The following is a 57,671-nucleotide window of genomic DNA, read 5'->3' on the forward strand; positions in this document are numbered from 1 at the left end:
CGACCACGGTCAGCACCACGGGCACGCAGACCTACACCGGCGCGGTAACCCTGAAGAAGGACACCACGCTGTCGGGCACCGACATCACGTTCGGCAGCACAGTGCGGAGCGATGTTGACGGCGCGGCGGGTCTGGAAACGACCGCGAGCGGCAAGACCCGGTTCGCGGGCGCGGTTGGCGGCGGCGGCAAGGCGCTGAAGGCGCTGACCACCAATGGCCTGGCGGAGATCGCGGGCGGCTCGGTCATCACCAAGAACGCGCAGACCTATAACGGCGCTGTGGTGCTGGCGGCGGATACGGCGCTGACCAGCAACGGCGGCGGGGCCATCACGTTCGCCAGCACGGTCGACAGCGATGCGGGCCAGACCCGTTCGCTCACCGCCACCAGCACCGGCCTGACGACGTTCGGCGGCAAGGTCGGTTCGACCGACAAGCTGAGCACGCTGCTGGTCAATGGCCCCTCGGCCCTGAACGTAGCAGGGACGCTGCTGGCACCGTCGATCCAGACGACCGGCGCGCAGACCTATACCGGCGCGGTAACGCTGGGTGCGGATACGGTGCTGAGCGGAACCTCGGCGACGTTTGGCGGCACAGTGAACGGGGCGCAGAGCCTCGACGTACTCGGCAACGCGGTGTTCAAGGGCGTGGTTGGCGGATCGACCCCGCTCACCGCGCTGAGCGTCAGCGGGACGACCGAGCTCGACACGTCCGGCGTCACGACGACCGGCACGCAGACTTACACCGGGGCAGTGACGCTCAAGCAGGATAGCACGCTCAAGGGCTCGAAGGTGACGTTCGGGTCCACGGTCAAGGGCACCCATGCGCTTGGCATTGATGGCGACGCCCTGTTCAAGGGCGTGGTCGGCGGCAACGGCACGGTGGGTGAAGTGCTCAGCGCGCTGTCGGTTACCGGCAAGAGCGAATTCGACGTTGCCGGTGCCTCGATGGCGCCGGTCAGTGCCACGGTGACCACCACTGGCGAGCAGACCTATGGCGGCGCGGTAACCCTGGCGCAGGACACGGTGCTCAAGGGCAGCAAGGTGTCGTTCGCCGGGATTGTGGACGGGCTGAGTGCCGGTGCGCAGCGGCTTGGCGTGCTGGGTGATGCGGTGTTCGGCGGCAATGTCGGCGCCGCCACCCGGTTGAAGTCGGTTGAGGTCATCGCGCCAACCGCGATTACCGCCGTGGGCAGCATCAATGCGCTGGAAGCCATCACGCTGGACGCTGGCGGCGCAATCGCGCTGGTGGACCTGACGACGACCGACACGACCGCCGGTTCCGGGAACATCCGGATCAACCAGAGCGGCGGGTCGGGTCCGGTGACGGTGGCCGGCAACGTATCGGCTTCCGGCGATTACCTGCTGACCGGCACCAGCGTGGTGCTGGGCGACGCGGCGACGCGGACGCAGCAGGCCGGCCTCAGGATTGCGATTACGGCAACGGCTGGCAACATCACGCGCGGATCGGGTGCGCTGACGCTTCAGGCGGGCAGCGATGTGGTGGTTCGCGCCATGGCGGGCAGTGCTCTGCTTGAGCGGACCACGGCGATTGCCGGAACCGACGTCGATGTCGCGGCCCGCGACGATGCGGAGCTGGTGAACGCTTCGGCCACGACCGGGTTCGTCAAGGTGCAGGCTGGACAGCTGGCATCGGTGACCGGCGATGTCTCGGCGAAGACTGATTACACGGTCACCGGCGGGACGGGCGTGGTGCTGGGCGATGGCTCGGCGCGGACGCAGCAGGCTGGCGGCAAGGTGACGGTCACTGCCACCACTGGCAATGTGACGCAGGGCGCAGGGTTGCTGACCTTGCAGTCGGACAATGACGGCACCGGCACACGCGGCGCGAACGATGCGCTGCGGGTGACGGCGAGCAACGGCAGCGTTGCGCTGGGCAATACGGTGCTGAGCGGCGGGACGATGTCTGGCGGCGTGCATGGCAAGCAGTCGGACGTGTTCGTCGATGCGGGCCAGAACGTGACGGTCAAGGAAGCGCATGGCCGTTCGATCGGTCTGCGGGCGAGCGCTGGCGCGCTGGCGGCGGACAAGCTGGACGCGCTGGAGGACGTGTTCGGCAAGGCCGGGACGAGCCTGACGGTGACGACCAGCGCGATTGCGGGCGATGATCTCAGCCTTGCCGCAGGCACGAACCTGACGATCAATCAGGGCACGGCCAGCGGCACCGGGGCGGATGGCCATACGGTTGACCTGTCCGGCGCGGTGCTGGGCGTGATCGCGGATGCGGGCACGCCGAACCTGGCGAACATCACGCTGAGCTCGGCAACGGGTGATATCGCCGCGACGACGCTGACGGCGCAGCGCGATGTGCTGGTGACCGCGACGACGGGCAACGCGGCGGTGACTTCGGCGACGGCGAGCACGCGGGACGTGAAGGTCGTGGCGGGCGGTAACGCTGCGCTGGGCACCGGCGGGGCCGGACGTGACATCGTGGTCGATGCTGGCAACAATGCCTCGCTGGGAACGGGTACGGCGACGAACTCGATCCTGGTCAGGGGCGTCAACGACGCCGTGCTGGGCAATGCGACGACGACCAACGCGTTCGTGACCGTTCAGGCCGGGAAGCTGGCCTCGGTCACGGGCAATGTCTCGGCGAAGACCGATTACACGGTGACCGGCGGGACGGGCGTGGTGCTGGGTGATGGCTCGGCGCGGACGCAGAAAGCGGGCGGCAAGGTAACGATCACTGCGACCACCAACGACGTGACGCAGGGCGCAGGGTTGCTGACCTTGCAATCGGACAGCGACGGATCGGGCGGGGATGCCCTGTCCGTGGTGGCGACCGCGGGCAGCGTGCTGCTCGGCAATTCGGTGGTGCAGGGCGGCAGCGGCCGGCAGTCCGACGTTTCGATCGATGCAGCCAGGAATGCTGCGCTCGCGCAAGTCGATGGCCGCAACATCGCGGTGATCAGCAACCAGATCGCGCTGGGCGGGGCGATGACTGCCGCGACCGGCGTAACGCTGACCAACCGGACCAGCGAGACCAACGACACCGTAATCGGCGGGACGGCGGACAACGACGGGACAAAGTATGTCCTGTCTGCGACCGAAATCGGGCGGATCACGGCTCCGTCGATCCAGCTCGTCACCCAGCAGGCCAGCGGTGTGACGCAGAACGTGCAAGTCGGCACGTTCGCGCTGAAATCCGGGACCAACCTGTTCGGGATCATGACCAGCGGCACGCCGGATACCGCGAAGATCACCCTTGGCGGGGCGATCACCGGCAGCGGCTTTACCGGAACGTTGCAGATTGGCGGCAATTCGGCGGCCGGTTCCAGGAGCGGGGCGATCATCGGCCAGATCGACACGGCCACGATCGATCTGCCGGGCGGCGGGCTTGATCTGCGGGCAGGCCAGATCGTGTTCGGTCGTTCGTCATTGTTGACCGACGCGGCGCTGCTCTCGGGTGATGCGGCGCGGATCGCGCGGGATCTGGTCTCCAACGCCGCGTCCTCGCTTTACATCCAGGGCAGCGGCGGGGCGAAGATCGATACGGCGGGCAACTTCCTGCGCGCCAGGTCGATGCGCGTCGCTTATTCCGATTTTGCGCTGTTCCAGAATACCGGAACGCCGGGCAGCCCGGCGGGTGTGATCCTGGGGGATGCCGCACAGTCGGTCAGCCAGTCCGCCCCAACCTTGCTGCTCGATGCTTCGCTGCCAGCCGGACGCGAGGACGCGTTTGCGCTGTTCGGGACGATCAACGGGTTCATCGGGCGGTCGGCGGGGCTGCTGCCGGAATCGGTGGTTCAGTTCTCTACCGGTTCGGGCAGTGCCCGGACGGTGCTGATCACCCAGTCCAATTCGCGGATCAACGGCTGCGTGATCGGGTCTCCGGACAAGGGTTGCCTCGTGACCGACGTTCAGCCGCCCGCGCTGAAGCTGTTCGACGAACGGCAGGCGCAGATCTTCAGCACCGGGGACGATGACGGCCGGGTGCTGCTCGATCCGCTGATCGCGACGAACAACGAAGCACTGATCGGTGACCTTGCGGTGCCGACGCTCAACTATGAAGTTCCGGCGTGCGAACTGACTGACGCCGGTGAATGCGACAAGGGGAAAAAGTGATGATCGCGCCGCGTATTCGCAAGTTGGTCCTCACCGGGCTGCTCGCCTCGTCGGTGCTGCCGCTGGGCGCGCAGGCCCAGGCATCGACCTTGCCGGAAGTGATGCAGGCCGGGCGCGACCGGATCGGGCAGCCCTGCACGGCCACGCGTGACTGGACGCGCTCTGCGGGGTCGATCAAGTCGGCGGCGGATCAGCCGTTCGTGCTGACCTGCCGGGGCGCTTCGGCGGCTAAAATCCTGGGCGTGGTAACGCCGCAAGCGCTGGACAATGCCGCCAGCCGGACTTGCGGGGTCGCCAGCAACATCAACATCGCCGGTCTGGGTATGACCAGCGCCCGGCAGTGCCAGGACACCAATCTGGGAGTCCAGGTGGTCGAACTGCGGACCCGCGGCGCAGCGGGCGAGTTTGTCGGGGCGGCATCCAGCCAGGCGCTGCTGCCGATGATCCGGCTGCTGAAGGCCAATGCCGATGGCAAAGCCGCTGCGCTTGATCCGCTGTGGATGCCGGTGATCGATCTGTCCGGTCTGGCACCGGCGCCGGCGCGCGCGGGCGGGCTGGCCAACCTGTCCGACTTCAGTTCCGACGGCGCCCTGCAGCAAGGGATCCTGTTCATTCGGGGCGGTGAACATGTCTCGGCCTCGCGCCTGCTCAACGACGCGCTGAGCCGGATTGACGCCAGCACGCCGGCTGGCACCGTGATCGAGTTGCAGATGGCGGCCGCGCTGGCCGATTCCGGGCTGGGTCAGACTGGCCCGGCGCGAAACCACTTTGCCGCCGCCGAGGCGATGCTGAAGGCGAATCCGGGGCTGGACCGGGCGGCCTATCTGGAAAGTGCGCTGCGGACCTACCGCGCGCTCGATGCCCTCAACAACCGTGAATGGCAGCGCGTGCTGACCGAACTGGAAGCGAGCCGGGTGACCGCGTTCCCGCTGGCCGATCCGATCGCGCTGAGCGCGATCAACCGCGACAGCGAACAGTCGCGCGCCAGCGGCGTCTCGCTCAAGGACAAGACCCAGTACAACTGGCTGGTGCTGGATGTGCAGCGCAACTACGCCCGCAGCGTGGCGCTGCTGGGGCTGGGCCGGGTGGCTGACAGCCGTGCGGCACTGCTCGGCCCGCGCGGTGCGGTCGACAGTTTCCGCTTGCTGGATCAGGTGGCCCAGCCGGAAAGCGTGAACTGGCTGCGCGCGCGGGTGCAATTGCAGGAAGCCCGGATTGCGGCGCGTTCGGATCAACCGGCTGCGGCGCTGTCGGCGTATGACTGCGCGATCCAGACGATGCAGGGCATCAATGGCGTGGCCTCTGGCAACTGCACGCTGGCAATGCCGGCCCGGGCCGGGGCAACGCTGGGCGCAGTGGATGGGGCGGCGATCGCGTCGATCCAGCTGGAGCGCGCTTCGGTGGCCAACAAGTCCGGCAGTGGCACCGGGACGATGGTGGCCGGGCAGTACCGGGATGCGATCGATACGCTGCTGACATCGGGCCGGTCATCGGTGGTGCAACCGCCCGCGCTGATCGGCTATTTCGAACTGCTGCTGAAGCAGTCGCGGGAAACCCCGTCGCCCGTGATCGAGGATGAATACTTCCGCGTCATGCAGGCGGTCAGCGATCCCGCAATCGCAGCGGATATGGTCCGGCTGGAAAGTGTCATCGCGGCCGATGGCACGATTGCCGAAAACATGCGGGACCGGGTTGAACTGGAACGCCAGATCACTGGTTTGCGGTATCGCATCTCGGCTTTGCCCGATGGGAGCACGGCCGAACGGGCCGCGCTGGAACAGGAACGGGCCGAGGCTGAGGCGCGCAAGAACGCAATCGAATCCGCGTTGCAGGATGATCCGCGCTACCGCAGCCAGGATGACGCCCCGATCAGTCTGGCTGAATTGCGCCAGACCTTGCGTCCGGGCGAAGTCTATCTGAAGCTGGCCAAGATCCGCACCCGGATGTTCGGGATGGTCGTATCGCGCGAATCTGCCTGGATGTACGGGGTGGATGCGCCGGCTGAATCGATCGAAAATCTGGCGCGCCGGGTGATCGACACCTCGCGCAGCCAGGAACGCCCTGATGGGACGCGCCGGATCGATCCGTTTGATGTCGGCACCGCGCACGGGCTGTTCCGGGCGATTGCCGGACCGGCCGCCGACGTGGTGGCCAATGCGTCCGGTCTGGTGTTCGACCCCGCCGGGCAACTGCGCACCATGCCTGCGGGCGTGTTGGTGACCGATGCAGACAGCGTCCGGCGCTATCGGGCCAGCGGCCGGGCTGGCGCGCGCGATTTCAGCAAGGTCAACTTCCTGGCCGCCAAGGCCGAGATTTCGACCGCGATCTCGCCGCGTTCGTTCGTCGTCGTGCGGTCCAAGGTTGCACCGTCGACCGCGCCGCGGCCCTTGCTCAGCTTCGGGGAAAATGCCCCCACACCCATTCCCGCGGCGGATATCGCCAGCCGGATGGTGCTGCGCGGCAATGGCTGCACGGTCAATTTCGGGACGTGGGCGGCAGTCAAGAACGGCAACAAGCCGATCAGCGCAACCCAGTTGCGGGTCATCTCCGATGCGTTTGGCGTGCCCTCTGCACCGATGATCACCGGCGCGGCGTTTTCGGATGTCGCGATCCAGCAGGCCAGCGAATCAGGGGAACTCAGCCAGTATCAGGTGCTCCACTTCGCCACCCATGGTCTGCCGCAGACCTCGGTTGTGATGGACGGATGCCCGACCGATCTGCCGCCAGCACTGATCACGACGATGAACACCCCGGATGCAACCGGGCCGATCCTGTCGAACGGGCTGCTGAGCTATGACAAGGTGGCAATGCTGAAGCTGAACGCCAATCTGGTGGTGCTGGCCGCGTGCGAAACCAGTTCCGGGACAGAGGCGAGCGCAGGGCGTCTGGCTGGTCAGGAAGACAGTTCGCAAGCGACGATGGACGGACTGGTGCGGGCGTTCATCTCGGCCAATGCGCGTGCGGTCATGGCAACCTATTGGCGGGTTCCGGCGACCACGCAAAGCGACGAGCTGATGGCCGAATTCTACAGCACCGGGCGGTCCAGCACGATTGGCGAGGCGTTGCGTGCGGCCCAGACCAAGATGATCCGCGACCCGAAGTATTCGCATCCCTATTACTGGGGCGCTTATTTCGTGGTGGGCGATTCGGCCAAGTCGATGCTAAGCGGAATCAGCGGCGGCGCAGGAGCTGCGACCGCCAGATAAGGACCGATCTTGCCGCCTGCAGCGCGCCTTTCCGATATGCATACCTGCCCGATGGTAACGGGTGTGGTGCCGCATGTCGGCGGGCCGATCCTGCCAGCGTGTGCAGTCACGGTGCTGACCTGTTCGCTGCCGCAGGCCCGCGTGGGGGACATGGCGACTTGTGTCGGACCGCCCGATGTCATCGTCAAGGGATCGGCGACGGTGATGGTCAACAACATGCCGGCGGCGCGGATGGGTGATATGACCGCGCACGGCGGGGTCATCGTGATCGGAGCCCCGACTGTGATCATCGGGGATGCCGGCGGCGGCGGGGGCGGCGGTGCGGCCCCCGGAATGACCTCGGCCGGATCGTATCAGGCCCCGGCGGCGCAGGCCAAGGCGCTGATCAATGCGGCCAAGGATGGCCTGCCATTCTGTGAACGGTGCAATGCCTGAACAGTGCGCCCGGTTGACTGGGTGGCCGGGGGAAACCGAATAATGGCTGAGGTGGACGGCGGTCGCTGGTATGCCGTGATCGACGGGGCGCAGGATCCGCGGTTGATGGCGCTGGTGCAATCATGCGCACAGCACGACTGCCTCATTTCCGGCAAACTGGACCCGGCGCTGGCCCCGGCCTTGCCATGGATCGCTGTACTTGATCCAGCAGAGCAACTGACTCAGGTCTGGCGCGATCATGGCCAGGGGCGGCATTGGGGCATCACGCTGCAATCGGCGATGGACCTGCTGCACGTGAAGCTTCAGCTTAAAAAGTTCCTCAACGCGCGGCTGCCGGACGGCCGCCTGGTGCTGTTCCGGTTTTACGATCCGCGCGTGCTGCGCACGTATCTGACTGCCGCAACACCGCCGGAGCGGGATCCCTGGTTTGGCGGGATCACGCGCTATTCGGTCGAGGCGGCCGAGCCGGGGGTGTATCACGATTTCACGGTGCAGCACGGGCAGCTGCTGGATCGCGGGCAGCCGGTGAACGGATTGGCAGCATGAACGAAGCGGATGCCCTTGCCAACCTGCTTGGCACGGGCCGGCGCGCTGCCGAGCCGCAGCCATCCGCAGCCGTACCGGCCCCGCCGCGCGCCCTGCACGCATCCGATCCGTCGGCACCGGCACCGGCACTGGCACCGGCCATACCGGGTGCGCGGGCTTTCTGGAGCTGGATTACACTGGGCTTGCTGGCCTGCGCCGGATGGATTCTGGGATCGGTGACGCTGCTGCAGGCGTGGCTGGCGCAGGGCAAGTTCGGTGCGGGCTGGAGCGCGGGCCGGGTTGACCTGACCGGCAGCATGATCGTGTTTGGCGGCTTGCTGGGCGTTTCGCTGCTACTGATGCGGATGATGCCGGTTGCATCAGACAGGCATCGCCGGATGGCGGTGCTGCCAGCCTGCGCGCTGGGGCTGGGGCTGGGCGCTGGCGGGATGATGTTCAGCCTGTTGCAGGCCTGGCTGGGCAATCATGTGATCGTGGCACCGGCAAATGCTGCAACCACGGCGCTGGCGAGCAGTTTGCTGGTGGGCGCGGCGCTGATTTTCTTCGAGGCGGCGGTTGAGGAGATCTGCTTTCGCGGCTGGCTGCAACGCCGCCTGGCGACCCGGATCAGCCCGGCTGCGGCGGTCGTGCTGGCAGCGATTGCGTTCTCCCTGCTGCATATCTTCGGCGGTGCGCGTTCGCCGCTGGCGCTGGTCAATATCTTTCTGGCGGGGGTTTTCTTTGGTGTTCTGGCCCAGCGCACGGGATCAATCTGGGCGGCGATCTGGGCGCATTTTGGCTGGAACTGGGCGGAAACCAGCCTGTTCGGGCTGTCCCCCAATCCCGGCGCACCGGGGTTTGGCGCAGTGTTCGACCTCGATCTGGTGGGCGCACCGATCTGGGGCGGATCGGCGGAGGGGCTGAATGCGTCGGTCGCGATCACGATCGTGCTGGTTGCGCTGCTCCTGCCGCTGCTGGCCCTGCGCACCCGACCGGAATAGCAGCCCGCCAGCCCGCCAGCCCGCCAGCCCGCTTGCCCGTCAGCCCGTCCGTCCGGCGCGCGCTCCGTCGATCCGGTCGCGCTCGGTGATGAATGCCTTCAGCACTTCGCCTTCCAAGGCTTCGCCTTCCTCGGTCGGAATCGATTCCGGATCGACCTTGTCCCCGTCGATGTGGACTTCATAGTGCAGGTGCGGACCGGTCGTGCAGGTGCCGGTATTGCCGACCCCGCCCAGTTGATGCCCCTGTGCCAACCGCATGCCGGGGGCGATGTCGGGTGCGAACTGGTGCAAATGGAAATAGCGGGTTTCCCAGCCATTGTCGTGTTTCAGAACCACCATGTTCCCGGCACAGCTTGATGGGCTGGCGCTGACGACCGTGCCCGCCGCCGAAGCGTAGATCGGCGTCCCGACCGGAGCGGCGAGATCGATCCCGCCATGCAGCCGGTTGTAGTGAAGCACCGGATGGAATCGCGGGCCGAATCGCGATGTGATCCGCGCGCCGTCAACCGGGGTGCGCATGAACGAACGCTTCACGCTGCGGCCATTGCCATCGAACCAGCCGGGCTCTCCGCCCGGCGGCTGGAACCGGTACAGTGCCTTGGATTTCGCGCTGGTGGTAAGCGCGGCATAGAGCAGGCGGGGCGCGCCGACGGGCTGTTTGGAGGCGTTGACCTGCTGTTCGAAGACCGCCTCGAACACGTCTCCGACCGTGATTTCGGTCTGGAAGTTGAAGTCATAGACAAACGCCTGCGCAAATGTCTGGATCAGGCTGTCGGTGACGCCTGCAGCAACGGCGGAGGAATAGAAATCGGCATCGTTCATTTCCCCGCGTCGCATGATGATTTCGGAACTGAGCGATGCAGCGACGGCCTGAGCGGCAAAGGTGTCATCCGGCTGGCGGGTCACCACTGCACCGCTGCTGTCGAGGAATGACGCTTCCAGCCGCATCAGGCGCGGCGCACTGGCGGCGGCGTCAAGGTAGATCACTGCCCGGATCTCTCCCGGGCGGGCGCCGATTGCGGCTTGTGCAGCAGCGCTTGCTGCGGCGGCTTCGGCCGGGGCAAGGCCGTTTGCCAGCAGCGCCGCTTCCAGTTCGGCAAGGCTGCCCAGATTGACGATTCGCTGGCTGAGTGCAGCGGCCGGGCTGACCGGTTCGGGCGCGGCGGCTGCCTCGGCCTGCGGCAGCGGTGCGCGCATCAACCACGCCGCGCCAAGACCGGACAGCAGCAAAAGACCAGCGCCACCACTGGCCAGCAAGACACGGCGCAGGTCATTCTGACCAATATTCAGCGGTGTAACGGAATCGCTTTGCGGAGTCGTTACAGGGGGTTCGTCTGACTGCGATACCCAGGCACGCGGATCAAACGAAGGATTGTCCTGCCCGTTCATCCTGTTGCGTCACCTTTTGTGCTGAAAATCGTGATCTTTTCTACTGTAGGACGTAAATTAATTCTCGACCAGACTTTCCGCCCAACACTGGCTATGCTCTAAGTGTTCAAGCGTGAAATGAATCCATCGGGGGCGTTGATGTCTGCTAGCGGACGAGTGGCTTGGCGGGAGGGGATGTTCCTCAGGCCGCAGCATTTTCAGCAGCAAGACCGCTTCCTTGACTGGAACGTGAACTTCCGGTTGGAAGCGACTGGCCCGTATCCTTGGGGGATTACTGAACTTCAGGTTGATGAGAACATGGCGGCGATGGGCAAGTTCGCCGTGCTGCGCTGCGCAGGGGTCATGCCGGACGGCACCGCGTTTTCGTTGCCGGACCAGCTGCCGCTGCCGCCGCCGATCGATATTCCGGCTGACAGCCGCGATGCGCTGATTTCGTTGACCCTGCCAGCCCAGCAACTCGGCGCGGTCGAGTTTCGCGAAAGCGAAGGCGCCAGCGCAGAAGTGCGCTTCATGGTCGACGAAGAAGACGTGGCCGACAGTTTTTCGGGCGAACGGGTCCGCGAACCGATCGAGATCGGACGCCCCAATCTGCGCTTTGGCGTGACCCGCGATCAGACTTATGGCCGGGTTTGTCTGGGCCTGGTGCGGGTGCGCGAAGTGCAGAACAAGCGCCTGATGTTCGATGATCGCTATATCCCGCCCGCGCAGGACATCCGTGCCTGCACGCGGCTGAAGGGCGGGCTGACCGATATTCTGGGCCGGGCCGACCAGCGCGCGAAGGAACTGGCGCTGCGCGCGGTTGAGGCGACAGACGGCGGCGCGGAAACCTTTGCCAGCTTCCTGCTGCTTCAGGCGCTGAACCGGTGGGGGCCGATGCTGCAGCATCTGGATTCATTGCCGGCAGTCCATCCGGAACGGCTTTACGAACAACTGGTCGGCATGGCCGGTGAACTGGCAACGCTCGCCCGGCCAGAGCGCAAGGCCCCGCCGTTCCCGCGCTATGACCATGAAAACCTGCAACTGACTTTCGATCCGGTGCTCGATCTGTTGCAGACCATGCTGTCGTACGACGCGCCGCGTTCGGCGATCCAGCTGCCGATCGAACTGGTCGAGCCGGGTTCATACGTGTCGGTGATCCGCGATCATACCCTGTATCAATATGGCTATTTCTACCTGGCGGTGAACACCGCCGGCAATCTGGACCAGGCGCGCACGATGTTCCCCAACCTGGCCAAGATCGGGCCGGGCCAGAACATGCACGCGATTGTTCATGCCTCGCTGCCGGGGATTCCGCTGCGCCATATCCCGACCCCGCCGTCGCAACTGCGCGTGCTGCCGGGTTACGTCTATTTCGAGCTGGATCGCGGCGTTGCCGAATGGCGCGAGTTCGCGCGGGCCAGCGCGCTGGGCCTGCATGTTGCCGATCCCAACAACATGCTGCCCGATCTCAAGCTTGAACTGTGGTGCGTCAAGAGGTCCGAGCGATGACTGGCGACGATGGCAACAATGGCAACCGGACGGTCTTCCGCCCATCTCCGCTCCAAGGGTTGAAGCCCGGGCAGACGGCCACCCCGCATGGCCAGTCGCCGCTGGGCGCGCCGCAGCAGCCGGGCGGCAACCCGTTCGGCCAGCCAGCACCGCAACCGCCGTTTGGCCAGCCGCCGATGGGTCAGCCGCCCTTCGGACAACCGGCTGAACCGCCACCGCCGCCGCCGGGTGGCGGCTGGGCTGCTCCGGGCAGTCCTGCGCCGGGCCTTGCCGCAGGTGCCGCACCGGGGCTGAATCCGTCCGCCGTGCTGGCGCAGGACGATGTGCCGCTGCCATCGCAGCCACAACTGGTCCGCAACCGGCTGATGCTGGAAGCCGGGCCGATCCTGGCGCTCGCCGCATCGATCCGCAGCGGGCGCGCACGCACCCCGCTGGCGCAGTTCCACCAGCAGGCGACTGCTGCGATCGCCACGTTCGACCGTGCAATTGCCGGGCTCTATCCGGACGAGGCGCGGCAGCGCGCCAAATATGCCGTCTGTTCGACGCTGGATGATATCGTCCAGAACCTGCCCGGTGCGCAGCAGGAAGTGGCCGAATGGGCCCGCCGCTCGATGGTGGTCCAAACGTTCCATGAAAACATCGGCGGTGACCGGTTCTGGCAACTGGTCGATGACATGCTGGCCCGGCCCGCGCAGCAGGGCGAACTGATCGAACTGTATCACGCCTGTCTGGCGGCCGGGTTCGAAGGGCGGTTCCGGGTGATGCCCGATGGCAAGCGCCGCCTGCATGAGATCATGCAGCAGCTGTACGGTGCGCTGGAACACGCGCGCAGCCTGTCGGGGCAGGTGCTGGTGCCCAACTGGCTGGGCGAACAGGCCCCGCCGCAGAAAGTCGGGTTCCTGAGCTATATCGGGCTGGCCGCTGCGGTGGCGGCCGGGGTGCTGCTGATGATCTACATCATTTTGCGGCTGGTGCTGATGGGCACGGGTGAAGCGTCTTGGGATGCGCTGTCCGCAATCAATCCGGCCGAACGCCTGACCCTGGCCCGCGAAGGCACCGCGCTGCCCGCCGGGCCGGACGGGCCGCAATCCATGCGGCTCAAGACGTTTCTGGACCCCGAAATCAAGCAGGGGCTGGTGGTGGTCGAGGAAGACGCTTCGACCGTGCGGGTGCGCACCACGGTCGGCCAGTTGTTCCGGTCCGCATCCGATCAGCTGGAGCCGGGGCGTGAGGCGCTGTTCGGTCGGATCGGCAAGGCGCTGGAAACCGAAAAGGGCGGCGTGACGGTCGAAGGGCATACCGATGCCGACAAGATCAATTCGCTGCAATTCCCGGACAACATCGCGCTTTCGGGCGCTCGGGCCAATTCGGTGGCGGTTCTGCTCGCCCGCGAAGTGAGCGATCCCGGCCGGATCGAAGTGCAGCCATTTGGCGATAGTCGCCCGATCGGATCGAACGACACGGCTGAGGGCAAGTCGCTCAACCGCCGGGTCGAAATCGTGATCCCGCGCCAAAATTGATCATCGTTACACCCTGATCGCCACAAGTTGAGGATGGCATGGCCAAGCTGAAGAACTTCCTGACCAACTGGTGGACAGTCAGCGTCCTGATCGTGGTCCTGCTGCTGTTGGTGTTCTGCATGGGGTTGCCGCTGGTGGCCAGCTGGTTCCACCCGTGGTGGGTGCGCACGCTGCTGGCCGTGCTGATTGTCGGTAGCTGGGGCGCGCTGGCGTTCCTGCGGGCGCGCAAGGCGCGGCGGGCGCAGCAGGAACTGGTCGAGGGGATCGGCGGCGGCGGCGGCGCGACCACCGGCGAGGAGCAGGTTCAGGCGCAGCGCATGGGCGAGGCATTGGCCAGCCTGAAGCAGGCGTCGGGCAAGCGGCGCGATTACCTCTATTCGCGGCCCTGGTATGTCATCATCGGCCCGCCCGGATCGGGCAAGACCACCGCGCTGCTTAATTCCGGGCTGCGCTTTCCGTTCAGTGACCAGTCGATGCAAGGGGTGGGCGGCACCCGCAATCTGGATTTCTGGTTCGCCGACGAAGCGGTGATGATCGACACGGCGGGCCGCTATACCAGCCAGGATTCCGATGCCGCCACCGACAGCAAGGCCTGGCACAGTTTTCTGGCGCTGCTCAAGCGCAACCGGCCGCTGCAACCGGTCAACGGGATCATCGTGGCGATCGGCGCGGATGAACTGCTGCGCGCTGACCGGCTGGCGATTGACGCCCATGCCGGGGCGATCCGTCGGCGCCTGTCCGAAATCCGGGCCGGGCTGGAAGTGGCCGCGCCGATCTATCTGATCGTGACCAAGGCCGACCTGCTGGCCGGGTTCGTCGAGTTTTTCGAAGATCTGGACGTTGAAGGACGGCGCGCGGTGCTGGGCCATACGTTCAGGTTCGGCGATGGTGCACCGACGCCTGATGGCATTGCGGCAGCATTTGATGAAATCGCGCAAGCCGTTGCCGACCGTCAGGCCAAGCGTCTGGCCGAAGAAGGCGATCCGCTGCGGCGGGGCCTGATCCTGGGCTTCCCGGCACAGCTGACCACCATGCGCTCGCGGCTGGTCCGGCTGCTCGACGGTGCGTTTGCCTCACGCGATCTGCCGGGCGGGATCCTGCGCGGGATTTATTTCACCAGCGGCGTGCAGCACGGCGCACCGCTTGACCGGCTGCTGGCCGGGATGGCCGATGTCTATGACCAGCCGCGCAGCGCGGCGCAGGGATCGGGCAAAGCCTATTTTCTCAACCGGCTGCTGGGCGAGGTCATGTTCCCCGAATCCGGGCTGGTGCAGATGGACCCCAAGGCGCGGCTGCGGCTGCGGTCACGGCTGGTCGGGGCAATTGGCGGGATCGCCGCGCTGGCGCTGCTGACCGTCGTGGCGTGGGGTGTCAGCACCTATCGCAACATGGCCCTGCAGGACGACCTGCTGAAACAGGCCCAGGCCGCCGCCGAGGGTGTGCGCCAGCGCGGCGTGGACTTGCGCCAGGTCAGCAGCAGCGATGCCGATCTGGAAGAAGCCCTGCCGGTGCTGGATGAACTGCGCGCACTGTCGCAAGGGTATGGCGATCAGCAGGCGGGCGGTCCGCCGTGGACGATGCGGTTCGGGCTGTTCCAGTCCGGCCACGCGGCCAAGGCGGATGAGGCCTATCGCGATGCACTGCGCCGCATCCTGCTGCCGCGCGTGGTGCTGCGGGCGGAAAACGTGATCAACCAGAACCTCGCCAGTCCGCTGGCGGTATACGAACCGCTCAAGGTCTACCTGATGCTGGGCGGGCAGCGGCCCGGCGGGATCGATACCGCCGCAGTGAAGTCCTGGGCGCAGGGTGATTGGGCCAGCGGGTCGTATCCGGGGGCGGACCGGGCGGACTTGCGCAAGCGGCTCGGCCTGCATCTGGATGCGCTGCTGACCGATCCGAACATGGCCAGCGTCTGGCCCGGCCGCAAGGCACCGCTGGACGGCAACGTGGTGATGACCGCGCGGATCGCGGTGCAATCGCTGACCGTGGCGGAGCGGGCCTATGCCATCCTGCGGCAAAAGGGGCTGGCCCAGTCCGGCGCGCCGTGGACGGCGGCCAACATCATCACCAGCGGCGATGCGGCGGCGTTCGCCAACGGGCCGGGCGTGCTGCAATTGCAGGTGCCGGCTTTCTTCACCCGCGAAGGGTTTGAAAAGACCTATCAGCCCGGCTTGCTGAGCGTGCAGAAGGATCTGGAAGCCGATCTGTGGGTGCTGGGCGGCGATGCCGATACAGCGTCTGTGCGCCAGCAGATTGCCTCGGTCCGGCCCGGCGTGGCCGGGGCTTATGCGCGCGAATATATCGCGCAGTGGGAAGCGGTGGTGAAGGCGATGACGCCGGGGGCCTACTTCTCGGATCTGGCGGCCTTCGGGGCGTTCACCAAGTCACCCTCACCGTGGAAGCTGCTGCTGGGCGAAGTGCGCAAGAACACGTCGTTCACGGGCGGGACCACGGCTGCCAAGAACATGGCGATGACGAAAGTCACGCAAAAGCTGGGCACGGCGGCGCAACTGGTGCCGACCGGCGGCGGCGGAATGGATGCCGGGTCTGAAATCAGCAATTACTTCCGTGAACTTGGCGCGTACGTCGGCGATGGCAAGGCCCCGGCTCCGGTCGATGAATTCATCACCGCGGTGCGCAGCGCCGGGCAGGCGGTGATCGCGGGGCGGTCTTCGACCATCGGCGGAGCGGGCGATGCGGTGCAGGCGCAGATGGCGCAGGCGACCGCAGCGGTCCAGGCCGCCGGGGCTACCGCGCCCGCGCTGCTCCAGCCGTTCGTCGGCGAAACGGCGAAGGGCGGCGCATCGGCGCAGACATCGGCCGTGCAGGGCGCGGTTTCGCAGGCTTACGCCGATACTGTCCTCCCGGCATGCAAAGGGGTGGTCCAAGACCGCTACCCTTTTTTTGCAGCATCCAGGGATGACGCCAGCGTTGCGGACGTGATCCGTTTTTTCGGCAATGGCGGGATGATGGATTCGTTCGTGCGTGACCGTCTGATGCCGATGATGGATTCCGCCGGGCCGGTGTGGCGGTGGCGCATGGATGATCCCGTCGGGGCCATGCTGGACCCTGCCAGTGCCGAACAGTTCGCCGAGGTTCCGGCCATTCGCGACCTCTTGCTGGGCGGGCTGCCCTATAAGGTGGGGCTCGACAACCTGGGGGGCGGGGTCGATGCGATCGAGTTTGGTGCAGGCGGCACCAGTTACCGGTTTGACCGCAGCACGCCCGGCGACAAGGCCATGCAATGGCTCCCGCAGGCCGGCGCGCCCGAAGCGCACATCACGTTCTTCAGCGGCGGCCAGCAGGTTGACGAAGTGGCCGAACAAGGGCCGTGGGCGCTGTTCCGGCTGATGGACAAGGCCCGCCGCAAGAACAACGGCGAAACGCAGTTCCTCGCCACGTTCGGCAGCGGCGATCGCAGCGCAACGCTGCGGATCAGCCTGGCGTCGAACCGGCATCCGTTCAATCGCGGCAGTATCTGGACGTTCCGTTGTCCGACGGCGCTGTGATGACGGCGCTGCTTTTCGGGAAACTCCCCGCGCACGGCGATTTCGTGGCGCGCGGGCTGACCGAGGCGCAGCAGCACTACTGGGATACGCGCCTGTCGTCGGCGATGCAGGTTGCACAAGGCGCCTATGGCGATGAATTTGCGGACCGTTTCTCGGCCGCTCCGCCGTGGCGCTGTGTGGTTGCCGATGGCGGTGACAACTGGCTGGCCGGGGCGCTGGCCCCGTCGATCGACCGGGCCGGACGGATCTTTCCGATCCTGCTGGCGCGGCGCACGGCAAACCGGGTTGAGGCCGCCGGATACGCTGCGGCGTGCGAGGAACTGCTGTTTGCGGCACTGCCCGGTCAGTGGAGCGCGGACGAGCTGTTGCGTCAGGCGAGCGCCGTAACCCCGGCTGGGGCCGATGAATGCGGACCGGATGGCTGGTGGCTGGACGGTGCAGAACTGCTGCCTGATCCGCCTGCGCCGCTCAGCGCGCCCTTTCCGCCAAACCTGATTTCCAGCATGATCGCCGTGACGGAGCAGCTTGCATGACTCGAAGCAATTTCCGGCTCGACTGGTCAGCCCGAACCGATCGCGGATCGGTGCGCGATCATAACGAGGATGCGTTTGCAGCCCTGCCTGATCAGGGTGTGTGGATCGTTGCCGATGGCATGGGCGGGCATGAAAGCGGCGACTGGGCATCGCAGGTCATCACCCGGGCGATTGGCGAATTGCCCCCGACCGCTGACTTTGACGCGCTGCTGGCGGCCTGTTCCGATGCAATCCATCGGGCGAATGCAGAAATCTATACCAAAGGGCAGGAACGCGGCGCGCAAATCGGATCGACCGTTGTCGGCCTGGTCGTGTCGGGCGGCGCGTTTGGCGTGTTGTGGGCGGGCGATTCGCGCGCCTATCTGCTGCGGGGCGGGGTGCTCCACCAGCTGACGACCGATCATACCCAGGTCCAGGCTCTGGTCGACCGGGGCATCCTGCCGCCAGAGGAGGCCCGGACGCATCCCATGGCTCACGTGCTGGCCAAGGCGGTCGGCGTCGAAGCGACGCTGGAACTGGAAGGATTTACCGACAGCGTGCAGGCCGGCGACTTGTTCCTGCTGTGCAGCGACGGGTTGCACGGCGTGTTGGAGGACGCGGAAATCCAGCACTTGCTGATGCAGGGCCGGTTCGACGAAAGCAGCGACAGCTTGATCGACCGCTGCCTGGTGGTGGGCGCGCGCGACAACGTGACAGTGGTAATCGTGCAGGCGCAGGAGCCAACCCAGTTGATCTTCGCTCCCGCCGAGGCCGCGCCTGCGGGAGTACAGCCATGAGCAATCCCGACGAGCCGCAGGACGGCGGCGCTGGCGACGATCCCAAGACGGTGTTCGCGCCTTTCAATCCCGGCGCCTCGGCCATTCCCGTGCCGCCTGCTCCGCTTCCCGGCCCGGCACCTGCACCTGCTCCTGCTCCTGCTCCTGCTCCCGCTCCCGCTCCCGCACCTCCCGCCGAACCGGCCGCCAGTGCGATGCCTGCGGCGGGCGATGGCCGCATCCGCACCGGAGACGTCCTCAACCACATCTACGAAGTGCGCCGGTTCATCGCGCGCGGCGGGATGGGGGAAGTCTATGAAGGGGTGAACGTCAACAACCCGGATGAACGGGTGGCGATCAAGGTAATTCTGCCGGCGCTGGCCGCCGATCCCAACGTGCAGGCCATGTTCCGCAAGGAAGCCACCACGCTGACCCGGCTGTCGCACCCGGCGCTGGTGACCTATCGCCTGCTGGCGCAGGAACCGCGGCTGGGCGTGCTGTATATCGTCACCGAATATATCGACGGCAAGAATCTGTCGGATGTGCTGGCCAGCGTGCCGCGCGATGCCGCCAGCCTGGCCGGGCTGATGCGGCGGCTGGCCGACGGGCTGCGCGTGGCGCACGAACTGGGCGCGGTTCACCGCGATATCTCACCTGACAACGTGATCCTGGAAGATGGCGAGCTGAACAAGGCGCGGATCATCGATTTCGGCATCGCGAAGGATCTTGATCCCGGCAAGGCGACGATCATCGGTGATGGCTTTGCCGGTAAGCTGGCTTATGTCGCGCCCGAACAGCTGGGCTATTTCGATCGCGAAATGGGACCGTGGAGCGATATCTACAGTCTGGCACTGGTGATCCTGGCGGTCGCTTCGGGCAAAAACGTGGACATGGGCGCAACCCTGTTCGACGCGGTGGAAAAGCGCCGCGCGGGTGTGGATGTGTCGATTGCGCCGGAACCGCTCCGCCCGATCCTGATGGCGATGCTTCAGCCCAACCCGAAGGACCGGCTGCGCTCGATGACCGAAGTGATCGCGGCGCTGGACAATCCGGCGCTGCTGGCGGCGGCCAAACCCGAGATCCCGGCCAAGCCTGCCGGACCGGGGCTGGCGGCGAAAGTGGTCGATTTCGTCAAGGCCAAGCCGGCGCTGGTCGGCGGCGGCGTGCTGGTCACGGCCGTGCTGGCTGCTGTTGCTGTGCTGCTGCCGGGCGATCAGACCGCCCCGGAGACAGCGCCGACCGAGGCCGCCGCAAGCGCCGATGCACCCGATGCAACCGCGCGCAAGGCTGTGCTTGGCGTGTTGCCCAGCCTGCCGTGTTCCTGGCTGGATATGGACAAGCTGGAAGTGGCACAAGGCGGCGTCACGGCCTCGTTCCGGGGCGTGGCAGGCTATACCGCGCGCACCCAGACCGCGATCACTAACGCATTGGTGGCGAGCGGGCTGACCGTTGCCAGCATCAATTTTGAGAACGTCTCGCCCGCTCCGACTGCCATTTGCGCGTTGCTCGATGCCTATCGCCCGATCAAATCGGCGCGCGGGGGCGATATCGTTTCGGACCAGACCAAGTATGAAAAGGCGCTCCAGTCTGAAGGGGCCAGTCAGGGCCAGATCGTCGCCGTGCCGCAGATCCATATCTCGGCCGATGCGATGCGCGGCCAGTTGGCGCTGGGCGGGATCGATCCGGATGGCACTGCGGCGGTGTTTGTGAACAGCACGGCGGACCTGCGGGCCTATCTCGAAAATCCGGCCAACGGGGGCATGAATCCGGATGGGTCGGCCACGCTGAAGGCCGCGCAGCCGGTGGATGGCCTGGTGGGCGTGCTGGTGGTCTATTCCGCCAATGCGATCGATCCGGCCCTGATCGCGCCGCCGCCCGGCGCGCGGGGTGAGGATTGGCATACCCGGTTCCTCGCCACCGCGCGGCAGAACGGCTGGCAGGTTGACATGACGTGGTTCAAGATCGTCGATGAAGTGCCCGAAACCGCCCCGCCGGGCTGAGCGGACGGATCATGCCCGCAGCAAGCGCTGGGCTGCGATCAGTGCCAGCGCATCGGCCAGTTGCAGGGCGGGGTCGTGCGGCAACGCGGCCCAGACTTGCGCTAGTTCAGCATGGTCGGCCTGACCATCCAGCCTGGCGAGCAGGCCGCGCGCGGCCGGATCGGGCAACTGCATCTGTTCGAAATGCAGCGTCGTCACCGCCGGGTGGCCCAGCGCGATTTGCGCGCGAACCAGCGGGCTGGCCAGCGGGTGCGCGGAACTGCCCAGCGTGAACGGGGGTGGGGCAGTGCTGAGGTGCAGCAGCCCCAGCTTGAACAGCTCGAACAGCCCGTCAAGCCGGTCCGCCGGATCGGCGATTTCCGCCACCGGGCGGTGCGCAGGCCAGCCGCTGCCCAGCTGTAGCAACCAGTCCTGCAAGCCATGGTCACGCAGCGCGAACGTGGTTTCGCCGCACTGGATTGCCCCGTTGTCACCCAGCTGGAATTGTCCGGCGGCATGGCAGCCGCGCAGCACGTCCAGCGCCGGGGTCCGGCCGGGGTTGCGCCCGGCGCGGGTGAACAGGCTTTGCCGGAAGAACCGCATCGCGGCGTAGTCATCGCGCTGCGCGGCCTGGACGATGGCCTCCGTCGGCACGGGGCCTTGCGCGGCGGCGCCATCGGGCAGGAACCCGTCGCCCAGCCGGTTGCGGCCCGAATCGTTCAGAAACTCCAGCCCCACGGCCGTCGCTGCAGCGGCCGTATCGGCCAGTGATTGGGGCGAAAAGACCTCGCCCAGCTCGTCATGGAACAGCACGGCATCGGGCCTGCTCAGCATTGCCACGGATTGCGCGCGCATCGCGGATACGACCGAATCGTCACCCTCCCGCGGGCGGGCGTGGTTTTCCAGAAAGGCGCGGGCCGCCGCGATCCGCGCTTCGATGCCGTGAACATCGGCCAGTGCATCCAGCAGCATTTCACGCATGACCCGGCGGATATGGCCGCCCGGCAGCGCGTTGTAGCTGACAAAGAACAAGCCGTCCGGGGCGAGCGCCTTGCCCGCCAGCGCCATCACCGCCTGTTGCACCGGGCCTGGCACCCAGGCGTAGACACCGTGCGCGATGATGTAATCGAAGCTGCCGGGCGCAGCGGCCGCGACGTAATCCATGATGTCGGCCTGTTCGATACAGATGTTGGCCATGCCCGATGCCGCGGCCAGCGCCTGCCCGCGCGCGACTGCGGCGGCGGACAGATCAAAGCTGACGAACTGTGCCTGCGGGAATGCGGCGGCCAGCGCGATCAGGTTGAACCCATCCCCGCCGCCGATCTCCAGCACCCGTGCCCGCTCCGGTGCTGCAGCGGTCAGGCCATGCAATTGTGCGATCAGCGCCAGCCGGTCCGGGTGGGTCTGCGGAAACATCGCGGTCGGGTAAGCAACGGTGTCATAGGAAGTAGTCGTCATCAGGTGGCCTGTCGCTGCATCAGTTGCTGGAGACTAGGGTGTGAAATGATATTCGCAAAAGAATGAATCGCCGCCCGGATGGATTACGAATTGCATTGCAGTTGGTGCGGTATGGTCCGATGATCCAGCCACTGCGATGACAGGAAAGATGGACCGGTCCAATGCGTCTGACGATCCGAAAATCAGTTGGTAAACAAGGCGCCAACCGGCCCGCCGATGTCGCGATTGTCCAGGATTTGTTCAACCGCTGTGAAGCGGCCACCCGTCTCGTCGCCGGCCATCCGCCGTTTGCCGATTGGGCGGGCAGTGTGTTTGGCCTGCCGGACCTGCGGATCGCCAATTCCACTGCGCCATTTGCGGCCGTCGATCACTACACCGGTTATTACGCCGGGCCGCAACTGGGGCCGCTGCCGTATCAGCGCACGCTGCATCTGCTTGATCCGCCGCGTACGGCCTTGCCAGTCGATGGCGAGATTTCGGATGCGGTGATCGAACGGATCGAGGCGTTTCAGCGCGATGTGATGCGCACCACGGTAGTCGACGGCCTGCTCAGCAGCCCGACCGGGCCGACGTTCAAACGGATTCAGGCCAATGCCCGCGCCAGCCAGACCGGCGACCTGTTCGGGGATTGTGACAACACACTCAGCAGCACGATCGATCTCGACAAGCTGGAAAAGCTGTTCAAACTTCAGATCACGGACGGCACCCAGGATCAGGCCGCGCCAAACTTCCGCACGCTGGTGCAGCGGATCACGGGGGATACCGAAGTGACCGATCTGCGCTGGGCGGCCTATATGCTGGCCACCACCAAGATCGAGGCGATGCACAATTTCTGGCCGATCAAGGAAACCGGCGGGGATGCCTATCTCAAGCGCAAGTATGACGTCGAAGGCGAAAATCCACTGCGGGCCAAGCGGATGGGCAACACCACTGCCGGTGATGGCGTGAAATATGCCGGGCGCGGCTTCGTCCAGCTCACCTGGAAGGACTTGTACAAGAAATTGAGCAAGCAGCTATCGCTGGGCGACGCGCTGGTGACCGATCCGGACAAGGCGCTGGTCTATGATAACGCCTACAACATCATGTCGATCGGTATGCGCAATGGATCGTTCACGGGTGTTGGCCTGGGCCGGTTCATCAACGAGGAAAAGTGCGACTATTTCAACGCCCGCAAGATCATCAACGGCACCGACCGCGCCGATGATGTGGCGGCGCTGGCCGAAGGGTTCGAAGTGATTATCCGGCTGGCACAGCGGTAGAATGAAGCCGTCTGACGTCTAGCGGGATGAGGAAATCGAAGTCTGCAACAACTGGCTGAGAGGCACGGACAACTGCCCTTTTGCAGGATTGGCATTTTTGCCGATGATTTCCGAGAAAATAGAGTTCTGATCGGCATGCAACTGCGAAAAGTAGAGCAGAAACAGACTGCGTTGCTCCTCGAAATCGCTGACAGTTTCGGTCGGCGTCAGGAAAATGTCCAAGGCAAAGATAATCGGCTGGAATCGGGCCAGCAACTTGAAGGGCGCTTTGAGCAAGGCAATGCGTGAAGCGATTGTGCGCATGATCTGGTTGCGAGCGCGAGAGTTGTATCCACCGGCCTTCAGGGCGCGTTTGGCAATGGTAGGCGCGTTGGCGCTGACCCAGCTAGCCAAATCCTTGCCTCCTTCCTTGGCGAGGATTCTTGCTACATCGGTGGCAGAACTGGCATTCAGGATTTTCCAGATGACGTCCATCAGCCGGAACGCACCTTGCCCTGTGGAGTTCAGGCCGCTTTTGACCCAGTCCTTGGTCAGGCTGATGCCCTTGTCATAGATCTTTTGATCAACGGTTTTCTGCTTCAGGCCAAGCCCGTCTTCGATGATGAACTTGGCGATTGAGCCTGCTGCATCGGCCTCTTTCGGTGGTTCAGCCAGATAGCCTTGCTGTTGGCCGATGTTTTCCATCCGAGACGAGAACTCCGCCAACAAGGCGAGACGCTCCGCAACGCTAGACCGACTTCGCACCGCCTTCAGCGCACCTTTGAAGTCCAGCCGGTAGATACCGTTGAAATTCTTGATCCGCGCGCTAGTGATATCGTCAAAGTAGCTGGCCATGTTCTGCGGTGCAGGAGGCTGAAATTTCAATGAGGCCATCGTCCCCTCCTCAACCGAACACGTATTTGAAGCCATCGCCGTCCACCGTCACGTCGATGGTTTCGATCGGCTCGCCCGACATCTGCTTTTCGAGCAGCTGGATCGAGATTTCAGGCAGCATGGTGTTGGTCAGGATCGCGTCAATCACGCGGCCGCCGCTGGCGACTTCGTTGCAGCGCGATACGATCAGTTCGACCACTTCCTGACCATAGCTGAACACGATCCCGTGGTTTTCCATGAACCGCTTGACCACGCGGGCCATCTGCAAGCGGACGATCCCTTGCAGCATGGTTGGCGAGAGCGGGTAATAGGGCAGAACCATCAGGCGACCGAGCAGCGCGGGCGGGAAGGTCTTGAGCAGATCCGGGCGCAGCGCCGAGGCCAGCGCCTCGGTCGAGGGCTTCATTTCCTCGTCCTCGCTCATCGTCGTGATCAGATCGGTCCCGACGTTGCTGGTCAGCAGGATCAGGGTGTTCTTGAAATCGATGAACCGCCCTTCGCTGTCGTTCATGAAGCCCTTGTCGAAGACCTGGAAGAACATCTCGTGGACGTCGGGGTGGGCCTTTTCCACTTCGTCGAGCAGCACCACCGAATAGGGCCGCCGCCGCACCGCTTCGGTCAGCACGCCGCCCTGGCCATAGCCGACATACCCGGCCGGCGCGCCCTTGAGCGTGGAGACGGTGTGGGCTTCCTGAAACTCGCTCATGTTGATGACGATCAGGCTGTCATCGCCGGAATAGAGCAGTTCCGACAGGACGTGCGCGGTTTCGGTCTTGCCGACGCCGGATGGGCCGCACAGCATGAACACGCCCACCGGCTTGTTCGGGTTGTCCAGCTTGGCGCGGCTGGTCTGGATGCGCTTGGCGATGGCATCCATCGCGTCGTCCTGGCCGATCACCCGTTCTTTCAACTGGTCGGAAATGGTCAGGACCGAGGCGATCTCGTTCTTGACCATCCGCCCCACCGGAATCCCGGTCCAGTCACCGACCACGGCGGCGACGGCATCGGCATCGGCCACGCCGAACACCATCGGCGCGTCGCCCTGCGCGGCGCGCATCGCTTCGAGCGCAGTGTCGAGCGCGGCCTTGAGCGCGGCGGTATCGACCGGTGCGGGGGCATCTTCACCCTCCGGTGCGGGGGCGTTGGCGGTGGCCAGGGCGTCTCGGGCACTGCGCACGCCTTCCAGCGCGACCTTTTCGGCTTCCCACTTGACCTCGGCGGCTTCCTGTTCGGCCCGCGCATCGATCAGCAATTCGTCGATCTTGGCGACGCGGTCATCGCTGCGATACTGCCCGGCCTGTTCACGCGCGGCGATCTCGCGCTCGACTTCCAGCAGTTCGACCCGGCGGCGGCGATCCTCGACCTGGGCGGGGACAGCGTGCTGCGACACGGCGACGCGCGCGCAGGCGGTGTCGAGCAGGCTGACCGCCTTGTCCGGCAGCTGCCGCGCCGGAACATAGCGCTGTGACAGCTTGACCGCTGCGTCCACCGCTTCATCCAGCAGCACCACGTCATGGTGCTTTTCCATCATCGGCGCGACCGAACGCAGCATGGCAACGGCGTTGTCCGTATCGGGCTCGCCGACGTCGACCGTCTGGAACCGGCGGGTCAGCGCGGGGTCTTTCTCGAAATACTGGCGGTATTCGGCGTAGGTCGTCGCCGCGATGGTCCGCAGCCGTCCGCGCGCCAGCGCTGGCTTCAGCAGGTTGGCGGCATCGCCGGTTCCGGCCTGACCGCCCGCGCCGACCAGAGTGTGGGCCTCATCGATGAACAGGATGATCGGCTTGGGGCTGGACTCAACCTCGTCGATCACCTGCCGCAACCGCTTCTCGAACTCACCCTTGACCGATGCCCCGGCCTGCAGCAGCCCGATATCGAGCGAGCGCACGGTCACGCCCTGCAAGGCGGGCGGAACATCGCCATCGGTAATGCGCCGCGCAAAGCCTTCGGCCACGGCGGTCTTGCCGACCCCGGCCTCACCCACCAGGATCGGGTTGTTCTGCCGCCGCCGCAGCAGGATATCGACGACCTGCCGGATTTCCGCATCGCGCCCGACGATCTTGTCGATCTCGCCGCTGCGGGCCTTTTCGGTCAGGTCGATGGAGAACTTGGCCAGCGCCTCGCCTTCACCCACCGGGCCGGCCCCGGCTTCGCCGCCGCCTGCGCTGCCGGGACCGGAATCAATCGAAGTGGTTTCCCCGGAAGGGGCGGTGATGCGTTCGAATTCATCGCCCAGCTTTTCGACCTGGATCTTGCGGAATTCGGCCGAAATCCCGAACAGCGCGTTCTTCAGCGTCGCGGTCTTGAGCATCCCGTACACCAGGTGGCCGGTCCGCACCCGGCTGGCCGAAAATTGCAGCGAGGCATAGATCCAGCCCTTCTCGATCGCTTCCTCGATCTGCGGGGCGAAATCGGAAATCGCGCTGGCCCCGCGCGGCAAGGCGTCGAGCGCGGCCACCACATCGCGGGCGAGCTGGGTATCGTTCAGGCCGAACGCGGTGCGGATCGCCCCCAGATCGTTCTGCGGATCCTGCAACAGCACGTGCAGCCAGTGGATCAGTTCGACATAGGGGTTGCCGCGCATCTTGCAGAAGCTGGTTGCGGTTTCGATGCCCTTGAGCGTGGTCGGGTTGAGCCGCCCGAAAAGCGAGGCCCGGCTGATCTCGGTCATGATGCTATTCCCCCGGTTTGATGCTGCTGTGTGGTTGCTGGCTTGCGGCGTGAACTGCGGCGCAGATGGGCGTCGCGGCGAATGGGCTGGTTGGCGTCGCGCCCTACCCAGCTGGTCCAGCCCAGCCGGGCGCGGCCATCGAGCCGGGTCGGCGGGGCCTGATGGCTGGCGATTTCCACCGCGATATCCCATTCCAGATGACGCGGCGCAAAAGCGTCCAGCGCTTCGGCGGCGATCGCGAAGCGGTTGCCGGTGGGCATCAGCGACAGGTAATCCTGATGGGACTGCGCGCGGATCACCACGCGGAAGGCATCCGTCACCGTCTTGACCCGCGACCCCAGGATCGCGTCCTCGCCCAGCACGCAAAAACCGGTGCCGAGGCGCGAACGATCCGCGACTTCGATAGTCTGCCAGCGGGGCTGGTATTCCTGCACGACCAGTGGCTGGCGCAGCAGGTGGGACAGTGCATCCTGAATGCCCGCCGCACTGCGGCGCGAGGCGAAAAACCCGGCGTAATGCAGCCGCGCCGCTGCCGGAAAGGCGCTGTCTGCCGCCACGCCCAACCGCGCGCCGGACAAGTGCGCCAGATAGTTTGCAAACCGGTCGTCCTGCGGCCGGTCCAGCTGTGCGGCAGGCTGCGAATCCGCCCAGGCCCGATAGAAGAATTGCAGCATCCGCCCGCTGAGCAAGTCCAGAAACCGCCCGAATGGTCGCGATTTGGCATAGCGCGCTTCGTAATGCGCGTATTCGGTCAGGTGGATCGGCATCGGCCCCATCGGGCCAAGCAGGCCCAGCCAGTGCCCGGTAATGCTGGCGCGGCCGCGTTCCTGCTCGATCGCTTCCAGCGTGGCGGCCGGGAAGTTCAGGCTGGGGGCCTGGCGCAGTTCGGCGACGTTCTGGTTGGGCAACCGCGCCCGCCCGATCCGGGGCAGCCCGCCCGCCAGCGCTTCCAGCCGCCGCAACAGCGGAAACAGGCCCCACTTGCGGACCGTTGGCGCAGCGCTCGCCAGATAGCTCAGATGTTGTGCTGGCGGCCGATGCGGGGGGGCCATTTGACCAGATTTCCTTCGAGCGGGGTTTCAAAGTGACATTCGGTAAAGCTGTTGACGGTGGCAAATTCGGCCAGGAACCGTTCCAGCACGGCGGTGAACAGGAACAGGCGCGATTGATCGAACGACGCATCGTCCAGCCGGATCGTGATGCACTGCCCGCGCGCAACGGCGGTCCGGTCCAGTCCGGGCACGCGGCGGCTGATGGCCCGGCTGCGCACCCCCAGAATGCCGTCGATCTGGCGGCGCAGCAGCGCATCGTCCTGACGGCCATAGAGCGCCAGATGATCGCGCAGCTGGGCGGGATCGTCGTTGTCCTCTGGCGCCAGGGTCGAATAGTTCGGGGTCAGGTGGCCGATCACCCGCCACGCGGCATCGGTCAGCCCCATCGGCGGACGCGGCCGGGTCGGCGCGCGCAGCACGCTGACCGTGCGGACCGGCACGCCCGAAACGGCAAAGTGATGCTCACCCCGGAAGGTCAGCAGTTCGGGCAGCTCCCGGTTGGTCACCAGAGCCCGCACGCCCAGTTCGGTGATCGCGTCCAGTCGTTCCGGATTGCTGGGCGATGTAAGGCTGAGCCAGGTTTCCGTGCCCAGGTAATCGCTGCGCCGCCGCAGCCGCTGTTCGCGCTTTGACAGCAGCCGGGGGCGCAGCTGGGTGGTGTAGAACAGCGCATCGCGCCAGTCATACAGCAGCGCGCCATAGGCATAGAGCGGCGCGACCTTGGCCCCGTCCACGCTGTCACGGCTATAGGCCTGCACATCGAGCAGGCGGTAAACCTCGAAATCGAGGGGGCGCGTGCGATCCGGTACGACGTGAAATTCGTGATTGTGGGGTTCAACCTGGACCCGGCCCAGCTGCTTTTCGAACAGGTTGATCGCCGGTGTGGCAAACAGCCGGAAGCTGCCCGGTTCCAGCGCGCCATCCAGCACGGCGGAATGCCGGTCGAACAGCAGGACGATGTCGCATTCGTCCTTGCACCCGGCAAATGCGCGGCCCAGTTCCGGCAGGTCGACAAACAGGAAGCGTTCCGGGCAGGCAAAGTATTCGGTCAGCAACCGGTAGCCCCGAAATGATCGCAGTTCGGCCGGCAGCAGTGCCTGATTGTCGTCAAAGCCGATCTGCCGGGGTTTGGGCAGATCGGTCCAGCCCTGCTTGCCCGCCCCCGAACCCGGCGCCCGGCCCATGACGGCGACGCAGTGCCCGATCAGATGACGATAGAGTTCGCCCGGCGCACTTTCGGTTCCAGCCAGATAGATCGGCAATGCCGCCGGGTTGATCTGATCAAGGGTCAATCCGGCGGTCGGGGCGAACCGCAGGCGAATGCCGGATTCAGCGCGAACCCCCGCCGCCGCCGCGAACGGCGCGACGGCCGCGCGGGAACCGAGAAACTCGACCTGGGTGATTTTCAATGGCCACAGCGTCACGTCGTGGCCGGTGCGGAACGTGACCGGCACGTTGTCCTGCTCACTCGCCAGCGCAGTCAGATCCGTGCCGCGCGGCACGGCAATGCCGGTGGCCAGCGCCGGGTCGCCGTCCTGCGGTTCGAACCCGGCGATGCAGATCGACGGCGTCGGGGCGAGGTAATGCGGCTGAACCGCCTGCAACAAATGCTGGGTAAACTCCGGATACTGATCCTGCTGTTTCAGGCTGACCCGCGCCGCCAGGAACGCGACGCCTTCCAGCAAGCGTTCCACATACGGATCGGGATCGGTTGGGGTTTTCAGGCCAAGTCGTGCGGCGACTTCCTCGTGCTCTTCACCGAACTCGCGCGCGGCTTCGCGCAGATAGGTCAGCTCATCATTGTAGGCGTGCAGCAGGCGCGGGTCCATTTCCTGCTACTCCCGAACCGTGATCGCGGCGGAATCGATGTCGACATCGGTCCGCATGGATATCGGCAGGGCGTGCGCCGCTGAAGAAACATCACCCCGGATGACAAACGTGATCGCGTTCTCGCGCTCGATATCGTCGCTGGCCTCGACGACCAGCGAATCCGGATCGAGCCGGGGTTCGTAATTGAGCAGGGCCGAGCGGATTTCCCGTGCGCGCTGCAACACGGCGCGGTGGGTCATGGCCCGGCCCGACATCGCCGGGACGCCGTAATTCAGCACCGAAGTGCGAATCTGGGGGTAATGCTCCAGGTCGACAACCGATTCCAGGTTGGTGGTGTTGAACAGCCAGCCCAGTTCGCGCCGGACCGTACCGCGCAGCGCTTCCTCATTGAAGCGCTCCACCCGCGCCACTGAAAAGCGTTGCAGCGTTTCACGGGTCACGGCCGCGCCGGGCGTGTCGTCGTGCAGCCCGGCAATCTCGGTGTCGGACACCAGCTTGTCGAAAATCGTGGGGTTGACGCGCGGCCGGATCGCCATGGCGGCGCTATTCGAACACGAGCGTGCGGATTTCGAGCAGCCCGATATCCTCGCCGCCGGACAATGCCAGCAATTGCTGACCGGTCCCCTGATCGCCCGCCGCGCCAGCGCTCCAGTTGGTTGCGCGGGCCAGCTTTTCCGGGCCGGTGCCCGCTGTTTCGGTGCCGGGATAGCGGCCGGGCAACATCGCTGCTGCCGACTGGCCCGAGCGAAATGCGATTTGCACCGGATACCACATCAGATCGCGCAGATCGCGCACGCCGGCGCTTTCGATCCGTTCAATGACTGAAAATGGCACGATGCCCCATTTGCCGCCGATGATTGCTTCGAGCGACGGGCCGAACCGGCTGTCGGCATTGGCGATCCAGTCAAACGCGATGCCATTGGCCGTGCCGGGGGTATCCCGGGCGGCGTCGAACGCGGCTTCGCGCAGTTCGTTTCCGCGCACGGCGTCGCCGCGGGCAAAGCAGGTCAATGCTTGGGCCAGTTGCAGCGGCCAGCCCTCATCGGCACCGTGAACCGGAATATCAGCATCACCGCTGAACGCCAGCGCGCGGTGGCGTTCAGCCTCGATCGCCTGCCCATAGGCAGCCGACAGCATCTGCGCCTCCGGGGAAAGCGTCGCCAGTGTGGTCAATTGCAGGCGTGCCTTGTCCCATTCGCCCAGCAGCGCAAGCAACTGGAACAGGAACATCCGCGCCTGCGCGTCCTGGGGCTTCGACCGGACGATCTCGACCAGCGCGCTGCGCGCGCCGTCGAGATCGCCGTGGCGAAGCAGGTCGTGTGGATCTGCCATCTGTTTTCAGCCCGCAGGCCGATTACATCGCTTTCACCTTCTTGAGATCCCACCCGAACTTCGTGGTCCCGCCCAGCGAACCGCTGGCGGTCTGTTCCTTGTAGGTGAAGTCGATGGTCGAGAAGTTCAGCGAAACCTGCTCGCTGGGCACTTCGCCATCGGTTCCCATGTTCGAAACGCTCGACACGATCAGGTCGGTCATCTTGATCACATAGTATTCCTGCTGATCCTTGCCGGCCTTGCGGACGGTCAGGATCGCGGTCTTGATGTGTTCGCCGGTGGCGCACTTCTGCATCAGGATCGGGGTAGCCTTGTCGGCATGCTTCGAGACGTGCAGGTCATCGAAGCTGGCCTTGCCGGTCCCGGCGCCGCCGCCAGAGCTGGCCGAACCAACCTGGTGCACGCCGAAGCTGAAGCTGGAGATTTCGATTTCTCCGCTGTGCTTGCTGTCCTGGGATTCACCTTTGATGCCGTCGAGCATCAGGAACATGTCAGTAGCCATCGCTTGTCTCCGTCTAGATGTTGGCGCGTCCCGCCGTCTTATTTTTATAGTTTTGCGTTACTTCGTCGAAATCCAACGTCGTTGAAATTGCTGTATGCGCTCGCTGGCTCAGCCCTTTCCGCCCGGCAGGCGCGAAACCATGCTGAGCGACACGTCCATGCCTTCCAGCTGATAGTGCGGCACGAACAGGAACTTGCCCTTGTAGAAACCGGGGTTTTCCTCATCCGGGATAACCTCGATCTGGGCGGCCTTCAGCGGCATCTTGGCCTTGTCGTACTCGGTCGAGCTTTCCGGGTTGCCGTCGATGAACTGGGCGATCCAGCGGTTGAGATCGTACTGCAGCTGCGGCGCTTCGCGCGTGCCGCCAACCCAGTCCCGCACCATGCACTTCAGATAGTGGGCAAACCGGCAGCTGGCGAAGATGTACGGCAACCGCGCGGACAGGTTCTCGCTCGCAGTGGCGGCGGGATCATCATAGGTCTTGGGGTGATAACAGGTCTGCGCGCCGATGAACGTCGCCTGGTCGGTATTCTTGCGGTGAATCAGCGCAAGCAGGCCGGCCTTGGAAAGTTCCGCTTCGCGCCGGTCCGAAATGGCGATCTCGGTCGGACACTTCATGTCCACGCCGCCATCGTCGGTCGGGAAGGTCGCGGTCGGCAGACCTTCGACAGTGCCGCCCGATTCAACCCCGCGGATGCGGGTGCACCAGCCGAACTCCTTGAACGCCTCGGTCACGCGGACGCCCATCGCATAGGCCGAATTGACCCACAGATGGTTGTCGTGGTCGCCGCTGGTTTCCTCTTCGAAATCGAATTCGTCGATCGGCGCGGTCTTGGCACCATAAGGGACGCGGCCCAGGAACCGCGGCGCAGTCAGCGCGACGTAGCGGCTGTCCTGCGACTGGCGGAAGCCCCGCCAGCCGGCGTAGTCCTGCGCTTCGAACAGCTTGCCGATGTCGCGCGGGTTGGACAGTTCCTGCCAGCTTTCCATCCCCAGCAACTGGGGCGAGGCGCCGGACAGGAACGGTGCGTGCGCGGCCGCGCCGATCTTGGCGATGCCTTTCAGCACTTCCAGATCCGGGGCGCTGTGGCTGAACTGGTAATCGCACACGAACGCGCCATAGGGCTGGCCGCCCAACTGGCCGAATTCGGATTCATAGACCTTCTTGAACAGCGGGCTCTGATCCCAGGCCGCATCGCGGTACTGGCGGAACATCTTGCGGCATTCGTCCTTGCCGACGTTCAGCACGCGGATCTTCAGGTCTTTGCCGGTCGAGGTGTTGAACACCATGTAGGACAACCCGCGCCAGGCCGCTTCAAGCGTCTGGAAATCCGGGTTGTGCAGGATCAGGTTGATCTGCTCGGACAATTTCTTGTCCAGCGCGGAGACCATCGAATCCAGCGTGGCAAACACATCCTGGCCGATCACCGCAGCATCGGTCAGCGCCTGTTGCGCCAGGGTCTGGACAGCCTGTTCGATCCGGTTCGCGCGGGCATCGTCACCCGGTTTGAACTCTTTTTGCAGCAGTGACGCGAAATCGTCGAGTGCGATCGTTTCGGTGCCTGCGGCGGTGCCTTGTTGCAGCGGCTCTTGCGCCATTGCGTAAACTCCAGTTCTTGCAGCGTTAAGCTGACGGTTTATTCGGACGGTTCTTCGCTGGTGGCGCCGTTTGCCTGCGACCGGGCCGAGGCGAGCGATTTCAGCAAGTCAGGATCGTTCAGGACCTTGTCGAGCAGTTCCTGCGCGCCGTCCTTGCCGTCCATGTAAGTCATCAGGTCATTGAGTTGCTGACGCGCTTCAAGCAGCTTCGACAGCGCCGGCACGTTCTTGGCGATCTGGCCCGGTGAGAAGTCTTCCATCGACTTGAACGTCAGGTCGACCGACATCTTGCCGTCGCCGGTCAGCGTATTGTCGACATTGAAAGCCGCGCGCGGGGCGATCGCCTCCATGCGCTGTTCAAAGTTGTCCATGTCGAATTCCACGAAGTCACGCTTGTCGAGCGCCTTCTTCTCGACGTGGCTCTTGCCCGACAGGTCAGACAGCACACCCATCACGAATGGCAGTTCGACTTTCTGGAGCGCACCGAAAGTTTCCACTTCATATTCGATGTGAACGCGTGGCGCACGGTTCTCCCTGATGAAGCGCTGTCCACTTTTCCCAATAGCCATAAACTGCCCCTTTGACCTTACCTGTGAAGCGAAATCGGACCAGTCAGCCCAAAAAGATCACCCTGGTTAATTCATCCGCTCCAATCATTGGACTCTTCACGTGCAAACACAAGCACGCGTTTTGCATCTTCAATACTGTTCGGCGCGATGTCGCGCAGGATCGTCAAGAAATCGAGTGTGACCCATTCACGCGCACGTTGCAATACGACTGGGACGGGGCTGCTCGGTTCTTTGCGGCGATAGTAATCGGCGATTGTGTCAAGTGCGCGAATCACGTCTTCGCGGGTTTCGATTCTGCCGGTTCCGCGGCCTGACGCAGAACCTTCAAAGTCCCCACCGGCGGATTCGGTCGATGCATTGCCATCGGCGCCATCGGCGCCATCGGTTGCCGGTGTTTCGATGCCAGCATAGGCGCCAACGCTTTTGCGCATCGCGTCCAGCGCGTCATACGTGGTCTTGAAATTGGGACCATCGCCATCGGCATTGGCCATGAACACGCCGTCTGCCCGGCGCAGCGATGCCGCGATCGAATCGAGTGCTTCGATTGCGGCAATCAACTCGTCCTTGGGCAGTTCATGCATCGCTGCCCGGAACATCCCGAAATCGGGTTCGGCATCGCCGTTCGCGTCGAACCGTTCGAAATCCGCGCCGCAATAGCTGCCCAGCCGGGGGTGGGATACCAGCACCGCGCGGCGCAGTGGATTGATGAACTCTGCCAACCGGGAAAGCGACGAGCACGGTGTAATGCGGCCCGGCAAACCCAGTTCTTCCAGCTTGGGGTGAACCGTGTCCCAATAGCGTTCCAGCAGCCCGGCCAGCACTTCGGCACCGGCCTGGATCACGTCAAGCCGTCCGGCCATTGCCCCGGCGCGCATCAGGTAGACCGGCAGCCAGATGTCCTTGGACAGGGCCAGCTGATTTTCGATCTCGGCAATGATGTCACGCCAGTTGACGTCCGCGCCACTGTCACCCTCGTCCGAAAAACCGGTTTCAAATACCGTGCGGATCGTATCGCGGCCCGGATCGTAATCCAGGTCCGGCCCGACCGGATCGTCGTCGGATACCGGCGCAAGCAACGATTCGATTTCCAGCGCCACCAGTTTCTCCCGCCAACTTTTGTATTATGGATATTAAAATGCCCGGCGGGTCGGAACCTGCCGGGCACTGGTATTGTTCAGTCCGCCTTGACGATTTCGACCCGGCGGTTCTGGGCATCGCGCGGGTTGGGCGATTTTGGCCGGTCGAAACCATAGCCGACCGCTTCGATCCGTTCGGCCGGGATGCCCTGCGCCACCATGTAGTCCAGCACGGACCGGGCGCGGCGCTGCGACAGGCTGAGATTGTGATCGCGGTTGCCGACGGCGTTGGTGTGCCCTTCGATCCGGATCCGCATCGACGCAAACTGCCCGCTCTTGAACAGGTTCGCCCAGGCCCGGACTTCGGACATGCCCGACTGGTTCAGCGTGGCTGAATCGTTACCGAACAGAACCTGCATTTCAGCCGCGTTCTTGCGCGCCGAGGTAGGGGCAGAACGGGTCTTGGCCGTCATCCGCGCGGTGCTGACCGCAACTTTGCCCGATGCGGCGCTGCGTGCTGCCCCGCCGCTGTAAAGCCGCGGGCCGGACCCGGATCCAGTCGCGGCTACGCTGGCCGCGCGCTTTGCCGGAGCTGGTGCGGCGGCGCCTTTGCCAGCGAACACAGTAAAGGGTGCTTCATCGCCGACAACCTGACTGCCATCATCGCCGGTATCGGCGGCGCTATCGGCAACATCGCAGGTCTGGCTGAACTTGCAGGCCAGGCTCTGCTCGTATTCGGTCAACTCAGCCGGTGCAGCCATGTTGGCAAGTGCAGTTGCTGGCACCAGCGCTGTGGCAATTCCGGCCGCTGCGGCGGATTTCAGGAAAAGGTTGAAGCGTTTCATGTTTTTCTTCACCACAAAGGCCGACTCGAAAGAGTCCTTACCGACTTATCAAGTCATATCATAATTTCGACAAGCCTGTTAACTACCAAGTTGTTGCAACACGCTTGGTGGCGCTTTAGCGTGGTAGGTGTTAGTCAGGCGCAAATAGCGTCTCGATCGGCGGGAGTGAGCGATGGCTGGCCGACAAACAAGATTATCCATTGATCTGGGCGGCGAACAAGTTTCGATCCGCCGGGTCGAGGCCAGTGAAGCACTGGGGCGACCGTTCAGCATTTCGATCGATATTGTTGCGGCGCACAGCGAAATCGATCTCTTGCCGCATCTGGGCAAGGGGGCGGGCGTGGCGATCTCTGAAGAAGGGGAATTACTGCGCCATTTCAACGGAATCATTGTCGAGGGCGAGTATCTGGCCCAGCGGCACGATGGATATCATTACCGCCTTTCGTTGCGGCCGTGGACATACTTCATGGCCCACAATATCGATTTCCGGATTTTCCAGGATAAATCGGTCATTGATATCGCCAAGGTGATTTTTGAAAAATATCCGGCCGCGAAAGTCGACTACGGCAAGCTGACCCGCGCGCGTGACCCGCGCGAATACTGTGTGCAGTACGGAGAAAGTGATTTTGCCTTCATTTCTCGTTTGTTTGAGGAAGAGGGTATTTATTACTACTACAAGCACAAGGCGCAGGCCCACGAAATGGTGCTGTGTGAGGGGCCTTCGTCGCACAAGCCCGGCAAGCCGCCCCTGCTGGCCTATAACCAGCAGGCCAGTTCGGTCCGCAATGTGGCGTCGACGGCGATTTCCGGCAGCAAGCAGGAATTTATCAGCCACTGGGTCGAACGGGTGTCGACCGGCGGTGAAGCAAAGGTCACCTTGCGGGACTTCAATTTTACCAAGGCCGACCGCCCGCTGGAGGTGTCGGTCAATGCCAAGGCCGACCATCCGCTGGACGCCAATGAACTCTACAGCTTCCCCGGTCGCTATCAGAAGCCGAATGTCGGCACGCCGATCGGGCAGACCATGCTGGATGCGCTGCGCGCCAACCGGCAGGTGTTCAGCGGTGAATCGCAGGCGCTGGGCATTTCATGCGGCCGCACCCTGAAGCTGAAGGGACATCAGCAAAGCCGGTTCAATTGCGAATACATGATCACCCGCACGCACCACGTCACCTCGGTAGAGGTGGAGCGCAGCGGCGGCGGCGGTGAAGGGAGCAGCGTGTTCATCGAAGCTGTACCCGCCGACGTGGCCTGGCAGGTTCTGCCGACTGTGCCGCGGCCGGTGGTCAAGGGCCCGGAAACCGCGATTGTCACCGGTCCGGGCGGCGAGGAAATCTTCACCGATGAATACGGCCGGGTGAAAGTCCGGTTCCACTGGGACCGTTCCGGCTCGCCGGGCGAATCCAGCACGTGCTGGATCCGCGTGTCGCAGACGGGCGGGCTGGGCAACATTATCCTGCCCCGCGTCGGGCACGAGGTGATCGTTGACTTCCTGCATGGTGATCCGGATCGTCCGATCGTGGTCGGCCGGGTGTTCAACAGCCAGAACATGCCGGTTTACAAGCTGCCCGACAACAAGACCAAGGCGCTGTGGCGGACCAAGAGTTACAAGAGCAACACCTCCTCCAGTCTGCCCGGTGCGGAATCGCTCGACGTAAAGGATCCGCGCGCTAACGAATTGCGGTTCGAGGACAAGAACGGGGAGGAAGAGGTCTTCCTGCACGCCGAACGCGACATGAATACCCGCGTCCGGTTCAAGGAATCGCATCACGTCGGGCTCGATCAGGAAGTGAAGATCGGGCAGGATCGCAGCGAAAAGGTCAAGCGCAACGAAACGGTGGAGATCGGCAAGGCGCGCAAGGTCACGGTCGAGGATACCGACCAGTTGGACGTCACCAAATCGATCAAGGTCGATGCCGGAACCGAGATTACCATCACCGCCAAAACCAAGATCACGCTGAAAGTGGGCGGATCGTCCATCGTGATCGACCAGACCGGCATCAAGCTGGTCGGCACGGCCATGCTGGAAGCGAAGTCGCCGATGACCACCGTCAAGGGCGATGGCTTGCTCACGCTCAAGGGTGGGATGACGCTGATCAACTGACCGGAGCAAGTCGGACAATCAGGGCAATTCGGTTGATCAGGCAGGGGCCGGGGAAGCAGACAGGGGTAAGGCACGATGAGTTGGCTGCGCGTACCGTGGACTGAAGCAGGGCAGATCCTTGCCCGTTGCTCTGATGACGGTGAACCCGGCGACGCGTCGGGGACCGAACCCGAGGCGTATTTTCGTGAACTGGCGGGCAGCGGAGAACTGGACGCAGCAGTGCTGTATCTCGGCGCGGCGCTGCCCCGTCAGGAAGCGGTCGAATGGGCGCTGCACGTGCTGGAACGATCCGGACGGTGCGGACAGACCGCATACCGCGAACAATTGCTGCGCGCCGTGCGGGGCTGGCTGGCTGCACCGGGCGACGACGTGCGGCGCGCGGCCTTCACGCTGGCTCAGCAATCGTCCGAGGGCAGCCCGGAGCGGTTGCTGGCCTGCGCGGTGTACTTTTCCGGCGGATCGATCGCGCCGGAAGATTGCGGTCCGGTGCAGCCGGAAAGCCATCTGTGTGGACGGCTGGCGGCAACCGCGATACTGGCTTGTGCGTATGGGGCCAATGATGCCGACCGGATCTTGCAACTGGCCACGGCCGAAGGTGACCGGATTGCCAGTAGCTAGGCGGGCGGCGCGGGTGCGGTCCAGAATGATGCCGGAGACGCAATGACGCTGGTGCTGAGCCTGAAGAACGTTCCCGCCCTGAGCAACGGCGGCCCGCTGCGGCTTGAGCTGGAGCGGCGCGGCGCGGCAATCGGTCGTTCGCCGACGGTCGACTGGACGCTGCCGGATCCATCGAACTTCATTTCTTCGCGCCATTGCGAAGTGCGGTTCGAAGGGGACAGCTATCTGCTGCGGGACACCAGCACGAACGGAACGCTGATCAACGGTGCGGCGATGTCCGGCCCGCACCGGCTGGCCAGCGGCGACGTGATCGTGATCGGCCAGTATGAGGTCGAGGTGGCGGTGCCGGGCCAGGTCGCAGCCGCGCCAGGCACGGCCGGTCCGGAGTGGCAGGGCTGGGATACCATCGGCGCGCCCACCGGCGACAGCGCGGCAGGCAAGGACTGGGGCAAGCCCAAGCCGGTTTCCGCGCTGGCCGGCGGCGGCCCGGTTGGTGGAAACTGGGCGCCGCCACCAATGGCCCAAACCCCTGTGGCAGCGTCGCCCGTCGCCCCCGCTCCGGCTGCGCCGCCGATCGGCGAGTCGCCTCCTGTGGCTGGCGGGAACTGGGGCGCGCCATCAGCTGCCGCGCCGCCCCCGCCCCCGGCTACGCCTCCGCCTGCAGCCGACCTGCCATGGGGTGCGCCGACCCCGGGTGCGGACTGGGCCGCACCGAAGGCTTCGGACTGGTCCAGTCAGGCCGCCACGCCGCCGCCGACACCGGCGGGCAAGGACATCTGGGGGCAGATGGCCGAAGTGAACGCGGTTGACTGGTCGCGCAGCAATTTTGGCGCGGTGGAGCCGCCGTCGGCGACCGCGCCGCTGGGGCTGGCGGGCACATCCGGGGCCGAGGCGCTGGGCAATCTGCCGCCGGTCGACAACAGCTTTGGCCTTGCACCTCCTGCACCTGCTGAACCGGCCGCGCCAGCGGGCGGGTTCGGTGCGCCGCCTGCGGCCGCGCCAGTTGCTCCGCCTGCACCGGCGCAGATGGCCGATCTCAACGCGCAACTGGCAGCGATGCTGGGATTGTCCCCAGCTGACCTGCGGCAGGAATCCCAGGCGACGCTGGCGGCCATGGCAACGATGCTGCGATCCTTGCTGTCGGGCATGGTCGTGATGGTGGAGGCACGGGCGCGCGCCAAGGCGCAGCTGGGTGCGCAGGCCACGATCCTGCAATTCGAAGGCAACAATCCGCTCAAGTTCGCGCGCACGCCGGAGCAGTCGATGGCACAGATGCTCAATCCGGCCGAACGCGGCTTCATGCCCGCCGAACGCGCGATCGAGGATGCCTTCGTCGATCTGCAATCGCACCAGATGGCGACGTTGAAGGCCATGCAAGGGGCGCTGCGGGCAACCCTGGATCGCTTTTCACCCAAGGCGATCAGCCAGCGGGTGCAGTCCAAGGGGCTGCTTTCGCAGATCCTGCCCGGCGCGCAGGATGCGGCGCTGTGGCGGGCCTATGTCAAGGAATTCAGCGGCGTGTCCGAAGGATCGGACGAGGCCTTCATGGAAGTGTTCGCGCGCGAATTCCGCAAGGCATACGAGGAAGAGAGCGCGCAGCGCAGCCGCTGAAGCGCTACCCCCGCAGCTGTTCCACCGCCGCGCGCGCGATGGGGCTGAGCGGGGCGGGATCGGCGGCCAGGATGCCCGCCTTCATGCGCGGGTCCCAGAACGCGATCAGGTGCTGGGCGGTCTGCTCGATCGCGGCCGCTTCACCTTGCGCGGCGAGGTTGCTGGCGATCTGGTTGGCCATGTGGATCAGGGGGGCGGTGTCCATCATTCAGCGGCCTCAGTTGTGATCCGGCGGCTCTTTTCGGACCAGCTGGCATAGCTTTCCTGCCATTCGCTCGGGCCGTTGCTGGGCATGACCTGCACGGCGGTCACCTTGTATTCGGGGCAGTTGGTGGCCCAGTCCGAAAACTCGGTCGTCACCACGTTGGCCTGCGTCGCGGGGTGGTGGAACGTGGTGTAGACCACGCCCGGCGCAACCCGGTCGGTCACGGTGACGCGCAGGGTGGTCTCGCCAGTGCGGCTGGTCAGGCGCGCCCAGTCACCATCGTTGAGGCCCCGGTTCTCCGCATCGGTGGGATGCATTTCCAACAGGTCTTCCGCGTGCCATACGGTGTTGGCCGTCCGCCGCGTCTGCGCGCCGACGTTGTACTGCGACAGGATGCGCCCCGTGGTCAGCAGCAGCGGAAAGCGCGGGCCGGTCTTTTCGTCGGTGGGCACATAGTCCGTCACCATGAACTTGCCCTTGCCGCGAACGAAACCGTCGACGTGCATGATCGGGCTGCCGTCGGGATGGGCTTCGTTCACCGGCCATTGCAGCGACCCTTCGGCCTCCAGCCGCGCGAACGACACGCCGGTGAAGCTGGGGGTTAGGCGGGCGATTTCGTCCATGATCTCGCTGGGGTGAGTATAGTTCCAGTCCAGCCCCATGGCGCGGGCCAGTTCCTGCGTTACTTCCCAGTCACCGTAACCGTTCGCCGGTTCCATCACCTTGCGGACCAGCTGGATGCGGCGTTCGGCGTTGGTGAAAGTGCCGTCCTTTTCGAGGAACGTGCTGCCCGGCAGGAACACGTGGGCATAGTTGGCGGTTTCGTTCAGGAACAGGTCGTGGACGATCACGCAGTCCATCGCCTTCAGCCCCGCCGCGACGTGATGGGTGTTGGGATCGGATTGCAGAATATCCTCCCCCTGAATGTAGATCGCGCGGAACGTGCCATCGACCGCCGCGTCCAGCATGTTGGGGATGCGCAGGCCCGGTTCGGCATCCAGCGGCGTGCCCCATTCCGCCTCGAACAGGCTGCGCGTTGCCGCGTCGGAGATGTGGCGATAGCCGGACAGCTCGTGCGGGAAGCTGCCCATGTCGCACGCGCCCTGCACGTTGTTCTGGCCGCGCAAGGGGTTCACGCCCACGCCGCGCCGCCCGACATTGCCGGTGACCATGGCGAGGTTGGCGATGGCCATTACGGTGGAGGAACCCTGCGAATGTTCGGTCACGCCGAGGCCGTAATAAATCGCCCCGTTCCCGCCGGTCGCATAGAGCCGGGCGGCTTCGCGCAAGTCAGACGCGGGCACGCGCGTAACGGCTTCCAGCGTTTCGGGCGCATGGCGCTGGTCCGACACGAACCGCGCCCAGTCCTGATATTCGTCCCAGTCACAGCGTTCGCGGATGAAGTCTTCCGCCGCGAGCCCCTCGGTCACGATCACGTGCGCCATCGCGGTCAGTACGGCCACGTTGGTGCCGGGTTGCAGCGGCAAGTGATGCGCGGCCTCGATATGGGGGCTGCGAACGAGGTCGATCCGGCGCGGGTCGATCACGATCAGCTTGGCACCCTGACGGAGCCGCCGCTTCATGCGGCTGGCGAAGACCGGGTGGCCGTCAGTCGGGTTCGCGCCGATCACCAGAATGACATCGGCGCCCATCACGCTGTCGAAATCCTGCGTGCCAGCGCTGGTGCCAAAGGTCTTGGACAGGCCATAGCCGGTGGGCGAGTGGCAGACCCGTGCGCAGGTATCGACGTTGTTGGAGCCAAACCCGCTGCGGACCAGCTTCTGCACGAGGAAAGTCTCCTCGTTGGTGCAGCGGCTGGACGTGATCCCGCCCAGCGCCCGCGCGCCATACTGTGCCTTGATCGCATTGAGCCGCGCGGCGGTGAAGGCCAGCGCCTGTTCCCAGCTGACCTCACGCCAGGGCTGTTCGATGCTGTCCCGGATCATCGGCTTCAGGATGCGGTCCTGATGGTTGGCATAGCCCCACGCGAACCGGCCCTTGACGCAGGAATGGCCGCGATTGGCTTTGCCGTCCTTCCACGGCACCATCCGCACCAGTTGCTCACCGCGCATTTCCGCGCGGAACGTGCAGCCGACCCCGCAATAGGCACAGGTGGTGACCACCGCGCGTTCGGGCTTGCCGATCTCCTTCACGGCCTTTTCCTGCAAGGTCGCGGTCGGGCAGGCCTGCACGCAGGCGCCGCAGGACACGCATTCGCTCGACAGGAAATTGTCGGCGGTCTGCCCGGCACTGACCGTGCTGGCAAAGCCCCGCCCATCGATGGTCAGCGCCAGCGTGCCTTGCACTTCATCGCAGGCCCGTACGCAACGTGAACAGGCGATGCACTTGCTGGGGTCGAAATCGAAATAGGGGTTCGACGTATCGGGCGCGAGGCCCAGATGGTTGGCCCCCTCATAGCCATAACGCACATCGCGCAGGCCGACTTGCGCGGCGGTATCCTGAAGCTCGCAATCGTTGTTGGCGCTGCACGTCAGGCAATCGAGCGGGTGGTCGGAAATGTAGAGTTCCATCACCCCGCGCCGCAGCTTTTCGAGGCGCGGCGTCTGGGTGTGGACCACCATGTTCGCTTCGGCGGGCGTGGTGCAGCTGGCGGGTGTGCCGCGCCGTCCGTCGATTTCCACCAGGCACATCCGGCACGAACCGAAGGCTGCGACATTGTCGGTCGCGCAGAGCTTGGGGATCGAGCCGCCGCACTCGGCCACCGCGCGCATCACGCTGGTCCCGGCCGGGACGGTCACTTGCCGCCCGTCGATGGTGAGCGTGACGAGGGTGTCCGAGTGGACTGCGGGCGTGCCGAAATCGGCCTGCGGTTCATACCCCATCGCGATTCTCCAGATTGGCCAGATCGGCGGGCGTGTTGATATTGGCAGGATTGGCTTCCAGCGTCACTGCGCGTGCGCCGAGCCGTTCGGCAAGGGCGCGCAAGCTGTGCTTGCCAGTGCCGTCCAGAATGGCCGCGACATCATCCGCTGCGCTGGCGGGCCATAGGCCGACGACCGGCTGATCCGCCAGATAGGCCGGGGCGGGAGCAAGCCGCGCGGGCAGATCATCCGGCAGGCCGACGGAATCGACTCCGCAGGTGAGGACTTCGCCATGGCCGGTTGCCGCGCCGTGGCGCAGGGCAGCGGCGATCCCGCCGAGCGGGCCCATGTTGGCGCGCGGCCAGTCCGAAATAGTCGGGGCAGGGGCCTCGGTCCGGCCCACCACCACGACCGCGTCGCACCACTGCGCCAGCGTATCGACGGCGCGGGTCAGCAGGGTCTGCCCGTCCAGCACGGCAAGCGCCTTGTCGCTGCCGAAGCGCGATGATTGCCCGCCTGCCAGAACCGCGCCGAGGATCATGCTGCCCATCGCTGCCCAAGCCCGCCCGTGCTGAGCTTGTCGAAGCACCGTTCTGCCTTCGTGCAAGTCAAGTGCAGCCCTTCGACAAGCTCAGGGCGGACGGGGGTGGGGGAGGCGTGAGGGGCTTGGATCATTCCCCGAAATCCTCAGGCCAGTGCCGCAGCGCGCTCAGCACCGGATAGGGGGTGAACCCGCCCAGCGCGCAGAGCGAGCCGAACTTCATCGTTTCCGCGAGATCTTCCAGCAGTTGCAGGTCGTCCGCGCGGCTCCGGCCAGTCTTGCGGGCGTTGTGCATCTGGGGCAGGGCTTCCACCGCATCGGCGGCTGGCTTGCCCCCGCTGCGGATGCGGTCGATCAGTTCGACGCCCCGTGTGGACCCGATCCGGCAGGGCGTGCACTTACCGCAGCTTTCCGCCGCGCAGAATGCGAACGCGAACCGCGCCAGCCCGCCCATGTCGGCGCTATCGTCGAACACCGTAATCCCGCCATGCCCGATCAGCGCGTCGGCCACGGTATAGGCCTCGTAATCGAACGGCAGGTGGAACTGGGCAGGGGGGAGATAAGCCCCCAGCGGCCCGCCGACTTGCACCGCTTTCACCGGACGGCCCGATGCCGTGCCGCCGCCGATTGTGTTGACCAGCGTGTCGAGGTCGATCCCGAACGCGGTTTCATACAGCCCGCCATGCTTGATATTGCCTGCCAGCTGGATCGGCATCGTGCCTTTCGACCGGTCTACCCCCAGGCTGGCGTAAAGCGCCGCGCCGCCGTCTGACAGGATGTGCGGGATCGCCGCCAGAGTCAGGACGTTGTTGACCACCGTGGGGCAGCCGAACAGCCCTTCCAATGCGGGCAGAGGCGGCTTGGCGCGCACTTCTCCGCGTTTGCCCTCGATGGAGTTCAGCAGCGACGTTTCCTCGCCGCAAACATAGGCGCCCGCGCCGACCCGCACTTCGATGGCGAAGGGGGCGATATGCTCTGCCGCCAGCGCGATGGCGGCGTTCAGCTTGGCAATCGCGTGGGGATATTCGCTGCGGACGTAGATATAGCCTTGGCCAGCGCCGACGGCGTGGGCGGCAATTGCCATCCCCTCGATCAGCTGGAACGGATCGCCTTCCATCAGCATCCGGTCGGCGAACGTGCCGCTATCGCCTTCGTCGGCGTTGCAGACCACGTATTTGCGGGTGCCGGGCGCATTGGCGACGGTCTGCCACTTGATCCCCGCCGGAAAACCCGCCCCGCCGCGTCCGCGCAGGCCCGATTGCAGCACTTCGTCCAGCACGGCTTGCGGTGTCATCGCGCGGGCGCGGGTCAGGCCCGCCCAGCCGCCGGTCGCGGCGTAGTCGGCCAGACTGACCGGACGTGTGCGCCCGGCGCGGGCGAAGGTCAGCCGCTGTTGCCCGGCGATGAAGGGATGCTCGGCGATCCGGCCAATCGCCTTGTCGCACGTGCCGTCAAGGATCGCAGGCACATCGGCGGGAGCAGCCGGGCCGAACCCCAGGCCATCAATCTCCACCAGCGGTTCCAGCCAGTGCATCCCCCGGCTCGACACCCGTTCGACCGTACAGCCAGCCGCTGCGAACGCCGCCGCCACGCTGTCCGCGCCGCAAGCCAGCGCCAGCGCATCGTCCGAGATTCGCACCACGGTCATTGCGCGTGTACCAGCGCGACCAGCGCCGTCTCATCCAGCCGCGCGTGGAGCGTATCGCCGGCCCGCGCAGCCGGGCCAGCGCTGCACAGGCCGAGGCAATAGACCGTCTTGAGGTTCACCCGGCTGCCCGCCGCGCTGGTCGCCGCTGCGACCAGCGCTTCGGCACCGCGCGCCTGACAGGCCTCGGCCCGGCACAGTTCAACCGCCGGGCGCGGATCGGGCGCAGGGGTGAAATCGTGGTAGAAGCTGACCACGCCGTGCACTTCCGCGCGGGACAGGTTCAGCGCCTTGGCAACCTGCGCTTCCGCCGCCGCATCGACGCAGCCAAACGCGTGCTGGCAAGCGTGCAGGATCGGCAGCAGCGGTCCTTCGCGGTGCAGGTGCGCCGCAATGATTTCGGCCAGGCGCGCGGTATCGGTCATGCCTTCAACCGCTCGGCATGCCAGGCGACATGGTCAGCCATGAAGCTGGAAATGAAGTAGTACGAATGGTCATAGCCCGGCTGCATCCGGATCGTCGCCGGGATGCCGGCCTTGCGGCAGGCCAGCACCAGCAGGCCGGTTTTGAGTTGTTCGTGCAGGAAATTGTCGCCCTCGCCTTGATCGACCAGCAGGTCGGGCAGGCGCGCGCCATCCTCGATCAGCGCGCAGGCATCGTATTCACGCCATGCCGCCTTGTCCGCGCCCAGATAGCCGGTCAGCGCCTTGTCGCCCCACGGGCAGTTCAGCGGGCTGACGATCGGCGAAAACGCGCTGACCGAGCGGAACCGGTCCGGATTGCGCAGGCCGATGGTCAGCGCGCCGTGGCCGCCCATCGAATGCCCGGTGATGCCCTGCCGGTCCATGTCGACCGGGAAATGCTCTGCCACCAGCGCGGGCAGTTCCTGCTCGATATAGCTGCGCATCTTGAAATGCGCAGCCCACGGCTCCCGCGTCGCATCGACGTAGAACCCCGCGCCCTTGCCGAAGTCATAGCCAGCGTCATCCGGCACATCATCCCCGCGCGGGGACGTATCGGGGGCGATGAAGATCACGCCAGCCTTGGCACAGGCAGCGCGGTATTCGCCCTTTTCGGTGACGTTGGCATGGGTGCAGGTCAGCCCCGACAGATACCACAGTACCGGCAGCTTTGCGCCGGGTGCGTGGTCCGGCACGAAGACCGAAAAGGTCATCGGTGTGCCGGTGGCGGCGCTCTGGTGAGTGTAAACCCCCTGAGTGCCGCCGTGGCTGCGATTGGTGCTGACCTGCTCCATGTCAGTTATGCGTCCTCAGCCCGGAAGCTGGCAGAACGCACAGAGCTTGTTGCCGTCCGGATCGCGCAAGTACGCGCCATAGGCATTGCCCGGAGCGCCCGGACGCGGACCCGGCTCCCCTTCGCAGGTGCCGCCCTGGGCCAGACCAGCCGCGTGCCAGGCATCAACCGCGTCCTTGTCGGCCGCGACGAACCCGATGGTCCCGCCGTTGGCATAAGTCGCGCCGTCGCCATTGGCAGGCGTGCCAACGCCAAAGTTGCCGCCCGCACCGCTGTAGAACACGCGGCCGTTGAATTCGCCGCCCGGCGGCACACCCAGCGCGCCCAGCGCGGCGTCATAGAACTGCTTGGCCTTGGCCGGATCGTTGGTGCCAACCATGATATGCGTAAACATTGCTTCTCTCCCGTTGAATGAATTCAAAAAATCAGAACACCACGACGCTGCGGATCGACTTGCCCGCGTGCATCAGGTCGAACGCCGTGTTGATTTCTTCCAGCCCCATCACGTGGGTGATCATCGGATCGATCTCGATCTTGCCGGTCATGTACATGTCGACGATCTTGGGCACGTCAGTACGGCCCTTGGCCCCGCCGAACGCGGTGCCGCGCCAGTTCCGGCCCGTGACGAGTTGGAACGGACGGGTGCTGATTTCCTTGCCCGCTTCGGCCACGCCGATGATGATACTGGTGCCCCAGCCGCGATGGCAGGCTTCCAGCGCGGTGCGCATCACTTCGGTATTGCCGGTGGCATCAAACGTATAGTCCGCACCGCCGTCGGTCATCGCGACGATCATCGCCACGACTTCCTCGCGGCTCATGCCCCTGGAATTGAGGAAGTCGGTCATCCCGAACCGGCGGCCCCATTCCTCACGGTCGGGGTTGATGTCGACGCCGATGATCTTGTTCGCGCCCGCCAGCCGCGCGCCTTGCAGCACGTTGAGGCCAATCCCGCCGAGGCCGAAAATGACGACATTGTCGCCCACCTGAACCTTGGCGGTGTTGATCACCGCGCCGACGCCCGTGGTTACGCCGCAGCCGATGTAGCAGCTGGACTGGAATGGCGCGTCCTCACGGATTTTCGCGACCGCGATTTCGGGCAGCACCGTGAAGTTCGAAAACGTCGAGCAGCCCATGTAGTGGAAGATGGTCTGGCCCTTATAGCTGAACCGGCTGGTGCCGTCCGGCATCAGGCCCTTGCCCTGCGTGGCGCGGATCGCGGTGCAGAGGTTGGTCTTGCCCGACAGGCACGACTTACACTGGCGGCATTCCGGGGTGTAGAGCGGGATCACATGGTCGCCGGGCTTCACGCTGGTCACGCCCGCACCCACTTCGCGCACGATCCCGGCGCCTTCGTGGCCCAGCACGCTGGGGAAGATGCCTTCCGAATCGAACCCGTCCAGCGTGTAGGCATCGGTGTGGCAGATCCCGGTCGCCATGATCTCGACCAGCACTTCACCGGCTTTCGGACCTTCCAGGTCCAGCTCGACGATTTCCAGCGGGGTCTTGGGCGCAAAGGCAACGGCGGCGCGGGTCTTCATGTCCGAAATACTCCTCTCCGCGGCGGTCGCGGTATTTTGTAAGCAATGCTTACTAAAAGGTGGGGTGCGGCGTCAATGCCGGTGCTCAGGCTGTCGTGCCTCTCTCGCCTATTGCGGCATCGCTTGGCAAGTCGGCAGCGGCGGGTTAGCGCTTGGGGCATGAAAGCTTTGCACGACCCGGATCGCCTGCTCGGCGAAGGACTGGCCGCCATTCGCGCGCAGTTTCGCGTGCCCGACAGTTTCCCGCCAGCCGTGCTTGCCGCCGCCGAACGGGCCGCGCAGCGCCTGCCCAGCGCGCATGCCGATTGGACCGCGCGCGAATTCGTCACGCTCGATCCGGCCAGTTCCACCGATCTCGATCAGGCCTTCGCAATCGAAGCAGCGGGCGCGGATTATCTGCTGCACTATGCCATCGCCGATGTGGCGTGGTTCGTCGATGATGATGATCCGGTCGATCAGGAAGCCTGGCGGCGCGGCGTGACGACCTATCTGCCCGATGGCAAGGCGGGCCTCTATCCGCCGGTGCTGGCCGAAGGCGCTGCCAGCCTGCTGCCGGATGGACCGCGCCCGGCTGTGGTCTTCACCACCCGCGTCGCGCCCGATGGCGGCGCGGTGCTGGACGGCGTCACCCGCGCGGTGATCCGCAGCCGCGCCAAGCTGGCCTATGATACCGCGCGCGATGATCAGTTGCCGCCAGCCCTGCCAGACCTCGCCGCGCGGATTGCTGCGGCCGAAGACCGGCGCGGCGCGGCCCGGGTCGATCCGCCGGAGCAGGAAGTGGATCGCACCAACGATGGCCGCTATGCCCTGCGGTTCCGCCCGCCGCTCCGGTCGGAAACGCGCAATGCGGCGCTGTCGCTGGCGACCAACATGGCGGTGGCCGATCTGCTTCACGCGCACGGCACCGGCCTGTTCCGGGTGATGGCCGCGCCCGATGATTTCGCGGTCGCGCGGCTGCGCCAGACGGCTCACGCGTTTAACCTGCACTGGCCGGATGCGCTGCCGCTGGCCCGGTTCGAAAAGACGCTCAACCCCGCGGATCCCCGTGACGGCGCATTCATGCTGGCGATCCGCCGCGCCGGGCAGGGGGCAAGTTACGAGCCATTCCAGCCCGGAACCACGCCGTGGCACGCGGCGATGGCGGCCACTTATGCCCATGCCACCGCCCCGCTGCGGCGGCTGGCCGATCGCTATGTGATCCGCGCCGCGCTGGCGGTTGCCAATGGCCAGCCAGTGCCCGCTGTCGTCAGCGCGGCCTTCACCCGCCTGCCGACGGTAATGGGCAAGGCCGATGCCCGCGCCGGACAAGTCGAACGCGCCGTGGTGGACCTCGCCGAAACCGCGATCCTGGCGGGCCGCGAAGGTGAGCACTTCGCCGCTGTTGTGACGGACCTTGGCGAAACCGGCGCGCGGTTCCAGCTGTGCGACTTGCCGGTGGTCGCCCGCACCCCGGCGCAGGACGTGGTCCCCGGCGCAGCGATCCGCGTGCGACTGGACGCGGCTGACCCGGCCCGCCGCACGCTGGCGTTCACGCGGACCGAATAGCAGGCCGGATGAATCGAGTTGCGCGCACCGCAGACCTCGGCTAGTGGCCCCATTCCTGCGGGCAACCGTGGGTAAGGCCCGATGGCGGAGTGGTTACGCACCGGATTGCAAATCCGTTTACGCCGGTTCGATTCCGGCTCGGGCCTCCAAATATTCGCGCGGAAAACGTTGCACCCCGGCCTCGCCGTCGGTAAACGCCCGCCGGAACGCCGCTTTAGCTCAGTCGGTAGAGCACATCATTCGTAATGATGGGGTCACAGGTTCGAATCCTGTAAGCGGCACCATTACCCTGTGTCTGGGTATCCCCTGAAACCTTGAATTTCTGCGGTTTTTGAGCGACATTGCGTCTCTCGAAGGCGCTGGGCGTTTCTGCCAGTGCCCCCAGATTGCTATTAAAGCATTGGAAATAAAAGGGTTTAAGCCTTTGGATAAGGCCTATCGCAAGGCCGACGCCAAGGGGCTGTATCTGGAAGTCCGCCCGAACGGCTCAAAGCTGTGGTTCTACAATTTTCGGGTGGACGGTAAGGAAAAGCGGCTGGGGCTGGGTGCTTGGCCTGATATGGGTTTGGCTGATGCCCGCACGGCACATGGCGCGGCCCGCCAAGTGGTGCAGGCCGGTCATCGGCGCGCGCCCGATTGCGGATATCCAACCAGCCGAATTGCTGGAACCGCTTAAGCAACTCGAAAAGCGCGGGCACCGCGAAACAGCGGTGCGCACCCGCAATTTCGCCAGCCGCGTGTTCCGGCATGGCGTTGCCACTGCGCGCTGTTCCAGTGATCCGGCGGCGCTGGAAGGGCGGCTGGGCATGATCGGGCAGGGTCCGAAGCCGTGGGGGCAACCCAGCCTTGTCTATGGCAAGCGTCTGGCGATCTGGCAGGGCTGGCAGAGGGCCGGGGGGTATGATGGTTTGCAGGGCGATCTAAGGGGCGAGCTTGTTACCCCCGGTCTGATATAGCAAACCCGACAATTCACGCGCGCGCGAAGGGCTGTGCCCTGCCGTTTCCAGCCGTTTCAAAACGCTGACTCGCCAATTGATTTAGGAAAATCTTGGCGGCAGGCGGCAAGCCCCGTAAGCCTGACCGGACAGGTAGGGGCTAGGGCAAATCTGCACATGGATATTCAGGGTTACGTCAATGAAATCCGTTCGCTGCACGCCAGCGGGCAGACCACGGAACACAGCTTTCGCCCCGCGCTGTCCCGCCTGTTCAATGCGATCGATCCGGACGTAACGGTTATCAACGAACCGCGCCGCGTGGCGGTTGGAGCGCCGGATTTCGTGTTTGACCGCAAGGGCATTTCGATCGGCTGGGTTGAAGCCAAGGACATTGGCAAGGACGTTCGCAAGTTCGCCACGGGCGATTACAGCCGCGAACAGAAGGCGCGCTATACCAAAGGCCTGCCGAACCTGATTTACACCAACGGGCTGGACTTCGAATTTATCCGGCTGGGTGAAAGCGTGGCGTTCGTCACGATCGCCGATCTGATCCCGACCCTGCCCGCGCGCCCTGAAAACTTCCCCCAGCTGGAGAGCCTGCTGCGCGACTTTGCGCGGGAAACGCCGGTCAGCATTCGCACCGCGCGCCAGCTGGCCGAAATGATGGCGGGCAAGGCGGCGATCATCAAGGATATCATGGGCCGCGCGCTGGTGGCGGATATGGACGCCGGGAACGCAACCGAACTGACCGGCCAGTATGAGGCGTTCAAGGCGAACCTGATCCACGAAATCACCGTGGCGGAATTCGCCGATATCTATGCCGAAACGATCGCCTATGGCCTGTTTGCGGCGCGCCTGCACGATACCACGATGGACAGTTTCAGCCGGGTTGAGGCGCTGGACCTGTTGCCCCGGTCCAACCCGTTCCTGCGCAGCCTGTTCGGCTATATCGCCGGGGTTGATCTGGACGACCGGATTCGCTGGGTGATCGATGAACTGTGCGACGTGTTCCGCGCGGCGGACCTGCACCATATCCTGCGCGATTTCGGCAAGTTCACGGCGCGCAACGATCCGTTCCTGCACTTCTACGAAACGTTCCTGGCCGAATACAACCCGTCCAAGCGCAAGGCGCGGGGCGTGTGGTATACCCCCGAACCGGTGGTGAACTTCATCGTGCGCGCGGTGGACGATGTGCTGAAAACCGAATTCGGTCTGGCCGACGGGCTGGCCGATACCAGCCGCGTCACGATCGATTGGGATACCGGGCAGACCGATGCCAAGGGCAAGCCGGTGACGATCCCCAAGGACGTTCACCGGGTGCAGGTGCTTGATCCGGCAACCGGCACCGGCACGTTTCTGGCCGAAGTCATCAAACTTGTGGCGGACCGGGTCAAGGGCATCGCGCCGGGGCAGTGGTCAAACTATGTCGAAACCGATCTGATCCCGCGCCTGCACGGGTTCGAATTGCTGATGGCCAGCTATGCCATGTGCCACATGAAGCTGGACATGATCCTGACCGAACTGGGGTACAAGCCAACCGGCAACCCGCCCCGGCTGGGCGTCTATCTGACCAACAGTCTGGAAGAAGGCGAGAAGGTGGAACAGAACCTGTTTGCCCAATGGCTGGCGAACGAGGCGAAACAGGCCAGCGATGTGAAACGCCAGACGCCGATCATGTGCGTGATCGGCAACCCGCCTTATTCTGGGCATTCATCGAACAAAGGGCCGTGGATCGAAGGCCTGATGGCCGATTACAAGGTCAGTCCGGAACTGAAGCGCCCTGCCCAAGCCAAGTGGCTGTCGGACGATTACGTGAAATTCATTCGGTTTGCCGAACACATGATCGAAAAGAACGGGGAAGGGGTGCTGGGGTTCATCACCAACCACGGGTATCTGGATAATCCGACTTTCTTGGATATGCGAAGCCATTTGCGCCAGACCTTTGACCGGCTTTACGTGCTGGACCTGCACGGAAACGCCAAGAAAAAGGAAGTTAGCCCGGACGGTTCGCCGGACAAGAACGTGTTCGATATCCAGCAAGGGGTGGCGATCATCGTTGCCGTCAAGCGTCGAGAAACTGGGCAGGCAAAGCAGCCTGCAACGGTGTTGCACGGTGAATTGTGGGGCGATCGGGAGCACAAGTATCAAGCGCTTTGGGCTGGAAGTCACTTCGATCTGGCTGCACAGGATGTTTCGCCTGATGCCGCGCCGTGGCGCTTCAAGCCAACGGACAAGGCCTTGGAGTCAGCTTATCTGGCGGGGTTCTCGGTAGCTGATCTGTTCTCTGCAAATGGCCGTCCTGCTCCCGGCATTGTAACGACGCATGATGAATTCGCGATTTCGTGGACGGCTGCTGAGGCAGTGCAAAAGGTAGAGCGACTTCTGACAACGGCCAATGAGGCAGAAGCACGGGGACTATTCCGACTGTGTTCGCAAAGCCAGTGGAACTATTCGTCGGCTAAGGTTGCGCTAGCTGATGGTGCTTGGCGAAGCGCAGTTACGCCGATTTCCTACCGGCCATTTGATACACGTTTTACGGTCTATAATGCCCACGTTGCCGTGCATCGCCGGGATAGGGTTATGGGTCATTTCTTTGGTCGTCACAATCTCGGACTTGCTACAGCAAGAAGTAACAAAAATCCAATGCCCGATCACTTTTTTGTGACCGACCTTATTTCTGAAACAAAGTATGCTGAAAGTTCGACACAGTCCGTTAATATCCCTTTGTATATTCATCCAGACGAGCAGGATTTAGATCAAACTATTCGCCTAAATGTGGAGCCAAGGCTTTACGCCCAAATTTGCAAAGAGGCTGGACTGACTGGCCCGCTTGTCGCGCCCGATGGCAGCGGCGCTTTCCGCCGCGCATCCGGCGCTGCGCGGCCCGATGAGGTCAAGGTATTCGATTACATCTATGGGGTGCTGCACTGCCCCGCCTACCGCGAAACCTATCGCGAATTCCTGAAAGTGGATTTCCCGCGCGTGCCGTTCCCGCGTGATCCGGCAACCTTCGCCCGTATCAGCGCACAGGGCGAGGCCTTGCGCCGCCTGCACCTGATGGAACCGGCGGCGATCGGCGATGCCCATTTCCCGTTTGAAGGCGACGGGGACAGCGTGGTGGACAAGCCCCGGCTGGAAGGCGGCAAGGTGTGGATCAACGCTGCCCAAGGCTTTGCCGGGGTGTCCGATACCGCGTGGAATTTCCACATCGGCGGATACCAGCCCGCGCAGAAGTGGCTGAAAGACCGCAAGGGCCGCGCGCTGTCATGGGACGATATCCGCCACTATCAGCGGATCATAAAAATCCTGGGCGAAACCGATCGGATCATGCAGCAAATCGAAGTGCCGCTGGATTAGCCGGGATTCCGGTTTGCCCGCTGCTGTGCAATCCACCGGACATGGGCGGTTGGGGTTCAGGGCGGCACGGCGGCAGACCGGTTTGCGAACAAGCGCGCACCATTACCTTCAATATTTCTGACCTGATCTGGCCATCGCAGCACGGTGCCTGCTCAACTGGTCCAGGCCGTGACGCAAGTCTGCTATCAGATCGCTGGGGTCTTCCAGGCCGACGTGGATTCGCAGCAGCGGGCCGGCGAATTTGCCGCTGCATGTGCGCACCGCCAGCTGCGGGTCGCATGGCAGGATGAGGCTTTCAAAGCCTCCCCAGGAATAGCCAAGTCCGAACAGCGACAGCGATTCAAGCATTTGCCTGACAGCCGCGTCGGCCACAGGATTGAGCACGATGCTGAACAGGCCGCAGATATCGCTGTAGTTCCGCTGCCAGATTGCATGGCCGGGATCCTGCGGCAGTGCGGGGCAGAGCACGGTGTGCACTTCCGGCTGTTCAGCCAGCCACTGCGCTATCTTCAGGGCACTCGCACCATGCCGCGCCAAACGAGGATGGAGCGTTCGCAGGCCCCGCAGCGCCAGATAGGCGTCGTCCGGCGAGACCGCCCAGCCAGTCTCATTGCTTGATTTGGCCAGCAGCTCGACAGCGGTTCCGCTCGCCGCCGCCAGTCCCATGAAGACATCGGAGTGCCCGCAGACATACTTCGTCAGCGACTGGATGCTGACATCCACGCCGTGATCGAGCGGCTTGAACAGGACGCCGGAAGACCAGGTGTTGTCGACTGCCGTCATCACGCCCATGGCGCGGGCCATGCGGGCAATGGCGGGAATATCCTGCATCTCGAACGTGTTCGAGCCCGGCGATTCCAGGAAGATCAGCTTCGTCGCCGGGGTGATCATCGCCTTGATCGCCGCAACATCGGTCGTTGGGGCGAAATAGCGCGCCGTAACCCCGAACCGGGCCAGCGTTCCTGCCAGATAGCGGCGGGTGGGGTTGTATACGGAGTCGCACGCCAGCACTTCATCACCGGACGCGAGCAGCGCCGACAGCGTTGCGGTTATCGCCGCGAGCCCCGATGGATAGATGAACGCTTCATCGGCATGTTCCAGGTCACGCAGGGCGTCACGCAGCGACCGCTGCGTGGTCAGGCCGACCCGCCCATACGTTACCAGCGAGGGGTCATAAACTTGCTCGCAGCTATCAAGGAGAATGGTGGAACCCCGATGGATCGGCGGGCCGGGCGTCCGCTGCAGCCGGTCGCAAAGGGCTTCGCCGTGAATGAGGCGTGTTGATTCAGTAACGTTCCTGAAGGCGGTCATTTTGTTTTCCATTAATATTATAAAAATCGCTCAGTAATTTCAATTTGCTTCGCCGCTGAAAATAAAATTTGATCCTGATTTTGATCTATCCAAGGCTTTAATGGCCTTGGTCACATGTTTTTCGATTGCACTGGTCGAAATTGCATATTTGCGCGCCAGATCCTTGAGGCTTACGCCTTCAAGCCGCACGGATATTATGATTTCTCTGGTCCTGGCGGGAAGTTTGCTCAGCACGTCCTCGACCGCCCGGAACTCATCCCGCGCAATCAGGATGTGCAATGGATGGAGTTCATCGACGGGGTGCATTTCGTCCATCAGTTCGCAATGGAGCAAGGCCTTGCGCGTATTCTGTCGGCGATGCCGGTCGATCAGGGCCGCCTGCGCGGCCTGGAAAAGGTAGCATTTCGGGCGATCCAGGGCTGTCAGATCGGATCGGCGTAAAATACGAAGTAAAACATCCTGTATCGCATCATCTACATCGTCTACTGGCAATCGCCATTTGAAATATCTCCGCAGATCAGGGACGTGCGGGAGAACGGATTTCAAAATATCGTCGTAATTTGTTTCCGTTGCTTTACACGCTTTTCTTTCCTGATTTGCAACTAAATCTGGTGTTGTTGCATTTTCAAAAAACTCATCAGCCGGACTATCGCTCCAGGCTGTGTGCTCGGAAAAGTCCAGGCTTAATAATGTCATTCCATTTGCCCCCGTCAGATTGTTTATGCCACAATCTGCGTGGTGGAATCATCCTCATTTTTTAGGGGAAATGGTCAAAAATTGGGATGTGTATCCTTTATAAGTGGCAATATTGGGATATATCTCCCGCACAAGGTCAGGTGCGCGATTCTGCACAGGCGATGGCGTTCCCGTGACGCCGGGTGCTGACCGGGCCTTGCAGGGTGTTCCGACAAGTGACTGCCCGCTGGGGTTCCGTCGGCGCAATGGGTTGATCATGACGTGTTTGGAATGGCACTGAACTGTGCCGCGAAGGAGGTTGGAACATGTCCAAAGTATCGCTGGACGATGCCGATGTTCGCATACTGGCAATCCTGCAGGAGGACGCGACCCTGTCGATCGCCAACGTCGCGGCCAGGGCCAACATGTCGCACAATGCGTGCTGGCGGCGGATCAAGCGGCTGGAGGAATCAGGCGTGATCGCCCAGCGGGTGACACTGCTCGATGCCAGCAAGCTTGGCCTGGACATGACGGTTTTCGTCAGCATCCGGGCGGCCGAGCATTCCGAGGAATGGCTCAAGAAGCTGACCGATTCCGTGCGCGACATTCCTGAGGTGGTCGAGTTCTACCGTATGACCGGTGACGTCGATTACCTGCTCAAATTAAGGGTCGAAAGCATCGGCGCCTATGACGCGGTCTATCGCCGCCTGATCAAGAGCGTGCGGCTGACGGACGTAAGCTCGACCTTCTCGATGGAAGAGATCAAGTGCACCACGGCCCTGCCATTGACGCGGACCCCGGCGCGATGAAGCAGGTGCTGACCCCGGCCCTGAGCTGAGGCCGGTTATGCGTTTACGGGCCAGGCTCAGGGCCTGACAAAGCGTTTGCGGAGCTGGCGATGCGGCGGCTTCCAGTCATGCGAGCGGGTAAAGCAGCCCCTCACCTGTCAGGGCATGCAGCGTAGTCCGGCCAAGGGGCGGACGGTGCAAATGGCACAAAACCCCCGGCCGACAGGGTCGACGCGACACCCAGGCGATGATGGCTGCCGGTAGTAACCCATGCCTGCAGGCCAATAAAAACGGGAACTATATACATGCTTGATCCGGCGTCATTTGAATATGTTGCCGCGCCGCAGTCGCCATTGCTCGCCAAGGCCGATCAGAAAGAGGATCGCGCTGAGCACGGTTGCCCCGCCAACGCGGGGCCGGTTGGGCTGGCCCGTTACACCACGCTGCGCGCCTGGCTATCGCAATGGTCCTACGACCAGTCCCGCGCGCGCACGGGCGCCAATGCACCGCATATAAGCGTGCCGGCGCTGGTGATCGAAAATGGTGCCGACGATGCCACGCCTGCGGCCCATCCGCGGAAAATCTTCGAACTTCTTGGGAGTGCGGACAAGCAGTTCGCCTGCATCGAGGGCGCAACCCATTATTATCAGCAGCAGCCCGATCGCCAGAAGCAGGCGGTGGACCTGTGCCGGGACTGGCTCAACGCCCGCGGAATGGCAATGACGTGACCGTGCGTCGCATCACCGGCAATTTTCACGCTGTTACTGCTTGCCATAGCGCTGTCCCAGCAGCGTGGCGCGGGACTGCATCGGCTGTGCCTTGCCATCGACGTAGACTGCCACCGGTCCGCTGAGCGGCTCAAGCGGATCGCCATCCCAGATCACCAGATCGGCCAGTTTGCCCGGTTCGATCGATCCGACCAGATTGGCAACACCGAAGATGCGCGCCGGGGCAAGGGTAATCGCCTCAAGCCCGGCGGCCTGCGGGAGGCCGCGTGAAACCGCCAGACCGGCGTTGTAGCGCATGTCCCGGACGCGGTGACCGGCATCGTTGCCGCTGATCGCGATATCCACGCCCGCCGCCTTGAGGATCGCCGCATTGCGCAGCGAGGCGCCGATCTGATCGAAGCTCGACGGGATGTTGGAGGTCGGGTTCAGCAGGACCGGCACTTTCATCGCCGCGATTGCATCCGCCACTTGCCAGCCTTCTTCCGCGCCGCTCAGGATCAGCTTGA

General features: G+C 64.3%; 45 protein-coding genes and 2 tRNA genes (1 of these 47 running past the window's edge). 23 read left to right on the forward strand and 24 right to left on the reverse strand.

Translation table 11 applies throughout. The features are described 5' to 3' along the window. The 5 genes from Q8Q53_RS13385 to Q8Q53_RS13405 all read left to right on the forward strand — a co-directional run. On the forward strand, positions 1-4,082 hold a 4,082-nt coding region (locus Q8Q53_RS13385; protein WP_305702283.1), incomplete at its 5' end, for a hypothetical protein. Next, positions 4,082-7,288 (forward strand): CHAT domain-containing protein, encoded by a 3,207-nt coding sequence (locus Q8Q53_RS13390; protein WP_305702284.1) that lies wholly within the window; start codon positions 4,082-4,084, stop codon positions 7,286-7,288. The genes Q8Q53_RS13385 and Q8Q53_RS13390, both read left to right, overlap by 1 nt. Positions 7,289-7,339: 51 nt before the next feature. After that, positions 7,340-7,723 (forward strand): PAAR domain-containing protein, encoded by a 384-nt coding sequence (locus Q8Q53_RS13395; protein WP_305702285.1) that lies wholly within the window; start codon positions 7,340-7,342, stop codon positions 7,721-7,723. Between the two features lie 42 nt (positions 7,724-7,765). Continuing rightward, complete coding sequence (locus Q8Q53_RS13400) at positions 7,766-8,269, forward strand: DUF4123 domain-containing protein (protein WP_305702286.1); 504 nt, start codon at positions 7,766-7,768, stop codon at positions 8,267-8,269. Next, complete coding sequence (locus Q8Q53_RS13405) at positions 8,266-9,249, forward strand: CPBP family intramembrane glutamic endopeptidase (RefSeq protein WP_305702287.1); 984 nt, start codon at positions 8,266-8,268, stop codon at positions 9,247-9,249. Before Q8Q53_RS13400 ends, Q8Q53_RS13405 begins: the two co-directional genes overlap by 4 nt. Positions 9,250-9,288: 39 nt before the next feature. On the opposite strand, the gene Q8Q53_RS13410 is transcribed toward Q8Q53_RS13405, so the two are convergent. Next, the gene (locus Q8Q53_RS13410) at positions 9,289-10,446 is read right to left on the reverse strand and encodes a M23 family metallopeptidase (RefSeq protein ID WP_305702288.1); all 1,158 of its coding nucleotides are present in this window, start codon (positions 10,444-10,446) and stop codon (positions 9,289-9,291) included. A gap of 366 nt (positions 10,447-10,812) precedes the next feature. Here Q8Q53_RS13410 and tssK point away from each other — a divergent pair, with 366 nt between their 5' ends. Genes tssK through Q8Q53_RS13440 form a run of 6 tightly spaced genes read left to right on the forward strand, consistent with a single transcriptional unit; the run spans position 10,813 to position 20,443 of the window. Continuing rightward, complete coding sequence (gene tssK, locus Q8Q53_RS13415) at positions 10,813-12,126, forward strand: type VI secretion system baseplate subunit TssK (RefSeq protein ID WP_371136561.1); 1,314 nt, start codon at positions 10,813-10,815, stop codon at positions 12,124-12,126. Beyond that, positions 12,123-13,646, forward strand: coding sequence for a type IVB secretion system protein IcmH/DotU (gene icmH / locus Q8Q53_RS13420; protein ID WP_305702290.1), 1,524 nt, complete (start codon positions 12,123-12,125; stop codon positions 13,644-13,646). Before tssK ends, icmH begins: the two co-directional genes overlap by 4 nt. Before the next feature lie 38 nt (positions 13,647-13,684). Further along, complete coding sequence (tssM, locus tag Q8Q53_RS13425) at positions 13,685-17,155, forward strand: type VI secretion system membrane subunit TssM (RefSeq protein ID WP_305702291.1); 3,471 nt, start codon at positions 13,685-13,687, stop codon at positions 17,153-17,155. Continuing rightward, entirely contained in the window at positions 17,155-17,688 is a 534-nt protein-coding gene (tagF, locus tag Q8Q53_RS13430; protein WP_305702292.1) for a type VI secretion system-associated protein TagF, read from the forward strand. The genes tssM and tagF overlap by 1 nt, the downstream gene beginning before the upstream one ends. After that, the gene (locus Q8Q53_RS13435; protein ID WP_305702293.1) at positions 17,685-18,464 is read left to right on the forward strand and encodes a PP2C family serine/threonine-protein phosphatase; all 780 of its coding nucleotides are present in this window, start codon (positions 17,685-17,687) and stop codon (positions 18,462-18,464) included. The genes tagF and Q8Q53_RS13435 overlap by 4 nt, the downstream gene beginning before the upstream one ends. After that, positions 18,461-20,443, forward strand: a complete 1,983-nt coding sequence (locus Q8Q53_RS13440) for a serine/threonine-protein kinase (RefSeq protein WP_305702294.1) — start codon at positions 18,461-18,463, stop codon at positions 20,441-20,443. The genes Q8Q53_RS13435 and Q8Q53_RS13440 overlap by 4 nt, the downstream gene beginning before the upstream one ends. Before the next feature lie 9 nt (positions 20,444-20,452). Here Q8Q53_RS13440 and Q8Q53_RS13445 read toward each other — a convergent pair whose 3' ends face one another. After that, the gene (locus Q8Q53_RS13445) at positions 20,453-21,880 is read right to left on the reverse strand and encodes a class I SAM-dependent methyltransferase (RefSeq protein ID WP_305702295.1); all 1,428 of its coding nucleotides are present in this window, start codon (positions 21,878-21,880) and stop codon (positions 20,453-20,455) included. Between the two features lie 161 nt (positions 21,881-22,041). On the opposite strand from Q8Q53_RS13445, the gene Q8Q53_RS13450 reads away from it, so the two are divergent. Then, positions 22,042-23,139, forward strand: coding sequence for a hypothetical protein (locus Q8Q53_RS13450; RefSeq protein ID WP_305702296.1), 1,098 nt, complete (start codon positions 22,042-22,044; stop codon positions 23,137-23,139). A gap of 18 nt (positions 23,140-23,157) precedes the next feature. Here Q8Q53_RS13450 and Q8Q53_RS13455 read toward each other — a convergent pair whose 3' ends face one another. From Q8Q53_RS13455 to Q8Q53_RS13505, 11 genes are all read right to left on the reverse strand, one after another. Then, positions 23,158-24,012: a hypothetical protein gene (locus Q8Q53_RS13455; protein ID WP_305702297.1), complete on the reverse strand. Its 855-nt coding sequence runs from the start codon at positions 24,010-24,012 to the stop codon at positions 23,158-23,160. Between the two features lie 10 nt (positions 24,013-24,022). Next, positions 24,023-26,683, reverse strand: coding sequence for a type VI secretion system ATPase TssH (gene tssH, locus Q8Q53_RS13460; protein WP_305702298.1), 2,661 nt, complete (start codon positions 26,681-26,683; stop codon positions 24,023-24,025). Further along, positions 26,680-27,735, reverse strand: coding sequence for a type VI secretion system baseplate subunit TssG (gene tssG, locus Q8Q53_RS13465; RefSeq protein WP_305702299.1), 1,056 nt, complete (start codon positions 27,733-27,735; stop codon positions 26,680-26,682). The genes tssH and tssG overlap by 4 nt, the downstream gene beginning before the upstream one ends. Continuing rightward, positions 27,699-29,564: a type VI secretion system baseplate subunit TssF gene (gene tssF, locus Q8Q53_RS13470; RefSeq protein ID WP_305702300.1), complete on the reverse strand. Its 1,866-nt coding sequence runs from the start codon at positions 29,562-29,564 to the stop codon at positions 27,699-27,701. The genes tssG and tssF overlap by 37 nt, the downstream gene beginning before the upstream one ends. A 6-nt stretch (positions 29,565-29,570) precedes the next feature. Further along, positions 29,571-30,101, reverse strand: coding sequence for a type VI secretion system baseplate subunit TssE (gene tssE, locus Q8Q53_RS13475; RefSeq protein WP_305702301.1), 531 nt, complete (start codon positions 30,099-30,101; stop codon positions 29,571-29,573). A 7-nt stretch (positions 30,102-30,108) separates the two neighbouring features. After that, positions 30,109-30,897, reverse strand: a complete 789-nt coding sequence (locus Q8Q53_RS13480; RefSeq protein ID WP_305702302.1) for a type VI secretion system accessory protein TagJ — start codon at positions 30,895-30,897, stop codon at positions 30,109-30,111. 22 nt (positions 30,898-30,919) lie between these two features. Then, positions 30,920-31,399 carry a type VI secretion system tube protein Hcp gene (locus Q8Q53_RS13485; protein ID WP_305702303.1) on the reverse strand — a complete coding sequence of 160 codons (480 nt, stop codon included), beginning with the start codon at positions 31,397-31,399 and terminating at the stop codon, positions 30,920-30,922. Between the two features lie 108 nt (positions 31,400-31,507). After that, entirely contained in the window at positions 31,508-32,998 is a 1,491-nt protein-coding gene (gene tssC, locus Q8Q53_RS13490) for a type VI secretion system contractile sheath large subunit (RefSeq protein ID WP_305702304.1), read from the reverse strand. A 38-nt stretch (positions 32,999-33,036) separates the two neighbouring features. Further along, on the reverse strand, positions 33,037-33,567 hold the full coding sequence (gene tssB, locus Q8Q53_RS13495) for a type VI secretion system contractile sheath small subunit (protein ID WP_305702305.1): 531 nt from the start codon (positions 33,565-33,567) through the stop codon (positions 33,037-33,039). Positions 33,568-33,638: 71 nt separating this feature from the next. Continuing rightward, the gene (gene tssA / locus Q8Q53_RS13500) at positions 33,639-34,664 is read right to left on the reverse strand and encodes a type VI secretion system protein TssA (protein ID WP_305702306.1); all 1,026 of its coding nucleotides are present in this window, start codon (positions 34,662-34,664) and stop codon (positions 33,639-33,641) included. Positions 34,665-34,741: 77 nt separating this feature from the next. Then, positions 34,742-35,404: an OmpA family protein gene (locus Q8Q53_RS13505; RefSeq protein WP_305702307.1), complete on the reverse strand. Its 663-nt coding sequence runs from the start codon at positions 35,402-35,404 to the stop codon at positions 34,742-34,744. 256 nt (positions 35,405-35,660) lie between these two features. On the opposite strand from Q8Q53_RS13505, the gene Q8Q53_RS13510 reads away from it, so the two are divergent. The 3 genes from Q8Q53_RS13510 (at position 35,661) to tagH (ending at position 39,821) form a co-directional block, all read left to right on the forward strand. Beyond that, positions 35,661-37,592 carry a type VI secretion system Vgr family protein gene (locus Q8Q53_RS13510; RefSeq protein ID WP_305702308.1) on the forward strand — a complete coding sequence of 644 codons (1,932 nt, stop codon included), beginning with the start codon at positions 35,661-35,663 and terminating at the stop codon, positions 37,590-37,592. A 75-nt stretch (positions 37,593-37,667) separates the two neighbouring features. Then, entirely contained in the window at positions 37,668-38,210 is a 543-nt protein-coding gene (locus Q8Q53_RS13515) for a hypothetical protein (RefSeq protein WP_305702309.1), read from the forward strand. 42 nt (positions 38,211-38,252) lie between these two features. Further along, positions 38,253-39,821 carry a type VI secretion system-associated FHA domain protein TagH gene (gene tagH, locus Q8Q53_RS13520; RefSeq protein WP_305702310.1) on the forward strand — a complete coding sequence of 523 codons (1,569 nt, stop codon included), beginning with the start codon at positions 38,253-38,255 and terminating at the stop codon, positions 39,819-39,821. Positions 39,822-39,825: 4 nt separating this feature from the next. On the opposite strand, the gene Q8Q53_RS13525 is transcribed toward tagH, so the two are convergent. From Q8Q53_RS13525 to Q8Q53_RS13560, 8 genes are all read right to left on the reverse strand, one after another. Next, the gene (locus Q8Q53_RS13525; RefSeq protein WP_371136562.1) at positions 39,826-40,026 is read right to left on the reverse strand and encodes a formate dehydrogenase subunit delta; all 201 of its coding nucleotides are present in this window, start codon (positions 40,024-40,026) and stop codon (positions 39,826-39,828) included. Continuing rightward, the gene (gene fdhF, locus Q8Q53_RS13530; RefSeq protein WP_305702312.1) at positions 40,026-42,869 is read right to left on the reverse strand and encodes a formate dehydrogenase subunit alpha; all 2,844 of its coding nucleotides are present in this window, start codon (positions 42,867-42,869) and stop codon (positions 40,026-40,028) included. Before fdhF ends, Q8Q53_RS13525 begins: the two co-directional genes overlap by 1 nt. Then, entirely contained in the window at positions 42,859-43,398 is a 540-nt protein-coding gene (locus tag Q8Q53_RS13535) for a molybdenum cofactor guanylyltransferase (protein WP_371136563.1), read from the reverse strand. The genes fdhF and Q8Q53_RS13535 overlap by 11 nt, the downstream gene beginning before the upstream one ends. A gap of 121 nt (positions 43,399-43,519) precedes the next feature. Then, positions 43,520-45,037, reverse strand: a complete 1,518-nt coding sequence (locus Q8Q53_RS13540; protein WP_305702313.1) for an NADH-ubiquinone oxidoreductase-F iron-sulfur binding region domain-containing protein — start codon at positions 45,035-45,037, stop codon at positions 43,520-43,522. Next, a complete protein-coding gene (locus Q8Q53_RS13545; RefSeq protein WP_305702314.1) occupies positions 45,034-45,459 on the reverse strand; it encodes an NAD(P)H-dependent oxidoreductase subunit E in 426 nt (141 codons plus the stop codon). Before Q8Q53_RS13545 ends, Q8Q53_RS13540 begins: the two co-directional genes overlap by 4 nt. Further along, positions 45,456-46,289, reverse strand: coding sequence for an S-formylglutathione hydrolase (gene fghA, locus Q8Q53_RS13550; protein WP_305702315.1), 834 nt, complete (start codon positions 46,287-46,289; stop codon positions 45,456-45,458). Before fghA ends, Q8Q53_RS13545 begins: the two co-directional genes overlap by 4 nt. A gap of 15 nt (positions 46,290-46,304) precedes the next feature. Then, positions 46,305-46,682, reverse strand: a complete 378-nt coding sequence (locus tag Q8Q53_RS13555) for a VOC family protein (RefSeq protein WP_305702316.1) — start codon at positions 46,680-46,682, stop codon at positions 46,305-46,307. 31 nt (positions 46,683-46,713) lie between these two features. Then, on the reverse strand, positions 46,714-47,826 hold the full coding sequence (locus tag Q8Q53_RS13560; RefSeq protein ID WP_305702317.1) for an S-(hydroxymethyl)glutathione dehydrogenase/class III alcohol dehydrogenase: 1,113 nt from the start codon (positions 47,824-47,826) through the stop codon (positions 46,714-46,716). A 159-nt stretch (positions 47,827-47,985) separates the two neighbouring features. Here Q8Q53_RS13560 and Q8Q53_RS13565 point away from each other — a divergent pair, with 159 nt between their 5' ends. The 6 genes from Q8Q53_RS13565 to Q8Q53_RS13590 all read left to right on the forward strand — a co-directional run bounded on the left by Q8Q53_RS13565 (position 47,986) and on the right by Q8Q53_RS13590 (position 53,663). After that, complete coding sequence (locus tag Q8Q53_RS13565; RefSeq protein WP_305702318.1) at positions 47,986-49,371, forward strand: RNB domain-containing ribonuclease; 1,386 nt, start codon at positions 47,986-47,988, stop codon at positions 49,369-49,371. A 75-nt stretch (positions 49,372-49,446) separates the two neighbouring features. Then, positions 49,447-49,520: transfer RNA gene (locus Q8Q53_RS13570), tRNA-Cys, on the forward strand. 59 nt (positions 49,521-49,579) lie between these two features. Further along, positions 49,580-49,655, forward strand: a tRNA-Thr gene (locus Q8Q53_RS13575). Positions 49,656-49,702: 47 nt separating this feature from the next. Next, a complete protein-coding gene (locus Q8Q53_RS13580; protein ID WP_305702319.1) occupies positions 49,703-50,047 on the forward strand; it encodes an Arm DNA-binding domain-containing protein in 345 nt (114 codons plus the stop codon). Further along, positions 49,959-50,327, forward strand: a complete 369-nt coding sequence (locus tag Q8Q53_RS13585; protein ID WP_371136564.1) for a hypothetical protein — start codon at positions 49,959-49,961, stop codon at positions 50,325-50,327. The genes Q8Q53_RS13580 and Q8Q53_RS13585 overlap by 89 nt, the downstream gene beginning before the upstream one ends. 156 nt (positions 50,328-50,483) lie before the next feature. Beyond that, positions 50,484-53,663 (forward strand): type ISP restriction/modification enzyme, encoded by a 3,180-nt coding sequence (locus Q8Q53_RS13590; RefSeq protein ID WP_305702321.1) that lies wholly within the window; start codon positions 50,484-50,486, stop codon positions 53,661-53,663. A 108-nt stretch (positions 53,664-53,771) separates the two neighbouring features. Here the strand turns inward: Q8Q53_RS13590 and metC are convergent, their stop codons facing one another. Together metC and Q8Q53_RS13600 are read right to left on the reverse strand one after the other, a co-directional pair. Continuing rightward, entirely contained in the window at positions 53,772-54,986 is a 1,215-nt protein-coding gene (gene metC / locus Q8Q53_RS13595) for a cystathionine beta-lyase (RefSeq protein WP_305702322.1), read from the reverse strand. 27 nt (positions 54,987-55,013) lie between these two features. After that, positions 55,014-55,670, reverse strand: coding sequence for an RNA polymerase sigma factor (locus Q8Q53_RS13600; protein WP_305702323.1), 657 nt, complete (start codon positions 55,668-55,670; stop codon positions 55,014-55,016). 305 nt (positions 55,671-55,975) lie between these two features. Between Q8Q53_RS13600 and Q8Q53_RS13605 the strand changes: the two genes are divergently transcribed. Together Q8Q53_RS13605 and Q8Q53_RS13610 are read left to right on the forward strand one after the other, a co-directional pair. Beyond that, positions 55,976-56,458: an Lrp/AsnC family transcriptional regulator gene (locus Q8Q53_RS13605; protein WP_305702324.1), complete on the forward strand. Its 483-nt coding sequence runs from the start codon at positions 55,976-55,978 to the stop codon at positions 56,456-56,458. Positions 56,459-56,742: 284 nt separating this feature from the next. Then, complete coding sequence (locus tag Q8Q53_RS13610) at positions 56,743-57,165, forward strand: hypothetical protein (RefSeq protein ID WP_305702325.1); 423 nt, start codon at positions 56,743-56,745, stop codon at positions 57,163-57,165. A 33-nt stretch (positions 57,166-57,198) separates the two neighbouring features. On the opposite strand, the gene Q8Q53_RS13615 is transcribed toward Q8Q53_RS13610, so the two are convergent. Then, on the reverse strand, positions 57,199-57,671 hold the final stretch of the coding sequence (locus Q8Q53_RS13615; RefSeq protein ID WP_305702326.1) for an amidohydrolase family protein. 778 nt of this gene lie beyond the right edge of the window; only the last 473 of its 1,251 coding nucleotides appear in the window; its start codon lies off the right edge, out of view; its stop codon occupies positions 57,199-57,201.

Source organism: Novosphingobium sp. (assembly GCF_030699305.1).
Classification (GTDB): Bacteria; Pseudomonadota; Alphaproteobacteria; order Sphingomonadales; family Sphingomonadaceae; genus Novosphingobium.

Bases quoted from the DNA above. Each gene is read 5' to 3' on its own strand.
- Q8Q53_RS13390 (WP_305702284.1), top strand. From the start codon at position 4,082: ATGATCGCGCCGCGTATTCGCAAGTTGGTCCTCACCGGGCTGCTCGCC.
- Q8Q53_RS13395 (WP_305702285.1), top strand. From the start codon at position 7,340: ATGGTAACGGGTGTGGTGCCGCATGTCGGCGGGCCGATCCTGCCAGCG.
- Q8Q53_RS13400 (WP_305702286.1), top strand. From the start codon at position 7,766: ATGGCTGAGGTGGACGGCGGTCGCTGGTATGCCGTGATCGACGGGGCG.
- Q8Q53_RS13405 (WP_305702287.1), top strand. From the start codon at position 8,266: ATGAACGAAGCGGATGCCCTTGCCAACCTGCTTGGCACGGGCCGGCGC.
- Q8Q53_RS13410 (WP_305702288.1), bottom strand. From the start codon at position 10,446: ATGCGCGCACCGCTGCCGCAGGCCGAGGCAGCCGCCGCGCCCGAACCG.
- tssK (WP_371136561.1), top strand. From the start codon at position 10,813: ATGTTCCTCAGGCCGCAGCATTTTCAGCAGCAAGACCGCTTCCTTGAC.
- icmH (WP_305702290.1), top strand. From the start codon at position 12,123: ATGACTGGCGACGATGGCAACAATGGCAACCGGACGGTCTTCCGCCCA.
- tssM (WP_305702291.1), top strand. From the start codon at position 13,685: ATGGCCAAGCTGAAGAACTTCCTGACCAACTGGTGGACAGTCAGCGTC.
- tagF (WP_305702292.1), top strand. From the start codon at position 17,155: ATGACGGCGCTGCTTTTCGGGAAACTCCCCGCGCACGGCGATTTCGTG.
- Q8Q53_RS13435 (WP_305702293.1), top strand. From the start codon at position 17,685: ATGACTCGAAGCAATTTCCGGCTCGACTGGTCAGCCCGAACCGATCGC.
- Q8Q53_RS13440 (WP_305702294.1), top strand. From the start codon at position 18,461: ATGAGCAATCCCGACGAGCCGCAGGACGGCGGCGCTGGCGACGATCCC.
- Q8Q53_RS13445 (WP_305702295.1), bottom strand. From the start codon at position 21,880: ATGACGACTACTTCCTATGACACCGTTGCTTACCCGACCGCGATGTTT.
- Q8Q53_RS13450 (WP_305702296.1), top strand. From the start codon at position 22,042: ATGCGTCTGACGATCCGAAAATCAGTTGGTAAACAAGGCGCCAACCGG.
- Q8Q53_RS13455 (WP_305702297.1), bottom strand. From the start codon at position 24,012: ATGGCCTCATTGAAATTTCAGCCTCCTGCACCGCAGAACATGGCCAGC.
- tssH (WP_305702298.1), bottom strand. From the start codon at position 26,683: ATGACCGAGATCAGCCGGGCCTCGCTTTTCGGGCGGCTCAACCCGACC.
- tssG (WP_305702299.1), bottom strand. From the start codon at position 27,735: ATGGCCCCCCCGCATCGGCCGCCAGCACAACATCTGAGCTATCTGGCG.
- tssF (WP_305702300.1), bottom strand. From the start codon at position 29,564: ATGGACCCGCGCCTGCTGCACGCCTACAATGATGAGCTGACCTATCTG.
- tssE (WP_305702301.1), bottom strand. From the start codon at position 30,101: ATGGCGATCCGGCCGCGCGTCAACCCCACGATTTTCGACAAGCTGGTG.
- Q8Q53_RS13480 (WP_305702302.1), bottom strand. From the start codon at position 30,897: ATGGCAGATCCACACGACCTGCTTCGCCACGGCGATCTCGACGGCGCG.
- Q8Q53_RS13485 (WP_305702303.1), bottom strand. From the start codon at position 31,399: ATGGCTACTGACATGTTCCTGATGCTCGACGGCATCAAAGGTGAATCC.
- tssC (WP_305702304.1), bottom strand. From the start codon at position 32,998: ATGGCGCAAGAGCCGCTGCAACAAGGCACCGCCGCAGGCACCGAAACG.
- tssB (WP_305702305.1), bottom strand. From the start codon at position 33,567: ATGGCTATTGGGAAAAGTGGACAGCGCTTCATCAGGGAGAACCGTGCG.
- Q8Q53_RS13505 (WP_305702307.1), bottom strand. From the start codon at position 35,404: ATGGCTGCACCGGCTGAGTTGACCGAATACGAGCAGAGCCTGGCCTGC.
- Q8Q53_RS13510 (WP_305702308.1), top strand. From the start codon at position 35,661: ATGGCTGGCCGACAAACAAGATTATCCATTGATCTGGGCGGCGAACAA.
- Q8Q53_RS13515 (WP_305702309.1), top strand. From the start codon at position 37,668: ATGAGTTGGCTGCGCGTACCGTGGACTGAAGCAGGGCAGATCCTTGCC.
- tagH (WP_305702310.1), top strand. From the start codon at position 38,253: ATGACGCTGGTGCTGAGCCTGAAGAACGTTCCCGCCCTGAGCAACGGC.
- Q8Q53_RS13525 (WP_371136562.1), bottom strand. From the start codon at position 40,026: ATGGACACCGCCCCCCTGATCCACATGGCCAACCAGATCGCCAGCAAC.
- fdhF (WP_305702312.1), bottom strand. From the start codon at position 42,869: ATGGGGTATGAACCGCAGGCCGATTTCGGCACGCCCGCAGTCCACTCG.
- Q8Q53_RS13535 (WP_371136563.1), bottom strand. From the start codon at position 43,398: ATGGGCAGCATGATCCTCGGCGCGGTTCTGGCAGGCGGGCAATCATCG.
- Q8Q53_RS13540 (WP_305702313.1), bottom strand. From the start codon at position 45,037: ATGACCGTGGTGCGAATCTCGGACGATGCGCTGGCGCTGGCTTGCGGC.
- Q8Q53_RS13545 (WP_305702314.1), bottom strand. From the start codon at position 45,459: ATGACCGATACCGCGCGCCTGGCCGAAATCATTGCGGCGCACCTGCAC.
- fghA (WP_305702315.1), bottom strand. From the start codon at position 46,289: ATGGAGCAGGTCAGCACCAATCGCAGCCACGGCGGCACTCAGGGGGTT.
- Q8Q53_RS13555 (WP_305702316.1), bottom strand. From the start codon at position 46,682: ATGTTTACGCATATCATGGTTGGCACCAACGATCCGGCCAAGGCCAAG.
- Q8Q53_RS13560 (WP_305702317.1), bottom strand. From the start codon at position 47,826: ATGAAGACCCGCGCCGCCGTTGCCTTTGCGCCCAAGACCCCGCTGGAA.
- Q8Q53_RS13565 (WP_305702318.1), top strand. From the start codon at position 47,986: ATGAAAGCTTTGCACGACCCGGATCGCCTGCTCGGCGAAGGACTGGCC.
- Q8Q53_RS13585 (WP_371136564.1), top strand. From the start codon at position 49,959: ATGGCGCGGCCCGCCAAGTGGTGCAGGCCGGTCATCGGCGCGCGCCCG.
- Q8Q53_RS13590 (WP_305702321.1), top strand. From the start codon at position 50,484: ATGGATATTCAGGGTTACGTCAATGAAATCCGTTCGCTGCACGCCAGC.
- metC (WP_305702322.1), bottom strand. From the start codon at position 54,986: ATGGAAAACAAAATGACCGCCTTCAGGAACGTTACTGAATCAACACGC.
- Q8Q53_RS13600 (WP_305702323.1), bottom strand. From the start codon at position 55,670: ATGACATTATTAAGCCTGGACTTTTCCGAGCACACAGCCTGGAGCGAT.
- Q8Q53_RS13605 (WP_305702324.1), top strand. From the start codon at position 55,976: ATGTCCAAAGTATCGCTGGACGATGCCGATGTTCGCATACTGGCAATC.
- Q8Q53_RS13610 (WP_305702325.1), top strand. From the start codon at position 56,743: ATGCTTGATCCGGCGTCATTTGAATATGTTGCCGCGCCGCAGTCGCCA.